This window comes from Pseudonocardia yunnanensis (genome assembly GCF_039534065.1).
Lineage (GTDB): Bacteria > Actinomycetota > Actinomycetes > Mycobacteriales > Pseudonocardiaceae > Pseudonocardia > Pseudonocardia yunnanensis.
In genome coordinates this window covers 19944-75155 of the sequence record NZ_BAAAUS010000017.1, presented here as the reverse complement: position 1 = coordinate 75155, position 55212 = coordinate 19944, and the positions used below count along the sequence as shown (strand labels likewise).

At 71.7% G+C, this 55212-nt stretch carries 61 protein-coding genes (1 of these 61 cut by a window edge); 51 read left to right on the top strand and 10 right to left on the bottom strand.

All coding sequences use genetic code 11. The features are described from left to right. The 11 genes from rplF to ABD743_RS17015 all read left to right on the top strand — a co-directional run. On the top strand, positions 1-176 hold the end of the coding sequence (gene rplF / locus ABD743_RS17065; protein WP_344723065.1) for a 50S ribosomal protein L6. 364 nt of this gene lie to the left of the window's left edge; the window shows 176 of its 540 coding nt (coding positions 365-540); its start codon lies beyond the left edge, outside the window; its stop codon occupies positions 174-176. A gap of 2 nt (positions 177-178) precedes the next feature. Further along, on the top strand, positions 179-583 hold the full coding sequence (gene rplR, locus ABD743_RS17060; RefSeq protein ID WP_344723064.1) for a 50S ribosomal protein L18: 405 nt from the start codon (positions 179-181) through the stop codon (positions 581-583). Between the two features lie 31 nt (positions 584-614). Next, positions 615-1250 (top strand): 30S ribosomal protein S5, encoded by a 636-nt coding sequence (rpsE, locus tag ABD743_RS17055; RefSeq protein WP_241037459.1) that lies wholly within the window; start codon positions 615-617, stop codon positions 1248-1250. Beyond that, positions 1250-1480, top strand: coding sequence for a 50S ribosomal protein L30 (rpmD, locus tag ABD743_RS17050; RefSeq protein ID WP_344723063.1), 231 nt, complete (start codon positions 1250-1252; stop codon positions 1478-1480). Before rpsE ends, rpmD begins: the two co-directional genes overlap by 1 nt. Next, positions 1480-1923, top strand: coding sequence for a 50S ribosomal protein L15 (rplO, locus tag ABD743_RS17045; RefSeq protein ID WP_344723062.1), 444 nt, complete (start codon positions 1480-1482; stop codon positions 1921-1923). The genes rpmD and rplO overlap by 1 nt, the downstream gene beginning before the upstream one ends. A gap of 183 nt (positions 1924-2106) precedes the next feature. Continuing rightward, complete coding sequence (gene secY / locus ABD743_RS17040) at positions 2107-3414, top strand: preprotein translocase subunit SecY (protein ID WP_344723061.1); 1308 nt, start codon at positions 2107-2109, stop codon at positions 3412-3414. A 54-nt stretch (positions 3415-3468) separates the two neighbouring features. Then, complete coding sequence (locus ABD743_RS17035) at positions 3469-4017, top strand: adenylate kinase (RefSeq protein ID WP_344723060.1); 549 nt, start codon at positions 3469-3471, stop codon at positions 4015-4017. Between the two features lie 13 nt (positions 4018-4030). Beyond that, positions 4031-4858 carry a type I methionyl aminopeptidase gene (map, locus tag ABD743_RS17030; RefSeq protein WP_344723059.1) on the top strand — a complete coding sequence of 276 codons (828 nt, stop codon included), beginning with the start codon at positions 4031-4033 and terminating at the stop codon, positions 4856-4858. Between the two features lie 161 nt (positions 4859-5019). Beyond that, positions 5020-6117: a Re/Si-specific NAD(P)(+) transhydrogenase subunit alpha gene (locus ABD743_RS17025; RefSeq protein WP_344723058.1), complete on the top strand. Its 1098-nt coding sequence runs from the start codon at positions 5020-5022 to the stop codon at positions 6115-6117. Next, positions 6117-6461, top strand: a complete 345-nt coding sequence (locus ABD743_RS17020; RefSeq protein ID WP_344723057.1) for an NAD(P) transhydrogenase subunit alpha part 2 — start codon at positions 6117-6119, stop codon at positions 6459-6461. Before ABD743_RS17025 ends, ABD743_RS17020 begins: the two co-directional genes overlap by 1 nt. Continuing rightward, on the top strand, positions 6461-7843 hold the full coding sequence (locus ABD743_RS17015; RefSeq protein ID WP_344723056.1) for an NAD(P)(+) transhydrogenase (Re/Si-specific) subunit beta: 1383 nt from the start codon (positions 6461-6463) through the stop codon (positions 7841-7843). The genes ABD743_RS17020 and ABD743_RS17015 overlap by 1 nt, the downstream gene beginning before the upstream one ends. Positions 7844-7903: 60 nt before the next feature. On the opposite strand, the gene ABD743_RS17010 is transcribed toward ABD743_RS17015, so the two are convergent. From ABD743_RS17010 to ABD743_RS17000, 3 genes are all read right to left on the bottom strand, one after another. Then, entirely contained in the window at positions 7904-8086 is a 183-nt protein-coding gene (locus ABD743_RS17010) for a YbdD/YjiX family protein (protein ID WP_344723055.1), read from the bottom strand. Beyond that, positions 8083-10236, bottom strand: coding sequence for a carbon starvation CstA family protein (locus tag ABD743_RS17005; protein WP_344723054.1), 2154 nt, complete (start codon positions 10234-10236; stop codon positions 8083-8085). Before ABD743_RS17005 ends, ABD743_RS17010 begins: the two co-directional genes overlap by 4 nt. Positions 10237-10481: 245 nt before the next feature. Next, entirely contained in the window at positions 10482-11774 is a 1293-nt protein-coding gene (locus ABD743_RS17000; RefSeq protein WP_344723053.1) for an MFS transporter, read from the bottom strand. A 170-nt stretch (positions 11775-11944) separates the two neighbouring features. On the opposite strand from ABD743_RS17000, the gene ABD743_RS16995 reads away from it, so the two are divergent. From ABD743_RS16995 to eccB, 14 genes are all read left to right on the top strand, one after another. Further along, entirely contained in the window at positions 11945-12406 is a 462-nt protein-coding gene (locus tag ABD743_RS16995; RefSeq protein WP_344723052.1) for a DUF1707 SHOCT-like domain-containing protein, read from the top strand. Positions 12407-12601: 195 nt separating this feature from the next. Further along, positions 12602-12823 (top strand): translation initiation factor IF-1, encoded by a 222-nt coding sequence (gene infA, locus ABD743_RS16990; RefSeq protein ID WP_028929190.1) that lies wholly within the window; start codon positions 12602-12604, stop codon positions 12821-12823. Positions 12824-12906: 83 nt separating this feature from the next. Then, positions 12907-13020: a 50S ribosomal protein L36 gene (rpmJ, locus tag ABD743_RS16985; protein ID WP_010148647.1), complete on the top strand. Its 114-nt coding sequence runs from the start codon at positions 12907-12909 to the stop codon at positions 13018-13020. A 216-nt stretch (positions 13021-13236) separates the two neighbouring features. Beyond that, positions 13237-13617 (top strand): 30S ribosomal protein S13, encoded by a 381-nt coding sequence (rpsM, locus tag ABD743_RS16980; RefSeq protein ID WP_344723051.1) that lies wholly within the window; start codon positions 13237-13239, stop codon positions 13615-13617. After that, a complete protein-coding gene (gene rpsK, locus ABD743_RS16975) occupies positions 13617-14024 on the top strand; it encodes a 30S ribosomal protein S11 (RefSeq protein WP_241037478.1) in 408 nt (135 codons plus the stop codon). The genes rpsM and rpsK overlap by 1 nt, the downstream gene beginning before the upstream one ends. A gap of 19 nt (positions 14025-14043) precedes the next feature. Beyond that, positions 14044-14649 carry a 30S ribosomal protein S4 gene (gene rpsD / locus ABD743_RS16970; RefSeq protein WP_344723050.1) on the top strand — a complete coding sequence of 202 codons (606 nt, stop codon included), beginning with the start codon at positions 14044-14046 and terminating at the stop codon, positions 14647-14649. Positions 14650-14758: 109 nt separating this feature from the next. After that, positions 14759-15802 (top strand): DNA-directed RNA polymerase subunit alpha, encoded by a 1044-nt coding sequence (locus tag ABD743_RS16965; RefSeq protein ID WP_344723049.1) that lies wholly within the window; start codon positions 14759-14761, stop codon positions 15800-15802. Positions 15803-15804: 2 nt separating this feature from the next. Further along, positions 15805-16419: a 50S ribosomal protein L17 gene (gene rplQ / locus ABD743_RS16960; protein ID WP_344723048.1), complete on the top strand. Its 615-nt coding sequence runs from the start codon at positions 15805-15807 to the stop codon at positions 16417-16419. 137 nt (positions 16420-16556) lie between these two features. Continuing rightward, a complete protein-coding gene (gene truA, locus ABD743_RS16955) occupies positions 16557-17345 on the top strand; it encodes a tRNA pseudouridine(38-40) synthase TruA (protein ID WP_344723228.1) in 789 nt (262 codons plus the stop codon). A gap of 376 nt (positions 17346-17721) precedes the next feature. Next, positions 17722-17847, top strand: coding sequence for a hypothetical protein (locus ABD743_RS16950; protein ID WP_344723047.1), 126 nt, complete (start codon positions 17722-17724; stop codon positions 17845-17847). Between the two features lie 43 nt (positions 17848-17890). Then, the gene (locus ABD743_RS16945; RefSeq protein ID WP_344723046.1) at positions 17891-19348 is read left to right on the top strand and encodes a purine-cytosine permease family protein; all 1458 of its coding nucleotides are present in this window, start codon (positions 17891-17893) and stop codon (positions 19346-19348) included. Positions 19349-19352: 4 nt separating this feature from the next. Further along, positions 19353-19826: a nucleoside deaminase gene (locus ABD743_RS16940; protein WP_344723045.1), complete on the top strand. Its 474-nt coding sequence runs from the start codon at positions 19353-19355 to the stop codon at positions 19824-19826. Beyond that, on the top strand, positions 19823-20767 hold the full coding sequence (locus ABD743_RS16935) for an isopenicillin N synthase family dioxygenase (RefSeq protein ID WP_344723044.1): 945 nt from the start codon (positions 19823-19825) through the stop codon (positions 20765-20767). Before ABD743_RS16940 ends, ABD743_RS16935 begins: the two co-directional genes overlap by 4 nt. Positions 20768-20825: 58 nt before the next feature. Next, complete coding sequence (gene eccB / locus ABD743_RS16930; protein ID WP_344723043.1) at positions 20826-22265, top strand: type VII secretion protein EccB; 1440 nt, start codon at positions 20826-20828, stop codon at positions 22263-22265. A gap of 34 nt (positions 22266-22299) precedes the next feature. On the opposite strand, the gene mycP is transcribed toward eccB, so the two are convergent. Beyond that, positions 22300-23589, bottom strand: a complete 1290-nt coding sequence (mycP, locus tag ABD743_RS16925; protein ID WP_344723042.1) for a type VII secretion-associated serine protease mycosin — start codon at positions 23587-23589, stop codon at positions 22300-22302. Then, positions 23586-24965, bottom strand: a complete 1380-nt coding sequence (eccD, locus tag ABD743_RS16920; protein ID WP_344723041.1) for a type VII secretion integral membrane protein EccD — start codon at positions 24963-24965, stop codon at positions 23586-23588. The genes mycP and eccD overlap by 4 nt, the downstream gene beginning before the upstream one ends. 153 nt (positions 24966-25118) lie before the next feature. On the opposite strand from eccD, the gene eccCa reads away from it, so the two are divergent. The 10 genes from eccCa to ABD743_RS16870 all read left to right on the top strand — a co-directional run bounded on the left by eccCa (position 25119) and on the right by ABD743_RS16870 (position 34739). Beyond that, the gene (gene eccCa / locus ABD743_RS16915; protein WP_344723040.1) at positions 25119-29048 is read left to right on the top strand and encodes a type VII secretion protein EccCa; all 3930 of its coding nucleotides are present in this window, start codon (positions 25119-25121) and stop codon (positions 29046-29048) included. Next, entirely contained in the window at positions 29045-29173 is a 129-nt protein-coding gene (locus tag ABD743_RS16910; RefSeq protein ID WP_344723039.1) for a hypothetical protein, read from the top strand. The genes eccCa and ABD743_RS16910 overlap by 4 nt, the downstream gene beginning before the upstream one ends. Beyond that, positions 29170-30609: a type VII secretion-associated protein gene (locus tag ABD743_RS16905; RefSeq protein ID WP_344723038.1), complete on the top strand. Its 1440-nt coding sequence runs from the start codon at positions 29170-29172 to the stop codon at positions 30607-30609. Before ABD743_RS16910 ends, ABD743_RS16905 begins: the two co-directional genes overlap by 4 nt. Positions 30610-30742: 133 nt before the next feature. After that, positions 30743-31054, top strand: a complete 312-nt coding sequence (locus ABD743_RS16900) for a WXG100 family type VII secretion target (RefSeq protein ID WP_241037490.1) — start codon at positions 30743-30745, stop codon at positions 31052-31054. Between the two features lie 12 nt (positions 31055-31066). Next, complete coding sequence (locus ABD743_RS16895) at positions 31067-31354, top strand: WXG100 family type VII secretion target (protein ID WP_344723037.1); 288 nt, start codon at positions 31067-31069, stop codon at positions 31352-31354. 226 nt (positions 31355-31580) lie between these two features. Further along, positions 31581-32024, top strand: coding sequence for a 50S ribosomal protein L13 (rplM, locus tag ABD743_RS16890; RefSeq protein WP_344723036.1), 444 nt, complete (start codon positions 31581-31583; stop codon positions 32022-32024). Positions 32025-32197: 173 nt separating this feature from the next. Then, the gene (gene rpsI, locus ABD743_RS16885; protein ID WP_344723227.1) at positions 32198-32620 is read left to right on the top strand and encodes a 30S ribosomal protein S9; all 423 of its coding nucleotides are present in this window, start codon (positions 32198-32200) and stop codon (positions 32618-32620) included. A 4-nt stretch (positions 32621-32624) separates the two neighbouring features. Next, positions 32625-33968 carry a phosphoglucosamine mutase gene (glmM, locus tag ABD743_RS16880; protein WP_344723035.1) on the top strand — a complete coding sequence of 448 codons (1344 nt, stop codon included), beginning with the start codon at positions 32625-32627 and terminating at the stop codon, positions 33966-33968. Between the two features lie 49 nt (positions 33969-34017). Next, positions 34018-34341, top strand: coding sequence for a hypothetical protein (locus tag ABD743_RS16875; protein ID WP_344723034.1), 324 nt, complete (start codon positions 34018-34020; stop codon positions 34339-34341). Next, positions 34338-34739 (top strand): hypothetical protein, encoded by a 402-nt coding sequence (locus ABD743_RS16870; protein WP_344723033.1) that lies wholly within the window; start codon positions 34338-34340, stop codon positions 34737-34739. The genes ABD743_RS16875 and ABD743_RS16870 overlap by 4 nt, the downstream gene beginning before the upstream one ends. A 302-nt stretch (positions 34740-35041) precedes the next feature. Here ABD743_RS16870 and ABD743_RS16865 read toward each other — a convergent pair whose 3' ends face one another. Together ABD743_RS16865 and ABD743_RS16860 are read right to left on the bottom strand one after the other, a co-directional pair. Beyond that, positions 35042-35869: a dienelactone hydrolase family protein gene (locus ABD743_RS16865; protein WP_344723032.1), complete on the bottom strand. Its 828-nt coding sequence runs from the start codon at positions 35867-35869 to the stop codon at positions 35042-35044. Between the two features lie 100 nt (positions 35870-35969). Next, positions 35970-36140, bottom strand: coding sequence for a hypothetical protein (locus ABD743_RS16860; protein ID WP_344723031.1), 171 nt, complete (start codon positions 36138-36140; stop codon positions 35970-35972). A gap of 207 nt (positions 36141-36347) precedes the next feature. Here ABD743_RS16860 and ABD743_RS16855 point away from each other — a divergent pair, with 207 nt between their 5' ends. The 9 genes from ABD743_RS16855 to ABD743_RS16815 all read left to right on the top strand — a co-directional run bounded on the left by ABD743_RS16855 (position 36348) and on the right by ABD743_RS16815 (position 44402). Continuing rightward, positions 36348-37787 carry an NAD(P)H-hydrate dehydratase gene (locus ABD743_RS16855; RefSeq protein WP_344723030.1) on the top strand — a complete coding sequence of 480 codons (1440 nt, stop codon included), beginning with the start codon at positions 36348-36350 and terminating at the stop codon, positions 37785-37787. A gap of 151 nt (positions 37788-37938) precedes the next feature. Then, a complete protein-coding gene (gene alr / locus ABD743_RS16850; protein WP_344723226.1) occupies positions 37939-39087 on the top strand; it encodes an alanine racemase in 1149 nt (382 codons plus the stop codon). Continuing rightward, on the top strand, positions 39084-40187 hold the full coding sequence (locus ABD743_RS16845) for an alpha/beta fold hydrolase (RefSeq protein WP_344723029.1): 1104 nt from the start codon (positions 39084-39086) through the stop codon (positions 40185-40187). The genes alr and ABD743_RS16845 overlap by 4 nt, the downstream gene beginning before the upstream one ends. Beyond that, on the top strand, positions 40184-40654 hold the full coding sequence (tsaE, locus tag ABD743_RS16840; RefSeq protein ID WP_379658883.1) for a tRNA (adenosine(37)-N6)-threonylcarbamoyltransferase complex ATPase subunit type 1 TsaE: 471 nt from the start codon (positions 40184-40186) through the stop codon (positions 40652-40654). The genes ABD743_RS16845 and tsaE overlap by 4 nt, the downstream gene beginning before the upstream one ends. After that, positions 40651-41367: an HAD family hydrolase gene (locus ABD743_RS16835; RefSeq protein ID WP_344723028.1), complete on the top strand. Its 717-nt coding sequence runs from the start codon at positions 40651-40653 to the stop codon at positions 41365-41367. The genes tsaE and ABD743_RS16835 overlap by 4 nt, the downstream gene beginning before the upstream one ends. Positions 41368-41441: 74 nt before the next feature. Next, positions 41442-42140, top strand: a complete 699-nt coding sequence (gene tsaB / locus ABD743_RS16830) for a tRNA (adenosine(37)-N6)-threonylcarbamoyltransferase complex dimerization subunit type 1 TsaB (protein ID WP_344723027.1) — start codon at positions 41442-41444, stop codon at positions 42138-42140. Further along, positions 42137-42604 (top strand): ribosomal protein S18-alanine N-acetyltransferase, encoded by a 468-nt coding sequence (gene rimI / locus ABD743_RS16825; protein ID WP_344723026.1) that lies wholly within the window; start codon positions 42137-42139, stop codon positions 42602-42604. The genes tsaB and rimI overlap by 4 nt, the downstream gene beginning before the upstream one ends. Then, a complete protein-coding gene (gene tsaD, locus ABD743_RS16820; protein ID WP_344723025.1) occupies positions 42601-43638 on the top strand; it encodes a tRNA (adenosine(37)-N6)-threonylcarbamoyltransferase complex transferase subunit TsaD in 1038 nt (345 codons plus the stop codon). Before rimI ends, tsaD begins: the two co-directional genes overlap by 4 nt. Positions 43639-43895: 257 nt before the next feature. Then, a complete protein-coding gene (locus ABD743_RS16815) occupies positions 43896-44402 on the top strand; it encodes a TQO small subunit DoxD (protein WP_344723024.1) in 507 nt (168 codons plus the stop codon). An 84-nt stretch (positions 44403-44486) separates the two neighbouring features. Here the strand turns inward: ABD743_RS16815 and ABD743_RS16810 are convergent, their stop codons facing one another. Continuing rightward, positions 44487-45416, bottom strand: coding sequence for an aldo/keto reductase (locus ABD743_RS16810; RefSeq protein ID WP_344723023.1), 930 nt, complete (start codon positions 45414-45416; stop codon positions 44487-44489). Between the two features lie 61 nt (positions 45417-45477). Next, positions 45478-47028 carry an alkaline phosphatase D family protein gene (locus ABD743_RS16805; RefSeq protein WP_344723224.1) on the bottom strand — a complete coding sequence of 517 codons (1551 nt, stop codon included), beginning with the start codon at positions 47026-47028 and terminating at the stop codon, positions 45478-45480. Between the two features lie 485 nt (positions 47029-47513). Here ABD743_RS16805 and groES point away from each other — a divergent pair, with 485 nt between their 5' ends. After that, entirely contained in the window at positions 47514-47804 is a 291-nt protein-coding gene (gene groES, locus ABD743_RS16800) for a co-chaperone GroES (RefSeq protein ID WP_013677399.1), read from the top strand. Between the two features lie 93 nt (positions 47805-47897). After that, positions 47898-49520 (top strand): chaperonin GroEL, encoded by a 1623-nt coding sequence (gene groL, locus ABD743_RS16795; RefSeq protein ID WP_344723022.1) that lies wholly within the window; start codon positions 47898-47900, stop codon positions 49518-49520. Between the two features lie 66 nt (positions 49521-49586). On the opposite strand, the gene ABD743_RS16790 is transcribed toward groL, so the two are convergent. Then, complete coding sequence (locus ABD743_RS16790; RefSeq protein WP_344723020.1) at positions 49587-49919, bottom strand: WhiB family transcriptional regulator; 333 nt, start codon at positions 49917-49919, stop codon at positions 49587-49589. Between the two features lie 130 nt (positions 49920-50049). Between ABD743_RS16790 and ABD743_RS16785 the strand changes: the two genes are divergently transcribed. The 5 genes from ABD743_RS16785 (at position 50050) to ABD743_RS16765 (ending at position 55186) form a co-directional block, all read left to right on the top strand. Continuing rightward, positions 50050-51141: a MerR family transcriptional regulator gene (locus ABD743_RS16785; protein ID WP_344723019.1), complete on the top strand. Its 1092-nt coding sequence runs from the start codon at positions 50050-50052 to the stop codon at positions 51139-51141. Then, complete coding sequence (locus ABD743_RS16780; RefSeq protein WP_344723018.1) at positions 51138-52157, top strand: hypothetical protein; 1020 nt, start codon at positions 51138-51140, stop codon at positions 52155-52157. The genes ABD743_RS16785 and ABD743_RS16780 overlap by 4 nt, the downstream gene beginning before the upstream one ends. 166 nt (positions 52158-52323) lie before the next feature. Then, positions 52324-52920, top strand: coding sequence for a response regulator transcription factor (locus tag ABD743_RS16775; RefSeq protein WP_075942692.1), 597 nt, complete (start codon positions 52324-52326; stop codon positions 52918-52920). Positions 52921-53278: 358 nt separating this feature from the next. Next, the gene (locus ABD743_RS16770; RefSeq protein WP_344723017.1) at positions 53279-53851 is read left to right on the top strand and encodes a sigma-70 family RNA polymerase sigma factor; all 573 of its coding nucleotides are present in this window, start codon (positions 53279-53281) and stop codon (positions 53849-53851) included. Between the two features lie 87 nt (positions 53852-53938). Continuing rightward, positions 53939-55186 carry an anti-sigma-D factor RsdA gene (locus tag ABD743_RS16765; RefSeq protein WP_344723016.1) on the top strand — a complete coding sequence of 416 codons (1248 nt, stop codon included), beginning with the start codon at positions 53939-53941 and terminating at the stop codon, positions 55184-55186. The last annotated feature ends 26 nt before the right edge of the window (positions 55187-55212 follow it).

Below are 55212 nucleotides of genomic sequence, written 5' to 3'. Positions count from 1 at the left end.
TCACGTTCCGGGTGGAGACGCCCACCCGGTTCTCGGTCTCCGGCATCGACAAGCAGTTGGTCGGTGAGGTCGCCGCCAACATCCGCAAGCTGCGCAAGCCCGACCCGTACAAGGGCAAGGGCGTGCGCTACGCCGGCGAGGTCATCCGCCGCAAGGTCGGAAAGACGGGTAAGTGAGCATGGCCGAGACGATTTCCGCCAACGCCAGGAAGCGCACCGCTTCCCAGGTGTCGAGCAAGCGCCGCATCGCGCGCACCCGTCGGCACGACCGGCTGCGCAAGAAGGTCAGCGGCAGCGCCGAGCGTCCGCGCCTGGCCGTCAACCGGAGCTCGCGGCACATGGTCGTGCAGCTCATCGACGACCTGGCCGGCCACACGCTGGTCTCGGCGTCGACGATGGAGGCCGACGTCAGGGCGCTCGAGGGCGACAAGAAGGCCCGCGCGGCCAAGGTCGGCGAGCTGGTGGCCGCCCGTGCCCGCGAGGCCGGCGTCACCGCGGTGGTGTTCGACCGGGGTGGCTACCGCTACCACGGCCGGGTCGCCGCGCTGGCAGACGCCGCCCGCGAGGGCGGCCTGGAGTTCTGATGAAGATCGAGATGATGGAAGGGAACGTCTGATGCCGGGACGCGCACGGCGTGACGGCGGAGGGCCCGGTGGCGAGCGCAGCAACAGCGGCGACCGCCGGGACCGCCGGGACGGAGGCCGTGGCGGGGCGGCCCAGGACAAGACCCCGTACATCGAGCGACTGGTCACGATCAACCGTGTGGCCAAGGTCGTCAAGGGTGGTCGGCGCTTCAGCTTCACCGCGCTGATGATCGTCGGCGACGGCGACGGCCTCGTGGGCGTCGGCTACGGCAAGGCCAAGGAGGTGCCGGCCGCGATCGCCAAGGGCGTGGAGGAGGCGAAGAAGAACTTCTTCCGCGTCCCCCGCATCGGCGGCACGATCGTGCACCGCGTGCAGGGCGAGGCCGCTGCCGGCGTCGTGCTGCTGCGCCCGGCCAGCCCCGGTACCGGTGTCATCGCCGGTGGTCCGGTGCGCGCCGTTCTGGAGTGCGCCGGTATCCACGATGTCCTCTCCAAGTCGCTGGGCAGCGACAACGCGATCAACGTCGTGCACGCCACGATCGCCGCGTTGAAGCAGATCCAGCGTCCGGAGGAGGTGGCGGCCCGTCGTGGCCTGCCGCTCGAGGACGTGGCTCCCGCGCAGATGCTCCGGGCGCGCGCCGCTGCGGCGCAGGGTGCGAGGTCGTGATGGCCACATCCACCGACGCCACCGCGCAGAGCACGCCCACGAGCGGCACCAAGCTCGTGGTCACCCAGGTGCGTAGCACCATCGGTGCCAAGGCGAACCAGCGTGCCACGCTGAAGTCGCTCGGGCTGCGCAAGATTCGCCAGACGGTCGAGCGGGACGACACCCCGCAGATCCGCGGCATGATCCACACCGTTCGCCACCTGGTGACGGTCGAGGAGGTCGGCTCCTGATGAGCACGATCAAGGTCCACCACCTGCGCCCCGCCCCGGGAGCCAAGACGGCGAAGACCCGGGTCGGCCGTGGTGAGGGCAGCAAGGGCAAGACGGCCGGCCGCGGCACCAAGGGCAGCAAGGCCCGCAAGAACGTGCCTGCCGGCTTCGAGGGTGGGCAGATGCCGATTCACATGCGGCTGCCCAAGCTCAAGGGCTTCAAGAACCGTTTCCGCGTCGAGTTCCAGGTGGTGAACGTGGGCGACCTCGCCCAGCTGTTCCCCTCCGGCGGCACGGTGGGTCCGGACGAGCTGGCCGCGGCCGGCGCCGTCCGGCGCAACCAGCCGGTCAAGGTGCTGGGCAACGGGGACATCGACGTCGCGCTGACAGTGAGCGCGCACGCCTTCTCCGGTAGCGCCCGTGACAAGATCGCGGCTGCTGGCGGAGCCGTCACCGAGCTGTAGTTCGGTGCCCGTTCGGTGCGGACCGGCGCCAATGCGCCGGTCCGCGCCGTGGGGGCGACACGGCCGCTGTTACAGTCGTCTCCGCCCGGTGCCACCACAGGCCGGGTGCGCGCCACGCTCGCGGGCGCTGTGCGCCCGGGCGATCCGGGCCGGAGCGGGCCACCAGTACAGGAGGATCACCGAGTGCTCAGCGCTTTCCGGTCGGCACTGACCACGCCGGATCTCCGGAAGAAGATCCTCTTCACTCTCGGGATCGTGGCCGTGTACCGCCTTGGGGCGACGATCCCGTCACCCGGCGTCTCGTACCCCAACGTCCAAGAATGCATCCGGCAGGTCGAGGGCAGCGAGAACTCCGGCGTCTACTCGCTGATCAACCTGTTCTCCGGCGGCGCGCTTCTGCAGCTGTCGATCTTCGCGCTCGGCATCATGCCGTACATCACCGCGAGCATCATCATCCAGCTGCTCACCGTCGTGATTCCCCGGTTCGAGCAGCTGAAGAAGGAAGGGCAGTCGGGTCAGAACAAGCTGACCCAGTACACCCGTTACCTGACGATCGCGCTCGCCATTCTCCAAGCCACGGGAATCGTGGCGCTGGCTGACCGCGGAGCGCTCTTCGGTAACTGCTCCCTGCCGGTCATCCCCGACTCAAGCGTCTACCAGCTCTCGGTCATCGTCGTCGTGATGACGGCGGGCACCGCGGTCATCATGTGGCTGGGGGAGCAGGTCACCGAGCGCGGCATCGGCAACGGCATGTCGCTTCTGATCTTCGCCTCGATCGCAGCCCGTATTCCGGCCGAGGGCGCCAACATCCTCAACAACGGCGCACTGATCTTCATCGGCGTCTGCATCTTCGGGCTCGCGATCATCGCGAGCGTCGTCTTCGTCGAGCAGGGCCAGCGCCGCATTCCTGTCCAGTACGCGAAGCGCATGGTCGGCCGCCGGATGTACGGCGGCACCTCCACGTACCTGCCGCTCAAGGTCAACCAGGCAGGCGTCATCCCGGTGATCTTCGGATCGTCGCTGCTCTATCTCCCCGACCTCATCTCGCGGCTGGCCGGAAGCTCCGGCGGCCCGTTCCAGCAGTTCGTCCAGACCTACCTGGTCGATCAGTCAAGCTGGGTGCACATCGTCCTGTACGTCGCGCTCATCATCTTCTTCACGTACTTCTACGTCGGCATCACGTTCAACCCTGAGGAACGTGCCGACGAGATGAAGAAGTTCGGCGGCTTCATCCCCGGGATCAGGCCCGGGCGGCCGACCGCCGAGTACCTGAACTTCGTGCTCTCCCGCATCACGCTCCCCGGCTCCCTGTATCTCGGCATCATCGCCGTGCTGCCGAACTTCTTCCTCGGCATCACCGGTAGTGGCCAGAACCAGAACTTCCCGTTCGGCGGCACGGCGGTACTGATCATGGTCGGCGTGGGTCTCGACACGGTCAAACAGATCGAGAGCCAGCTCATGCAACGCAGGTACGACGGTTTCCTGCGCTAACGTCGGCTGTTCGGGCATTGTCGTGTTGGGGTTCGATATCAGGAGGTCGGTCGAGTGCGTCTCGTTCTGGTTGGTCCGCCGGGAGCGGGCAAGGGCACCCAGGCGGTGCTACTCGCGGAACGTCTCGACGTGCCGCACATCTCCACGGGTGACCTCTTCCGGGCGAACCTGAAGGACGAGACGGATCTCGGGCGTGAGGCGAAGCGGTACATGGACGCCGGAGATCTCGTGCCCGACGAGGTCACCGTCGCGATGGTGCGCGAGCGCCTCACCCATGACGACGCGGCGAAGGGTTTCATCCTCGACGGCTTCCCGCGCACGCGGAGCCAGGCGCGGTCGCTCGGCGAGCTGCTCGCCGAGCGAGGCGAAGACCTCGACGCGGTCGTCGAGTTCCAGGTGCCGGAGGACGAGCTGGTGCGCCGGCTGATGGGCCGGGGTCGCGACGACGACACCGAGGACATCATCCGCCGTCGTCAGCAGGTCTACCGCAGCGAGACCGCTCCACTCCTCGACCACTACAGCGATCGGCTCGTCAGCGTCGATGCCGTCGGCTCTGTCGAGGAGATCACCGACCGAGTGACCCAGGCGCTACGCACACAATGACGAAAGGCTCGCAATGAGCGGGGGACGTACTGGCGTCCGGGGTTTGTTGGCTCGCTGGCGTGGCAGGGACATCGAGCTGAAGAGCCCGGATGAGCTGGATGCGATGCGGGCGGCGGGCGGTCTGGTTGCCAATACGCTCGCGGCGGTCATCGAGCTGGCGCGGCCGGGGGTCAGCACCAAGGAACTGGACGCGCTGGCCGAGCAGACCATTCGCGACGCCGGTGCGGTCCCCTCGTTCCTCGGCTACCACGGTTACCCGGCCTCGATCTGTGCGTCCGTGAACGAGCAGATCGTGCACGGCATCCCGTCCGGCTCCCAGGTTCTGGCCGACGGCGACCTGGTGTCGGTGGACTGTGGGGCGATCCTGGAGGGCTGGCACGGCGACGCCGCCGTCACGATCCTCGTCGGGGCGGTCTCCGACGCCGACCGGGCGCTGTCGGCGGCCTGCGAGGCCGCTCTCCACGCCGGTATCGCTGCGGTCCGGCCGGGCGACCGGCTCTCCGACATCTCGTACGCCGTGCAGACGGCGTCGGAGGAGGCCGGGAAGCGCGACGGAGTGAAGTACGGGATCGTCGCCGAGTACGGCGGCCACGGCATCGGCACGTCCATGCACATGGACCCGTTCCTGCCCAACTTCGGTGACCCGGGGCAGGGCCCGCGGCTGGTGCCGGGAATGGCGCTGGCTGTGGAGCCGATGCTCACGGCGGGAGACCCGGAAACCCGTGAGCTGGACGACGGGTGGACGGTGGTCACCGCTGACGGCGGCCGCGCCGTGCACTGGGAGCACACCGTCGCCATCACCGAGGACGGACCGCGCGTCCTCACGCTTCCGTTGGACTGACCGCCCCTCGCCTCATCGGCGCTGGTAGGGCATTCTTAATCGGTCGAGCTTCGCATCCCGGGACCGACCGGCCAGACGTATCTCCTGATTGGCCGTTCCCTGGGCTAGGCTCCTGTCCTGTGAATACAGAATCCACAGTACCGCGGCGCACGACCGTGGGGGTGCCTCGCGAGTCCGCCGCCGGTGAGCGTCGTGTCGCCCTGGTGCCGAAGGTCGTCGAGAAACTCCGGTCGCGGGGTGTGGAGGTCGTGGTCGAGTCCGGGGCGGGCCTGGGCGCGTTGATCCCGGACGAGGTGTACACCGCGGCCGGGGCCACGATCGGCGACCCCTGGTCGGCCGACGCCGTGGTCAAGGTGGCGCTACCCACGGCCGAGGAGATCGGACGGCTACGGTCGGGTGCCACCCTGATCGGGTTCCTGGCTCCACTGACCTCGCCCGACACGATCGCCGCGCTCAAGGACGCCGGGGTGCAGGCGTTCGCCATGGAGTCGATTCCGCGGATCTCCCGAGCGCAGTCGATGGACGCACTGTCCTCGCAGGCGAACGTGGCGGGCTACAAGGCAGTGCTGCTAGCGGCCGAGAAGTCCACGCGGTTCTTCCCGATGCTCACCACTGCGGCGGGCACCGTGAAGCCGGCAACGGCGCTGGTGCTGGGCGTCGGGGTCGCGGGCCTGCAGGCGCTCGCCACGGCCAAGCGGCTCGGCGCACGGACCACCGGCTACGACGTGCGCCCCGAGGTGGCCGACCAGGTGCGCTCGCTCGGTGCGCAGTGGCTGGACCTCGGGATCGAGGCGGTCGGTGAGGGCGGCTACGCGCGGGAGCTCACCGAGGACGAGCGGGCCGAGCAGCAGAAGCGGCTCGAGGAGGCGATCACCGGCTTCGACGTGGTGATCACCACCGCCAACGTTCCCGGCCGGAAGGCGCCCACGCTGGTCACGGCCGCGGCCGTCGAGGGCATGCGTCCCGGCAGCGTCGTCGTCGACCTGGCCGGGGAGAGCGGCGGCAACTGCGAGCTGACGGAGCCGGGTGAGGTGGTCGTCAAGCACGACGTCACGATCGCGTCGCCGCTCAACCTGCCCGCAACGATGCCCGAGCACGCCTCGGAGCTGTACTCCCGCAACGTCTCGGCCTTGCTGGAGTTGATGCTGAAGGACGGCGACGGCGGGGTCACGCTTGCGCCGGATTGGAACGACGAGGTGCTCGCAAAGTCCTGCGTCACCCGTGTCGAGGCCACCACTGCGAGTGGGGGAGAGGCGTGATGGAGAGCGGACTGCTCGCGAACATCGCGATCCTGGTGCTGGCCGGCTTCGTCGGCTTCGCCGTGATCTCGAAGGTGCCGAACACCTTGCACACCCCGCTCATGTCGGGCACCAACGCGATCCACGGGATCGTGCTGCTCGGTGGGCTGATCGTGCTGGGCCACCTGGAGAACCCGTCGGTGATCGACCAGATCATCCTGGTCATCGCCATCGTGTTCGGCATGATCAACGTCATCGGTGGGTTCCTGGTGACCGACCGGATGCTGGGCATGTTCAAGGCCAAGCCGGAGGCCCGGCAGGCGCCGTCGGCCGAGAAGGCGGCGACCAACGGGAAGGGCCAGTGATGGAGACGCTCGTCCCGGTGCTCTACATCATCGCGTTCGCGCTGTTCATCTACGGCCTGATGGGCCTGACCGGCCCGAAGACGGCGGTGCGTGGCAACTTGATCGCCGCGGTCGGTATGACGATCGCGGTGGTGGCCACCCTGCTGGAGGTCCGGCACAACTGGGTGTTGATCATCATCGGGCTCGTGGTCGGCGCCGCGCTGGGCATCCCGTCCGCGCGTCAGGTCAAGATGACCGCGATGCCGCAGATGGTGGCGCTGTTCAACGGCGTCGGTGGTGGGGCCGTGGCGCTGATCGCCTGGTCGGAGTTCCGTACCAGCGATGGTTTCCTCTCCGAGCCCGGGTACGTGGTCGTGGCGTCGCTGTTCGCGGCCATCATCGGGTCGATCTCGTTCTGGGGATCGCTGATCGCGTTCGGGAAGCTGCAGGAGATCCTGCCGGGCCGCCCGATCGGGCTGGGCAAGGCTCAGCAGTTCGTCAACGGGCTCCTCCTGCTGGCCGCTGTGGCGTGTGCCGTGGTTGCCGGAATGGGCGGTGCCCCCGAGATCTGGGTCATCGGGCTGCTCGTGCTCGCGGCCGTGCTCGGCGTGCTGGTGGTGCTGCCGATCGGCGGCGCGGACATGCCGGTCGTGATCTCGCTGCTCAACGCGCTGACGGGGCTCTCGGCCGCCGCGGCGGGGCTCGCCCTGAACAACACCGCCATGATCGTGGCCGGCATGATCGTCGGCGCGTCCGGCTCGATCCTGACCAACCTGATGGCCAAGGCGATGAACCGGTCGATCCCGGCGATCGTCGCGGGCGGGTTCGGCGGCACCACCACCCTGCCCGGTGCGGACGACGGCATCGACCGCACGGTGAAGGCGACCAGCGCGGCCGATGCGGCGATCCAGATGGCGTACGCGTCTCAGGTGATCGTCGTGCCCGGCTACGGGATGGCGGTGGCGCAGGCGCAGCACGCCGTGAAGGACATGGCCAAGCTGCTCGAGGCCAAGGGTGTGGAGGTCAAGTACGCCATCCACCCGGTCGCGGGCCGGATGCCGGGGCACATGAACGTGCTGCTCGCCGAGGCCGACGTCTCCTACGACGCGCTCAAGGAGATGGACGACATCAACGACGAGTTCTCCCGCACCGACGTCACGCTGGTGATCGGGGCGAACGACGTCACCAACCCCGCGGCGCGCACCGACCCGAGCTCGCCGATCCACGGTATGCCGATCCTCAACGTCGACGAGAGCCGCTCGGTGATCGTGCTGAAGCGCTCGATGAACAGCGGCTTCGCCGGCATCGACAACCCGCTCTTCTACGCCGACAACACCTCGATGCTCTTCGGTGACGCGAAGAAGAGCGTCACCGAGGTGACCGAGGAGCTGAAGGCCCTGTAGCTCCTGCACGACAACGCCCCCGTCCGGATCCATCGGGCGGGGGCGCTGTTCGTTCTTCCATCAGCAGCAGCGGCTACCGGGTGTGGCGTCCTTCGCGTCGATCCGACGACGTTCGAACTCCCGCCGCGACAGCGGCGCTGTGCCGGCGTGCTCGCGGGCGTGCCGTTCGAGATACCGGTCGTACTGGTTCTCGCCGGTGAGCTCCCGCAGGTACCACAGGATGCTGCGTACGGCCGTCCTCACGACCGTTCCCCGGCCCCGGTGAGGGTCGGCTTCTCCTCGGCCCTGGCCTTGAAGCCCGACGGAGTCGCGATCTTCGACAGCACGGCCGGCGCTTCCGCGCCGGCGAGCGGCACCGGCGAGTTCAGCGCCCGGTACCAGATCACCATGGCGTTGGCGATCACGATGATGATCAGGATCGCGAACAGGGCGGAGAGGACGCCGTCGACCGTGGAGTTGATGACGACGGCCTGCATGTCGGCGATGCTCTTGGCGGGTGCGAGCACCTGGCCCTGCTCCAGCGCCGCGGCGTACCTCTCGCGCTGGGCGAAGAAGCCGAGCGTCGGGTCGGGCGAGAACACCTTTTGGTAGCTCGCCGTGAGTGTCACCGCGACGTCCCACGCCAGCGGAATGCCCGTGACCCAGGCCCACTTCGCTCGCCCGGACTTGATCAGCAGCGTGGTGCAGACCGTGAGTGCGACCGCGGCGAGCAGCTGGTTGGCGATTCCGAACAGCGGGAAGAGCTGGTTGATCCCGCCGAGCGGGTCGGTGACGCCGGCGTAGAGGAAGTAGCCCCACGCCGCCACGACGACGGCGCTGGTGGCCCACATGCCCGGCTTCCAGTTCACGTTGGCCATCGGCTTGTAGACGTTGCCGAGGGTGTCCTGCAGCATGTACCGCCCGACCCGGGTGCCCGCGTCCACCGTGGTGAGGATGAACAGGGCCTCGAACATGATCGCGAAGTGGTACCAGAACGCCTTGAGCGCATCGCCGCCGAAGGCCCCGGAGAAGATCTCCGACATGCCGACGGCCAGCGTGGGCGCACCGCCCGTCCTGGCGATCAGCGTGCTCTCCTGCACCGCCGCGGCAGCCGCGGTGAGCGCCTCCGGGGTGATCGTGAAGCCGAGGTTGCTCACGGCCTGGGACGCCGACTCCACCGTGGTGCCGAGCAGACCGGCGGGCGCATTCATCGCGAAGTACAGGCCGGGGTCGAGGATGGAGGCCGCGATCAGCGCCATGATCGCGACGAACGACTCCATCAGCATCGCGCCGTAGCCGATGAGCCGGACCTGCGACTCCTTCTGGATCAGCTTCGGAGTGGTGCCGGACGCGATCAGTGCGTGGAAGCCGGAGAGCGCCCCGCAGGCGATCGTGATGAACACGAAGGGGAACAGCGACCCGGCGAACACGGGACCGTTCCCGCTGAACGCGAACTCGGTGAAGGCGGGGGTGTTCAGCATCGGCGCGGTGATCAGCACGCCGACCGCGAGCAGCACGATCGTGCCGATCTTCATGAACGTCGACAGGTAGTCCCGCGGCGCGAGCAGCATCCACACCGGCAGCACCGACGCCGCGAACCCGTAGATCACCAGGCAGATCACCAGCGTGCGCGGGTCGAGCGTGAAGGCAGCCGCCCAGCTGGAGTCCTGCACCCAGCCACCGGCCACGATGGCGAGCAGCAGGAGCGCGACACCGATGATGCTGGTCTCGACGACCTTCCCGGGCCGGATGACGCGCATGTAGTAGCCCATGAACAGCGCGATCGGGATGGTCATCGCGATGGAGAACGTGCCCCACGGCGACTTCGCGAGCGCGTTGACGACCACAAGTGCGAGCACGGCCAGGAGGATGATCATGATGGCGAACACGGCGATCAGCGCCGCGGCCCCGCCGATCGGGCCGATCTCGTCACGTGCCATCTGGCCGAGGCTCTTGCCGTCGCGCCGCATGGAGAAGAAGAGCGTGACCATGTCCTGCACGGCGCCGGCGAAGATGACACCGACGATGATCCAGATCGTGCCAGGCAGGTAACCCATCTGCGCGGCGAGTACGGGGCCCACCAGCGGGCCTGCGCCGGCGATCGCCGCGAAGTGGTGGCCGAACAGCACGCGACGGTCCATCGGCTGGAAGTCGGTGCCGTTGTCGAGCCGCTCGCCCGGTGTGGCCCGGGTGTCGTCGGCTCGCAGCACCTTCTTGACGATGAACCGCGCGTAGAAGCGGTAGGCGATGGCGTAGGAGCCGAGCGCGGCGATGACCAGCCAGACCGCGGAGATCTGCTCCCCGCGCGAGAGGGCGAGCACGCCCCACGCAATGGCACCGAGGATGGCCACCCCGGTCCAGATCAGTATCGAGCGCGGGCTCATTCGTGACCGCGCCTCCTGCAGCGCCGTCATGCCAGACCACCCCGGGCCGTCCCGCCGCACGGGGTGCCCCTGCGTTGCCGCATCGCCAACATCGGTTCTCCTCTGCCTCCGCGGCGCCGTCGCCGCAGCGTCTGATGCAGTAGGAGCAGACATGTGCCCCTATCGGATGACATCCGCGCGAAGATTGTGCGCTTTCTTCCGCCGTTTGGACACACGTAGTAGTCGGTTCGCCGGATACGGCGTTGCGCCTTCGGAGGGCCGTGGTCGGGTGGCCGTTACTCCTGGGGGTCGGGGGTGTCGAGTGGGTGGGCGATCTCGTCGGCGGGCAGCCGCCAGCCCACGATCGCCGCCACCGCGAGGAACACCGGGATGGCGCCGGCCAGCACGAACGTCATGGGGACGCCGAGCCACTCGCCGACCGGGCCCGCGAGCGCCATCGACACGGGCATCAGGGCGAGCGAGACGAAGAAGTCCAGGCTGGAGACGCGGCCGAGCAGGTGCCGGGGCACCCGGCGCTGCAGCAGCGTTCCCCAGATGACCATCGCGGCCGCACCGGTGAAGCCGACGACGAACGTGGCCACCGCCATGACCCACAGCTGCCGGGTGAGGCCGATCAACATCATCGGCGCCGTGCCCACGCCCCAGAGCAGGATCATCGCGGTGAGGTACCGCCGGGGCAGCCGCAATGACGACACGACGAGCGAGCCGATGGCGCCACCGATCCCGAACGCAGCGAGGACGAGGGCGAAGCTGCTGGCGCCGCCGCCCGTCTGGTCGCGCACGGCGAAGGGCAGCAGCACCTCGATCGGGCCGATGAGCACGAGGACGTACAGCGTTGCGAAAGCGAGGGTGGCGAACAGCCACCCGGTGCGGAAGAGGTAGCGGAAGCCCTCGGCCAGATCGCCGAGAACGGAGCTGCGAACCTCGTCGTCCGCGACGACCGGCGCGGCGCGCATGGCGAGCAGCGCCACGAGCGCGAGCGCGTAGATCCCGGCCGCGAGCAGCAGGGAGATGCCCGGGACGAACGAACCGATGAGCAGGCCCGCCAGCGCCGGGCCGAGTGCCTGCTGCGCGATGGGCCGGAGTGTGCCCTCGACGCCGTTGGCGGCGAGCAGTTCGTCCGGGGGTAGCAGCGTGGGCAGGATCGCCGAGTAGGCGGGGTAGAAGAAGGCCTCGGCGGCGCCGATGACGAAGGCGATCACGGCCAGGTGCCACAGTTGCAGCGCGCCGGTGACGGCGAGCGCGCCGGCGAGCCCCGCCGAGGCGATGCGGACGACCTCCACCCCGATCATGACGGCACGTTTGGGTAACCGGTCGGCGGCCACGCCCCCGATCAGCACGCTCACGAGCAGCCCGGCGCTCGCAGCGGCGGCGACGAGGGACAGCTCGGACGGGCCACCGTCCAGAGCGATGACCTGGTACACGATCGCGACGAGCCACAGGCCGCTCGCGAAGAGCGAGGCCGCCATCGAGGCCGCCAGCAACCGGTACTCGCGATGGGCGAACGGTCGCAGCGCACGGGGAAGCCGGACGGTTCGGGCTTCGGGGGCCGAGGAGGTTTCCTTCATCACCGTTCCAACGAACTACGTGAACAGGACTTCAAGTCAAGAAATGGGCGAAACGGGCCGCCGGGACCTTAGCCCGACCGGGGTGCGGCAAGCGCGTGATTTGCCCGATCCGGCGAGGTCGGAGCCGTTCGCCGGTGGCTGTGCGAGGCAGCCGGAGGCACCATGGAGCTGTGGACGAGACGGCGGATCCCGGCCCGCCGCACGTGCGGCCCGAGAACATGCGAGCCGGAGACGTCGACCGGGAGCAGGTGCTGGACCGGCTGCGCATCGCACACGCGGAGGGCCGGCTCGACCTCGACGAGTTCGACGAGCGCATCACCGCCACGCTCGCCGCCCGCACCTACGCCGACCTGCGTGCGCTCACCGTGGACCTGCCGGGTCAGCCGCCGGCGCCACCGGCCGCCACCCCGCCGCCCCCTGAGCCGGGCCCGCTCCAGGATCTCGACGCGCTCCAGGAGCGGGACCTGCGCGGAGCTGTGATCGGGTGGGCCGGGGCGAGCGTCGTGACGATCGCGATCTGGGCAATGAGCTGCATCGCGACGGCCTCGTTCGTGTACCCGTGGTGGATATGGGTGGCCGGTCCGTGGGGGCTGGTGCTGCTGTCGTCCTGGGTGCGCGACAGGCGGCAGTAGTGCGGGGTGACCAGATCCACCCCGTGGGGCGTCTACCCCATGTGCGGGTGCGGCCGCAACGGTCGTACACTGGGAGTTCGGCGCGCCCTACGGCGCCGGTTCCGTCGTGCCTCCCCGCACCTCACGGTCCCGGAGCAGCGACGTGCCTACGCACGGAACCGAGAGTACGCACACCTGTCACGGAACGCGGAGGACATGGCCAAGAAGGACGGGGCGATCGAGGTCGAGGGCCGGGTGGTTGAGCCCTTGCCGAACGCGATGTTCCGCGTGGAGCTCGAGAACGGACACCGGGTCCTTGCCCACATCAGCGGCAAGATGCGCCAGCACTACATCCGGATCCTCCCGGAGGACCGGGTTGTGGTCGAGCTGTCGCCGTACGACCTGACCCGCGGCCGCATCGTCTACCGCTACAAGTGACGAAGCCGCGTCGTCACCCTCACCGGTGGCGACGCTCGTGACGCCACTTCGACACACCGACACCAACTGAGAGAGCGACGGACGTGAAGGTCCAGCCGAGCGTCAAGAAGATCTGCGACAAGTGCAAGGTGATCCGCCGTCACGGGCGGGTCATGGTGATCTGCGAGAACCTGCGCCACAAGCAGCGCCAGGGCTGATCGCGGTCGCCGTCGCAGACGGCGCACCACCGAGCACCACCAGCTACAACACGAGACACCAGCAACACAGAGGAACCTGGCGCACCTACCGGGCCACACGGGCCCGGTCCACCCCCGGAACCAGGCCGGGGCCCGGCACAGCGCGAGCATGAGGCGGCGGGCCGGGGCGGGCGTCGGGCAGACCTGGCTCAACGGAACAGAGGAGAACCCCGCCGTATGGCACGCCTTGCCGGCGTCGACCTCCCCCGCGACAAGCGGATGGAGATCGCGCTCACCTACATCTTCGGGATCGGGCGCACCCGATCCCTCCAGATCCTCGAGGCCACCGGGATCGACCGCGACCTGCGGTCGAAGGACCTGACCGACGAGGACCTCGCCGCCCTCCGCGAGTACATCGAGACCAACTTCCGCGTCGAGGGTGATCTGCGCCGTGAGGTGCAGGCCGACATCCGTCGCAAGATCGAGATCGGCTGCTACCAGGGGATCCGGCACCGCCGGGGCCTGCCGGTGCGTGGCCAGCGCACCAAGACCAACGCCCGCGGCCGCAAGGGACCGAAGAAGACGGTCGCCGGCAAGAAGAAGGCAGGTAAGAAGTAATGCCGCCCCGCACTCGCGCTGCGTCCGGGCCCAAGAAGGTCCGGCGCAAGGAGAAGAAGAACGTCGCGCACGGCCACGCGCACATCAAGAGCACCTTCAACAACACCATCGTGTCGATCACCGACCCGACCGGTGCCGTGATCGCGTGGGCTTCCGCAGGCCACGTCGGTTTCAAGGGCTCGCGCAAGTCCACGCCGTTCGCCGCGCAGATGGCCGCCGAGAACGCCGCCCGCAAGGCCGCCGAGCACGGCATGAAGAAGGTCGACGTCTTCGTCAAGGGCCCCGGCTCCGGACGTGAGACGGCGATCCGTTCACTGCAGGCCGCCGGCCTCGAGGTCGGCACCATCTCCGACGTCACCCCGCAGCCGCACAACGGCTGCCGCCCGCCCAAGCGGCGCCGGGTCTAGGGAAAGGGAGTAACAAGACATGGCTCGTTACACCGGACCCATGACCCGCAAGTCCCGCCGACTGAAGGTCGACCTCGTCGGCGGCGACCAGGCGTTCGAGCGTCGTCCCTACCCGCCCGGCCAGCACGGCCGGATCCGGATCAAGGAGACGGAGTACCTCCTGCAGATGCAGGAGAAGCAGAAGGCCCGCTTCGCGTACGGCGTGCTCGAGAAGCAGTTCCGCCGGTACTACGAAGAGGCCAACCGTCGCCAGGGCAAGACCGGCGACAACCTCCTGCAGATCCTCGAGACGCGGCTCGACAACGTCGTCTACCGGGCCGGGCTCGCCCGCACCCGGCGGATGGCCCGTCAGCTGGTGAACCACGGCCACTTCGCTGTCAACGGCAAGAAGGTCGACATCCCCAGCTTCCGGGTGTCGCAGTACGACGTCATCGACGTCCGGCCGAAGTCGCTGGCCACCGACCCGTTCATCATCGCCAAGGAGCTGCTGGGCGACCGCCCGGTTCCTGGCTGGCTGCAGGTTGTCCCGTCGAACCTGCGAATCCTGGTCCACCAGCTGCCCGAGCGTGCGCAGATCGACACGCAGGTCACCGAGCAGCTGATCGTCGAGCTCTACTCGAAGTGATCTGCCTCGGGTAGCAGCTCGACACCCCCGGCCCCGCAGGGAGGGGCCGGGGGATTTCCACTGCGGCATCAAATAGCGGTTGCCGCAGGGTGTGAGGAGGCACCAACCCATGCTGATCTCTCAGCGACCCACCCTGACCGAGGACTCGGTCGTCGACACCCGTTCCCGGTTCGTCATCGAGCCGCTGGAGCCGGGCTTCGGCTACACGCTGGGCAACTCGCTCCGGCGCACGCTTCTCTCCTCGATCCCCGGCTCGGCGGTCACCAGCATCCGCATCGACGGCGTGCTGCACGAGTTCACCACCGTGCCGGGTGTGAAGGAGGACGTCACCGACATCATCCTCAACCTCAAGGAGCTGGTCGTCAGCTCCGAGGAGGACGAGCCGGTGACGATGTACCTGCGCAAGCAGGGCCCCGGCCCGGTCACGGCGGGCGACATCGTGCCTCCGGCCGGCGTCACCGTGCACAACCCGGACCTGCACATCGCCACCCTCAACGACAAGGGCCGCCTCGAGGTGGAGCTCGTCGTGGAGCGTGGCCGTGGCTACGTCCCGGCCATGCAGAACAAGGCCACCGGCGCCGAGATCGGCCGCATCCCGGTCGACTCCATCTACTCGCCGGTCCTGAAGGTGACCTACAAGGTCGAGGCCACCCGTGTCGAGCAGCGCACCGACTTCGACAAGTTGGTGCTCGACGTGGAGACCAAGCCCTCGATCACGCCCCGGGACGCGCTGGCCTCGGCCGGCAAGACCCTCGTCGAGCTGTTCGGCCTCGCGCGCGAGCTGAACGTCGACGCCGAGGGCATCGAGATCGGCCCGTCGCCGCAGGAGGCCGACACCATCGCGGCCTTCGCGATGCCGATCGAGGAGCTGGACCTCACCGTCCGCTCGTACAACTGCTTGAAGCGCGAGGGCATCCACACCGTGGGTGAGCTGGTGGGCCGCAGCGAGGCCGACCTGCTCGACATCCGCAACTTCGGTGCCAAGTCGATCGACGAGGTCAAGATGAAGCTCGTCGGCCTCGGGCTCGCGCTCAAGGACAGCCCGCCCGGATTCGACCCGTCGGCTGCGGCCGCCGACTTCGGCTCCGAAACGTTCGACCCCGAGCACTTCGGGGACGACGGCCAGGACTACGCAGAAACGGAGCAGCTGTAGCCATGCCTCAGCCCACCAAGGGGCCTCGTCTCGGCGGGTCGCCTGCGCACCAGCGGCTGATCCTGGCCAACCTGGCCACCGCGCTGTTCGAGCACGGCCGGATCACCACCACCGAGGCCAAGGCCCGGCGGCTGCGGCCCTACGCCGAGCGCCTGATCACCAAGGCCAAGCGTGGCGACCTGCACAACCGTCGCGAGATCCAGAAGGTCATCCGCGACAAGACGGTCGTGCACCGGCTCATCGCCGACATCGGCCCGTTCTTCGCCGACCGCGACGGCGGTTACACCCGGATCACCAAGACGCTGCCGCGCAAGGGCGACAACGCCCCCATGGCCGTGATCGAGCTGGTCCAGCAGAAGACGGTCACCGACGAGGCAGAGCGCGCCCGTCGCGTCGCGTCGTCGCAGCGCAAGCCCGCCACCCCGGCTCCGGCCGAGGCGGCTCCGGCTGCCGACGAGACGCCGGCCACCGACCAGACCGAGGCGACCGAGCCCACCGCGGTCGAGACCGAGGCCACGGGCACCACGAGTGCTCCGGCCGAGGAGAGCGCCGCTCCGGCTGCCGGGTCCGGTCAGCCCGCGTCGAAGCGTGAGGACAACTCCACCGAGGAGTCCTGATAGTCGCGCAGCACCCGCACCACCCCGTCGAGCCCGCCGTCCTCCGTGACGGCGGGCTCGCGGGTCTTCCGGGGCATCTCGGCCCTGCCGAAGAAGCGAGTCGCGATCGGGAAACGGGCGACTCGCAGAGGTTCCGGCTGGACATCGCCTACGACGGCACCGACTTCTCGGGCTGGGCGATGCAGCCGGCCCGCCGGACGGTGTGCGGGGTGCTCACCGAGGCGCTCTCAACGGTGGTGCGGGCGCCCGTGCAGCTGACCGTCGCCGGGCGCACCGATGCCGGGGTGCACGCCACCGGCCAGGTGGCGCATGTCGACCTCGCTGCCGACCTCGACGGGACGTGGCTGGTGCGAAGGCTGGCCCGGCTGCTGCCGTCCGACGTGCGGGTGCGCGCGGTCATCCCCGTTCCCGCGGCCTTCGACGCCCGGTTCTCGGCGCTGCGCCGCCACTACCGATACCGGGTGGCCACCGCGCCGCACGGCGCGGAGCCGCTGCGCGCCCGCGACACGCTCTCCTGGCCGCATCCGCTGGATCTCACGGCGGTCACTGATGCGTCCGAACGTCTGCTCGGCGAGCACGACTTCGCCGCGTTCTGCAAGCGCCGCGAGGGAGCTACCACGGTGCGAGCGTTGCAGCGGTTGTCCTGGACGGAGGCCGGCGGCGGCGTCGTGGAGGCGGCCGTGTCCGCCGATGCGTTCTGCCACTCGATGGTGCGGAGCCTGGTCGGCGCGCTGCTCGACGTGGGCCGCGGGCGGCGGGCGGGGGCGTGGCCCGCCGAGCTGCTCACCCGCGGCGAGCGGGCGAGCGAGGTACCCGTTGCCCCGGCCCACGGCCTGACGCTCGTGGCCGTGGACTACCCGCCGGACGCCGAGCTCGCCGCCCGCGCCGACGCCACACGCCGCAAGCGCGTGCTCGGCGCGCAGTAGCGCACAGTCGGCGCGCTCGGCGCCGAGAGATCGTTCCGCGCTCTGGCGCCGGTGGCCCGTGGCAGTCACACTGTGCGCCCCACCCTTTGATCTTGTCGTCACAACCAAGTGCGTAACTCCCTCGGGCGACCCCCCTTTGCCCATGGGAGTGGGTGCTCTGCGCCCAGACCGTGATCGATCCGGCGTGTCCGGTATCCCGGCCCGCCCCCCGTGCCTGCAGACCAGAAACGGAGATGCCGTGCTCACCACGCCCCCCACGCGGCTGATCGAACCCACCGAATCCGCGGTTTCGCCGTGCGCAACGCCCGCGCATCCGGCAGCCACGACCGCGCATCGAGCAGGGACGGTGCCGGCTCAGAGACCGGCAGCGAGCACCGTGACAGCGGAACAGGTGGAGCGTGCGGTGCTCCAACTGCGGGAGCGGCCCGGGATGTCGCCGGTGGAGCAGATCCACGCGATCCTGCGCGAGCTCGGCCTGACCGTCGCCCCGCCCCTACGGTGAGGGTTCCCGTCTCGACTCCTCGGTCGCTGCAGCTGGTGCCGACGTGACGCCGGAGCCCGCACCCGACCCCGCACCTGACGTGGTGCCCACCGGGCGCGACTACGGCGAACGCGTGATCGCCGTTGAGCCGGGAGGCAACGAGCCGATCCCGGCGGACGAGCGGCACGGCCGCCCGCGGCAGCTGTTCTGGACCTGGACCTCGCCCAACCTCGAGTTCGCCACGATCTTCGTGGGCGTCCTGTCCGTGCAGGCCTTCGGGCTCACGTTCGCCCAGGCCGTCGCGGCTGTGCTCCTCGGCAACGGCCTCGCGGCGATCGCGCACGGCGTGCTCTCGGCCCGCGGACCGCTGGCGGGCGTGCCCCAGATGGTGCTGGGCAGGCTCGCGTTCGGTTATCGGGGCAACGCCCTGCCGGCCGGACTGATGACGATCACGTCCGGGTTCGGCTGGTTCGCGGTCAACAGCGTCAGCGCGGCATTCGCGTTGAACTCGCTCACCGGACTGCACCCGGCGACCTGGCTCGCGGTCGTCGTGCTCGTGCAGATCGCCGTCGCGTTCGTCGGCCACAACCTCGTGCAGGTCTTCGAACGCTTCGCCTTCCCCGTCCTCGCGCTGGTGTTCGCGGTCGGGGCCGTGATCGTGCTGGCGCAGTCGGACCCGTCGGCCGTGCCCGCCGGCGGAGGCACCGGAGGCGTCGGGGGGTTCCTGCTCACCGTCGGCGCCGTCTTCGGCTACTCCGCGGGCTGGAGCCCGTACGCGGCCGACTACGCGCGCTACCTGCCGGCCGACTCCCCCCGTCTGCGCACAGGGCTCGCTGCCGGCCTCGGGCTGTTCGGCTCCACCACCGTGCTCATGATCGTGGGAGCGGCATCGGTGAGCGCGACGGCGGCAGCGGGAGTGCTGTCGGACAACCCGACCACGGCGTTCGTCGGAGTGCTCCCCGGGGCGCTCGCGAGCCTCACGCTGCTGGCCATCGCGCTGGGGGCGATCGCGGCCAACGTGCTGAACGTCTACTCGGGCGCGATGTCGTTCCTCAGCATGGGCGTGGACGTCCCGCTGCGTTGGGCCCGGGCCGTGGTGGCTGCGGCGTTCGGCGTGGTCGGTCTCGTCATCGCGCTGCTCGCGCTCGGCGATGCCGCCCACAGCTACGAGGGCTTCCTGCTGGTGATCGTCTACTGGATCGGGCCGTGGCTCGGCGTGGTGCTCACCGACCAGTACCTGCGCCGCGACCGGCTGCCGACCGAACTGCTCTACGACCGCGGCCACCGCAACACTGCCGGCGTCGTGGCCCTCCTCGTGGGCATCGTCGTGTCCGTGCCGCTCTTCTCGAACCAGGTGCTGTTCGTCGGGCTGATCCCACGGCTGGTGCCCGGCGTGGGCGACGTGACGTTCCTCGTCGGCATTGCGCTCTCGGCCGGTGTCTACGCGCTGCTGTTCCGGCGACAGGCGGGCCGCGCAGGGAGAGCGCCTGTTGCGGGGGCGGACGGTCGCCGCGCAGAGTGAGCAGGTGACCACCCTGCCCGTACCGGCGGTGTCCGACCCGGCCGTGCTGCTCGACGTCGCGTTCGGTGAGGCCGAAGCCGGCCTCACCGAGGGCGGCATCCCCATCGGCGCGGCCCTGTTCGCCGCCGACGGCACGCTGCTGGGACGCGGGCACAACCGCCGCGTCCAGGACGACGACCCGTCGATGCACGCCGAGACCGCCGCGTTCCGCGCGGCGGGCAGGCAACGCGACTACCGTTCGACGATCATGGTGACGACGCTGTCGCCGTGCTGGTACTGCTCGGGGCTCGTGCGCCAGTTCGGCATCGGCGCGGTGGTCATCGGCGAGGCCCGCACGTTCCACGGCGGCCACGACTGGCTCGCCGAGCACGGCGTCTCCATCACGGTGCTCGACGACGACCGGTGCGTCGAGCTCATGACCGACTTCATCGCCGCCCGCCCGGACCTGTGGCACGAGGACATCGGGGAGCCCTCTTGATTCCGACGATCGACCTGGCTGCGTGGCGCAGCGGTGACGCGGGCGTCGGTCCCGCTGTCGATGCTGCTCTGCAGCAGGCCGGATTCCTGCTGGTCACAGGCCATGGCGTGGACGATGCCCTGCGTACCGAGGTGCGCGCGGCCGCACGGGCGTTCTTCGCGCTGCCTGCCGAGGTGAAGGCCCGCTACGCCGTGCGGATCGGCGGGCGAGGCTGGCTCGCGCCGGGGGTGGAGGCCAACGGAAACGTCGAGGGGGTGGAGACGCCGCCTGATCTGAAGGAGTCCTTCGCGGTCGGGCCGGACACACCCACCGGTGATCCGGAGGTCGACGACGTGTGGTTCCCGCCGAACGTGTGGCCGCCCGAGGTGCCGGCACTGGAGCACGCGGTCGGCCGGTACGTGGCTGCGATGACAGCGGTGTCGCGCGAGCTGCTGGAGCTGTGCGCGGATGCTCTGGGCCTGCGGCGGGAGACGCTCACCGCCTTGGCCGGCCACCCGACGTGGACGTTCAACATCAACCGGTACCCACCGCTCACCGAGGTCGGCCCGCCCGCGCCGGGGCAGTTCCGGATCGGATCGCACACCGACTTCGGCACCGTCACGGTGTTGGACCGGGAGCCGGGTGCGGGGGGTCTGCAGGTCGACATCGAGGGCATCGGCTGGACCGACGCCCCGTACGACCGGTCCGCGTTCACGGTCAACATCGGCGACCTCCTCGAACACTGGACGGGCATGCGCTGGCGTTCCGGACGGCACCGGGTGCTGCCGCCGCAGGCCGAGTCGCCGCACGAGGAGCTCATCTCGCTGGTGTTCTTCTTCGAGCTCGACCACGACGCGCTGGTCACCCCGCTCGCTCCGCCGATCGGCCGCCGCGCGGATCTGGCTCCGGTCGTCTCGGCCCCGTTCCTGCGGGAGCGGCTCGACGCCATCTCGGTCGGGTAGCGCCACCAGTTCTCCCGAACGGCCACGGCGCGGCGACTCGCGCGGTTAGCGTCTGGCCGTGCCCCGACCGAGCGCCGTGCGGGCCCCCGCCACCCGCGACCAGGCCGATGCGTACCGGTTCGGCCTGCGCCGCATGGAGGCTGCGCTGGTCCGCGGCGATCCCGTGCCGTTGCACGAGCAGATCCGGTCGCAGCGCCGTGCCGCGCTCGCCGGTGTGGCGCTGGGGCTGCTCGGGATCTGTGTCGCGGCCCTCTTCGCGCGGATGGCACCGAGCCCGAGGTGGACCGACGCCGCCGTGGTCATCGGGGCCGACTCCGGGGCGATGTACGTCGTGGCGCACGGGCCCGACCGGCTGGTCCCGGTCGCCAACCTCCCCGCCGCCCGGCTCGTACTCGCGGCGCTGCGCTCAGGTGGCAGCACCGACGCCGACCCGGCGAAGGCCACGCCCGTCACGGTGCCGGACGGCTCCCTCGATGGGGCCCCGCGCACCCCGACCGCCGCGGTCCCGGGCGCGGTGGCCGTCCGGCCGGACTCGACCGTGCCACCCCGGTGGGCGGTGTGTGACCGGACCACGGCCGACGGCGCGCTCGTCGGCACCACCGTGGTGGCCGGCATGCCGACGGCCCCGGAGCCGATGCCCGCGAATGACGGAGTGCTGCTCGACGGGCCCGACGGCGTGACATGGCTGGTGACCGGCGGCCGTCGCCACCGCGTCGACGCCGGCGACGGGAGGGTGCTCGCCGCGTTCGGGCTCACCGCCCGCGTGCCCCGGGCCGCCGCTCCCGATCTGGTGTCGCTGCTCCCCGAAGGAGTCGCGCTGGCCACGCCCGAGGTGGCAGGCCGGGGCCGTCCCGCTCCGGTCGGCCTGCCCGGACGGATCGGCGACGTCCTCACGACCCGGCCGGTCGGCGGTGACCCGCGACATTTCGTCGTGCTGACGGGTGGTCTGCAAGAGGTGCCGGACCTGCTGGCCGAGCTGCTGCGTGTGGCCGCGGGACAGGCACGGGACATCCCCCTCGGCACCGACGAGCTGGCTGAGGCCGCGCTCGTCGGCGATCTTGCCGTCGAGGGCTGGCCTCCCGGCGCCCCACGGCTGCGCGAACCCACGGATGCCCCGGTGGTGTGCTGGACGTGGACCGCCGCCGGGGAGCCGTCCACCGGCGGCGCTGTGTGGGCAGGCGGGGCGGAGCCGGCACCGGCGCAGCCGGTGAGCCTGGCGCAGGCCGACGGGTCAGGGCCGAAGGTGGACGCCGTCGTGGCGGGTTCCGGCGGCGCGGTACGGGCGACCGGGCCGGGACGCTCGCCGGCCGGCGGGCCGTTGTGGCTGGTGTCTGCCACCGGGGTCGCGTTCGGAGTGGCAGACGACGCCACTGCCGCCGCTCTCGGGATCACCTCCGCCGAGCCCGCGCCGGAGGCCGTGCTGCGGTTGCTCCCGAGCGGCCCGGCCCTGGACCTCGCGGCGGCGGGCCGCATGGTGGACGTTCTGCCGGCGGGGTGAGCCTGCCCGTCGTCGTCCGTGGACGGGCACGGGGTCAGCGGGTGCGCCGTGGGCGGCTGCGCAGCAGCACCGCTGCCATCGCGCCGGCCGCCAGCAGCAGGCAGGCTGCCGCGAGGTCGAACGGCGGGCTCGCCGGTTCCGGCGCAGTCGGGTGTGGCGCGGTGCCGGGCAGCGGCGCGACCGATCGCTCGATCGGCCGTTCAGCGGCCGGTTCGAGCACGGCGGGCACGGCCGTGAGCGCGCTGACGGGGTCGATCACACCGTGGCCCAGCCGGTCGTCGCGGCCACCCGCGGGCCGGCGGGCCGTGGCGATGATGCGGTCGGCCACCTGCCGAGCGGTCAGGTCCGGGAAGCGTTCGCGCACGAGCGCGGCCAGGCCGGCCACCCACGGTGCGGCGAAGCTCGTGCCGTCGAGGCCCGAGCTCGTGGTGCCGCCACCGACGGCCAGCGAGCGCAGCCCGGTGCCGGGAGCGGCGACGTCCACCCAGGGGCCGGGCACCGTGAACGGCGCGGCGCTGTCGTCCGGACCGACGGCGCCCACGGCGAGCAGCGTCTCGTCGTACCAGCCCGGGAGCGACACCTGTCCCGTTCCTCGGTCGGTGCACGAGCCCGTGCCCACGTTCCCCGCTGCCGCCACGACCACGACATCGGCCTCCACGGCGTAGCGGAGCGCGGCGTGCAGTCGGGCGCCCGCTGTGGCCGCCAGGTCGGTGGGCACGCACACCGCTCCCGAGATGTTGATGACGTCGGCGCCTTCGCGGACGGCCAGCACCACGGCCTCCGCGAGGGTGCGGGTGTCGCCCGCTGGACGTGTGGTGCCGCCGGGAGCGGAGACCTCGAACGACGAGCTCGACTGGCGGATTGCGAGCAGGCGTGCGCCGGGCGCGATGCCGATCGGTGTGCTGCCACGGCCGGCCGGCTCCGCGGCCGCGGCGAGGAGCCCGGCCACGGCGGTGCCGTGCCCGTCGCAGTCGTCGAGACCGTCGCCTCCGGTGAGGTAGTCCCCGCCGCCACGCAGCCTGCCGCCGAGCAGCCGGTGCGGGAAGACACCGGTGTCGATCACGGCGATGAGCACGTCGCGACCGGTGGCCAGCCGATGGGCCTCGCGCAGCTGGAGACGGGCGGCGGTTGCGTAATCGGCTGGTCGGCCGTCGGCCGCGGGAGGGGTGCAGCGCTGTGGCGGACGAAGACCGGGTGCGGCCCCGGGCGGGCGGCCGCTCGGAGGCTCGACGCCGACCGGGGGTGGCGCCGGGTCGGCCGCGGCGGGGACCGGCACCCCGGTGAGCGCGAGCGCCGTGACGATCGCGCACACCACCCGTCTCACAGGCCCCGGACCAGCCGGAACAGGTCCATCGTGGCGAATGCCAGCGGGATCGCGACGGCGATGAGCAGACCTTCCAGCAGGTCGACCGCCCGGCGGGAGACGGGGGAGCCCAGCGGGGCGCTGCGGCCGAGCGTGAGCGCGCCGGCTGCCGCAGCGACGAGCAGGGCTGCCGCGATTGCCGGCCGGAACGCCGTGCCCGCGTGCACGGCCGCCATGACGGCTAGCCCGATGCCCGCGGCTATCGCGCTCGCCAGCAGGACCCGAACCGGGGCCCGGTCGGCGAAGCTGCGCGCGCGGAGGCCGAGCACCGCCACGACGACCGTCGCGAAGACCGGGCCCGCCCAGCCGCCTGCCCCGGCCGCCGGCAGCGCGGCACCGGCCGTGACCACGGCGCATCCGCCGACCAGCCCGGCGAGGTAGCCGCGGGCCAGGTCGGCACGTTCTGCGAGCTCGTCGGGCGGCAGCAGATCCGGGCCGTCGTCGGCGTCCACGAGCTCACTCCCATCGGCCGGAACGACCGGACGGGGCAACCCGGCGAGTCGCAGCGCCACCCGCGGCAGCACGGGGCCGACGGCCAGGCCGACCGCACCGACGGCCGTGGCCGCGGCGGCGGGGGCGACGCCGAACCGCAGGACCACGAGAGCGGCCACGCCCACAGGTACCGCTGCCACGACGATGCCGACGAGCATCGGAGCCACCACACGCAGCGCGATCTGGGCTACCGCGGCCGTGGTGCCCGCCGCCACGGTGGCCAGCAGCAGCTGCGCTGCGCCACCGGACGCGGACAACGCCGCCCACCCCGCCGCGCCCCCGAGCGCCACGGCCGCCAGCGCGGCCGCCCCCGCTGCCGGATGCACCGACCCGCCGTCCTGCTCCTCGGCACGGCGGGCCAGACGAGCCGCCAGGGCCACCGTGGCCACCGCGCCCAGCGCCGCGACCACTGCAGCCGGCGTCCGGGTGGCGCCCGGTGCGCCCGCCAGCACCGCCGCCGCGGAAAGCGCCACCGCGAGGACCGCCCCCGCACCGAACCGCCGGTCGCCGGAAGTGGCGGAGGCCGCCGTGGCCGCCAGCGCGTCCACAGGGTCGTCGAAGACCGGCGGAGCCGGGGCCGGGCCCTCCGGGGCGATGCGCAGCAGCTCGCCGTCGAGCACGCCGAGTTCGGTGAGAGTGGCCTCCGTCGGCAGCGGCCCCCCGGCGACTCCCGACAGCCGCCACGGCAGGGGACGCAGGCCGAACACCGGCTCGCCGATCAGCTCCAGCACCATCGGCACCAGCTCCGCCACCGGCACGTCGGCGGGCAGCGCCACGTCGACCCGGGCACGGGGGGCGAGCACCGTGAGCCGGCAGTAGGCCGCATCGGCGGCGGGCGCGCGCATGGTCGTTTCTCTCCCCCCGAGCGACGGGACGACTTCTCCGGAACGGCCCCGGCGGCCCCCGTCGGCTGCCTAGCATCGCAGCGCCGAGGCCCCGGGCGGGCCCGTTCGGTGGAAGTCGTCGGGGGTCGGCGGAAACGGCGGGGAGGGGTGCCGATGGGCACGGTGGGGGTCGTCCGGCCGAGGCGCCTGCCGCCGCGGACGCCCGGCGGAGAGCTCACGCTCGAACCGCCCCCGGAACCCGAGCGGATCGTTCCCGCGGGTGTGCCGGCTCGGTTGTTGCCGGTCGTCATGCTCCTCGGGTCCGTCGGTTTCGTCGCCGTACTCGGGGTCGGCAACCCGACGTCGTGGCTGTTCGGTGGCATGTTCGCGATCTCGACGCTCAGCATGATGCTCACCGGCGCCGGTCGCGGCGGCGCGGAGCGCTCGGCGGGCCTCGACGAGGACCGGCGCGACTACCTGCGTTACCTGTCGGTGCTGCGCCGCCGGGTGCGGGGCATCGCGGCCGAGCAGCGCACCGTGCTCGAGTCGGTGCACCCGGATCCGGCAGCCTGGCCCGCGGTGCTCGCGGCAGGTCGCCTCTGGGAACGCAGGGCCGCGGATCCGGACTTCGGGCAGCTGCGCATCGGACGTGGGGCCCAGCGGCTGGCCACGCGGCTCGTAGCCCCGCAGACCGGGCCGGTCGAAGGCCTCGAGCCGGTCACCGCGCTCGCGCTGCGCCGGTTCCTGCTGGGCCACGCCGTCGTGCCCGACCTTCCGGTCGCCCTGTCGCTGCGGGCCAGCTCCACGGTGTGGCTGGAACCGGCCGACCCTGCTGCGGGTCTCGGGCCTGCCCGCGCGCTCGCCCGCGCCGTCGTCGCCCAGTACGCGCTCTGGCACAGCCCGTCCGATGCGCTGCTCGCCGTCGTCGCGCCGCCCACCCTCGCACCGGAGTGGGAGTGGGTGAAGTGGCTGCCGCACGTCGGCCATCCACGCCGTCGCGACGCCGTCGGTCGGCTGCGGATGATCTCCGCCGACGCCGACGACGTGCGCCGCTGGTGGGTGGCCGAGCTCGCAGGCAGACCCGCCGGACCGGGGATGGGCGAACCGCACCTGCTCGTCGTCGTCGACGAGGTGGCCGAGGGGCCGGGGCCGTGGGCGGGCGTCGCCGGGGTCACGGTGCTGCGGGTCGGCGCGCCACCGGGGCGGCGCCCTGGCCCGTCCGTCGTGCGGCTGCTCGTGGGGCCGGGCGAGCTGCACCGCATCGGCGGCGATCAGGCGCCGCACGCCGGCGACGAGCGACCGGCGCTGATCGGGCAGCCGGACGTGCTGGGCGTTGCGGAGGCGCGTGCGCTCGCGCGGCGGCTCGCCCGCTACCGGCAGGGAGGCGCGGAGCCGGTGGGTGAGGCGACCCCGCGCACCGCGCCGGGCCTGCCCACCCTGCTGGGGCTGGAGCCCGGCCAGGCGGGCATCGCGGCGCTACGCGCCCGCTGGGCCCGCTCCGAGACCCACCGGCTCCGCGTCCCGATCGGGGTGGACGAGCGCGGCGGCCCGGTCATGCTCGACCTCAAGGAATCGGCGCAGGGAGGCAGCGGGCCACACGGGCTGTGCGTCGGCGCCACCGGGTCGGGCAAGAGCGAGCTGCTGCGCACGCTCGTGCTCGGTCTCGCGGCAACGCACTCGCCCGCCGAGCTGAACCTCGTGCTCGTCGACTTCAAGGGCGGGGCCACATTTCTCGGGCTGGCCGGGCTGCCGCACGTATCGGCGGTGATCACCAACCTCGCCGACGAGCTGACGCTGGTGGACCGCATGGCCGACGCACTGGCCGGTGAGATCACCCGCCGCCAGGAGCTGCTGCGATCGGCGGGCAACCTCGTCGGGGTCGCCGAATACGCCGCGGCGCGCCGGGCGGGGGCCGACCTGCCGCCGCTGCCGGCGCTGTTCGTCGTGGTCGACGAGTTCTCCGAGCTGCTCACCCAGCGTCCCGAACTGATCGAGCTCCTCGTCACGATCGGCAGGCTCGGTCGCTCTCTCGGAATCCACCTGCTGCTCGCGTCCCAGCGCCTCGAGGAGGGACGGCTTCGCGGGCTGGAGTCGCATCTGTCGTACCGGATCGCCCTGCGCACGTTCTCCGCGTCGGAGTCGCGTGCGGTGCTCGGTGTGCCCGACGCCCACCAGCTTCCCTCAGCGCCCGGGTCGGCCTTCCTCGCCACGGGCACCGACGAGCTCGTGCGGTTCCGCGCCGCCTACGTGTCGGGTCCGGGCAGTGCACCAATGCGCGGAGAGGTGGCGGGGAGGGCCGCTGCGTACCCGTTCCGGGTGGGACCGGTTCCGGTGGTCGCCCCGTCGGAGCCGGCCGCGCCGGCCGAGGAATCCGACGGACTCACCGTGCTCGACACCGTGATCGCGGCGATGGCCGGCCAGGGCCCCGCGGCCCACCGCGTCTGGCTGCCGCCGCTCGATCTCCCGCCGCCGTTGGACGAGGTGCTCGGCCCGGTCCGGGCGGTGCCCGGTCGACGCCCGATGTCGCACCGGGCGGCCCCGCTCCGCGTGGCCGTCGGTCTGGTCGACCGGCCCTACCAGCAGCGACGCGACCCTCTCGTGATCGACCTGGCCGGTGGGTCCGGACACCTCGCGGTGGTGGGTGGGCCGCGCACGGGCAAGTCCACCGCGCTGGCCACGGCCGTGCTCGGGCTCGCGCTCACGCACACACCCGACGAACTGGGTGTGCACGTACTTGACTTCGGCGGCGGAGCGCTCCTCCCACTCGCCGCTCTCCCACACGTCGGCACGGTCGCCGCACGCCAGGAGACCGACCTCGTCCGACGTACCGTCGCGGAGCTCTCCGCTGTGCTCGCTCGCCGCGAACGCCTCTTCCGCGAGGCCGGGATCGCCTCCGTCGAGGAGTTCCGGGCACGCCGCGCAGCCGGTGCTCACCCGGGCGAGCCCTGCACCGACCTCCTGCTCGTCGTCGACGGGTACCTCACGCTGCGCGGTGAGTTCGACGACCTCGAGGCGAGGCTGCTCCCGTTGGCCGCGCAGGGCCTGGCCTACGGGCTGCACCTCGCGGTGTCGGCCACACGGTGGAGCGAGTTGCGCCCGGCCGTGAAGGACCTCCTCGGTGGCCGCATCGAGCTGCGGCTCGGGGAGCCTGCGGAGTCGGAGGTCGACCGTCGCCGGGCCGCCGAGGTACCGAGCCGCCCCGCACACGGCCTCGCGCCCGATGGTGCTCCGGCCGTCGTCGCCGCGCCCCAGCTCAGCACCGGGGCCACCGATCAGCCCGCGCTGGTGGCCGCGGTCGCCGCGGCATGGCCGGGCGCGGGGTTCCCACCGGTGCGGTTGCTGCCCGAACGCATCGACCACGACGCGCTTCCGCCTGCGCCGCCCGGGTCGTGCGGAATCGCGATCGGCGTGGACGAGGAGCGGCTCGACCGCGTGGAGCTCGACCTCGTCGCGGAACCCCACCTGTTGTGCTTCGCCGACGCCGAGAGCGGCAAGACCAACCTGCTGCGCCTCGTCGCGCGTGGAGTCATCGCCCGGCACGGGCCGGAAGCCGCGCGGATCGTGGTCGTCGACCACCGCCGCACGTTGCTCGGCGTGGTGCCGGAGAGCCATCTGATCGGCTACGCGAGCACAGCAGGCGCCACCGCCGAAGCCGCCCGTGAGGTGGCGGCCTCGCTCCGCCGCAGGATGCCCGGCCCCGACGTCACGCCGCGGGCGCTGCGGGAGCGCACCTGGTGGACCGGGCCCGAGGTCTACGTGCTCGTCGACGACTACGACCTGGTGGCGCCCGGCGGCGGTGCCGAGCACCCGCTACTTCCGTTGGTGGAGTTCCTGCCACAGGCCAAGGACGTGGGCCTGCACCTGATCGTCGCCCGTCGTTGCGGCGGTGCGAGCCGCGCGCTGTTCGACCCGTTGCTGGGGCGGCTGCGTGAGCTCGGCGCACCAGGGTTGGTGATGAACGGCAGCTCGGACGAGGGCGCGCTGGTGGAGTCGGTCAAACCCTCGCCCCTGCCTCCCGGCCGGGCCACCCTCGTCGACCGGCGGCGCGGGGCCCGGCGGGTCCAGCTGGCCTGGCTGCCGCCGGACACGCAGGACGAGCCGTGAGCCGCGAAGTCTCCCGGTGTGGAATGCGGGCCGTGAGCGGCTGGGCGGCGCTGCGGCCGATCCGCGAGACCACACCCCTCGCCACCGGAGCTGTGCAGCACCCGCTGCCGGTCGCCGCGCCGTGAGCGGCACGCCGGTCCGCGTCGCCGTTCAGCTGGGCAGCACCACCGCGCGGATGGCAGCCGCCGGTGCCGACGGGGAGCCGTGGTTGGTGGCGCGCAAAGCGGCTCCCGGCGCCACGGTGGCGTCCCTGCTGGCGGAGCTCGCACCGGCGCCCGAGGAGCTCGTGCTCGTCCACCCGGTGAGCTGGCCCTCGTCGCGGGTCGCGTCGTCGCTGGGCGAATGCGTAGGGCTCGGCGGGCGGGTCCGAGCCGTCCCGGCCCCGCTCGCCGCGGCGGGGCTCGGCGCCGTGGCCGTGCTCGATGTCGGACGGACCACGGCAGAGGCCACGCGTTGGGACGCGGCCGGGCGCCTGCTCGCCGTCACGTCCCGACCGGTCGGTGGGGCCGATCTGGATGCGGTGCTGATGCAGCTGCTCCGACTTCCGCACGGGGACCCGACCGCGAGGGCGGAGGCGCAGCGGGTGCGCGAGGCACTGTCCCTGTTGCCCGAGGTCTGGACGCGGGCCCCGGAGCCGGTCCGGGTGGTCGCCGACGAGGTGCGCGAACCGCTGGCGAGGCGCCTCGGTGTGGCGATCGACGCACTGCACGAGGTGGTGCACCGCACAGGGCCGGCACGGGTACTGCTCGTCGGCGGGGTCGCACGCACCCCGCTGCTCGCGGAGCTGCTCGACGAGGCCGGGATCGGCGACGAGGTCTCCGTCGCCCCGCGGCCCGATGTCGCCGCGGTGCTCGGGGCGCTGATGCTGCCCGGCGCTGTCGGCCGGGTGCCGCCCATGCGTGCGAACGCCCCGTCCTCGTCGCGCGGCCCGGGTGCCCTCGGCTCGCCCTCCGTCGGCCACGAGCGGGCCGCAGAGGCGTTCGTGGCCCGCAGGTTGCCGCCACCGCTTCCCCGGACCCGCAGGCCGCTGCGCACGGTCCTGCTGCTCGTCGCGGCCGCCGGTGTCGTCGCAGGCCTCCTCGGTGTGGGCGCTTTGTTGCCATCGCCGTCGACGGCGGTGCCGGCCGGCGTGCTCGTGCAGTACGGCTACCGGCTGGACGTGCCGTCGGGGTGGGAGCACACCGGCGGCCTGCCGGCGCGGCGCCGCACCCTGCTCACCCCGGCCGGGGCGCCGGAGGGCAGTGATCTCATCGCGGTCGAGCGGAGTCCGCTCGGCTACGACACCGGTGCCGAGCCCGAACGAGCGCGGGCGGAGCTGCGCGCAGAGTTCGACACGGCCGTGGTGGGTGGGTCCCCGCTCTCGGACTTCCGCATCACCAGCATCGCCGGGCGCGAGGTCGCCACCTACCGGCAGCAGGAGGCGGGCCCCACGGCCGTCGAGTGGTTCGTGCTCCTCGACGGTGATGCTCAGCTCAGCGTCGGCTGCAAGCAGACGGCGTCCGGGAGCGCAGCGGTGCAGGCGGCCTGCGCCATCGTCGTCGCCTCGGTGCGACGGGCCTGAGCAGGCGAGTGGCCCGCTCGCGCTCAGCCGTTCGCACCCGCACACGATCTCGCTGGTTCGGCCCCGCGCCGTCGTCACCCCTGCGACGGTGGCCCGGCAGCAGACGGCTGGAACGGGAACAGGGGTGATCGACATGGCCGACGGGTTCGGCACCACCGTCGAGGAGATGCAGCGGGCCGGAAGGCATGTGTTCGCGGTGAACGACGCCGTGCAGGCCGATCTCGCCACGTTGCGCGGCAGGCTCGCCCCGTTGGCGGGGGCATGGCGGGGAGAGGCGTCCACGGCGTTCACGGCGCTGATGGCGCGATGGGACGCCGACGCCCGTGCCTTGAACGAGGCGCTGCGCACGATCGGCGAGGCGATACAGGGCACGGGCGCGAGCTATCAGGCACAGGAGGAGCAGCGCACCGGAGAGCTGTCCTCGATCCGTGCGGCGCTGGGCTGAGGGGAGCGAGCAATGCCTGAGATCAAGGTCACGTTCGGGGCGCTGGAAGTGGCGCGGACGGACGTCGGCACCACCGCCAACCGCATCTCTGGCCAGCTGGAGGAGCTCAAACGGTTCCTGGCGCCGATGGTCGCAGGCTGGGAGGGGCAGGCGGCCACCGAGTACCAGGCCACCCAGCGCCGATGGGACACGGCCGCAGCCGATCTGGCGGCGGTGCTCGCCCAGATCGGCGTGGCCCTGGGCACGGCCAACGAGAGTTATCAGCAGGTCGAGCGGGCCAACGCGGCCCGCTGGAGGTAGCGTCGAGGGCAACGGAACAGGGTGCCCGGCGGTTGGAGGGGGCGTTTTGACCCCGCTTCAGACCGGCGGGTACCCTCGTTCTTCGATGTGCGGTGGGTGGAGACCCGCGGTCGCTCTCAACGGCGGCCCGCACGGCCCCATCCGGGCCCGGCGCCTTCCTCCGCACCCGCGACCAGAGGCAGCTCCCGAGCATTCGACGAGCACACGACAGCGACGAGGTAGGTCCGTGCCCACGTACAGCCCCAAGCCCGGCGAGATCACCCGCGCCTGGCACGTGATCGATGCTACGGACGTGGTGCTCGGCCGCCTCGCCACGCACGCCGCCACACTCCTGCGCGGCAAGCACAAGCCGACGTATGCCCCGCACATGGACACCGGTGACTTCGTCATCATCGTCAACGCGGAGAAGATCGCCGTCTCCGGCAACAAGCGGGACGACAAGTTCATCTACCGCCACAGCGGCTTCCCTGGTGGTCTCCGCCAGCGCTCGGTCGGCGAGATGATCGAGAAGCACCCCGACCGCCTCGTCGAGAAGGCGATCAAGGGCATGCTGCCGAAGAACCGCCTCGGCCGGGCCATGAGCAAGAAGCTGAAGGTCTACGCCGGGCCCGACCACCCGCACGCCGCGCAGCAGCCGGCCGCGTTCGAGATCACCCAGGTCGCGCAGTGACCACCGCAGAGAACGAAGAGGGACAGCCCGTGACCACCCCCCCGGAGCCCGGGAGCGAGGCCGCCGAGACGGCAGCCGCCGAGATCGAGGCCGTCGAGGAAGCCGCGCTCGCCGCGGACAACGCCGACGAGTACGACGTCGACTCCGAGGTCGAGGTCGAGGTCGACTCCGACATCGACGCGGTTCCCGCCATTCCGGCGGTATTCTCCGACCGGCCGATCCAGACCGTCGGCCGCCGCAAGGAGGCCGTCGTCCGCGTCCGGCTGGTGCCGGGCACCGGGGTGTTCCGCCTCAACGGCAAGTCGCTCGAGGAGTACTTCCCCAACAAGCTGCACCAGCAGCTGATCCGGGAGCCGCTCGTCACGGTCGAGAAGACCGAGCGCTTCGACATCTTCGCCAACCTCAACGGTGGTGGCACCTCGGGTCAGGCCGGCGCGCTGCGCCTGGCGGTCGCCCGTGCGCTGATCGAGGCCGACCCCGACGACCGCCCGCCGCTCAAGAAGGCCGGCTTCCTCACCCGTGACCCGCGCGTCATCGAGCGCAAGAAGTACGGCCTCAAGAAGGCCCGCAAGGCGCCTCAGTACAGCAAGCGCTGACCCATTGGGCGAGCGACGTCTGTTCGGTACCGACGGCGTTCGCGGACTGGCCAACGGCGACCTGCTCACTCCTGAGCTCGCTGTCGCGTTGTCCGCGTCCGCCGCACGGGTGCTCGCCGAACGGGACCGTTCCCACCGGCCGTTGGCCGTTGTCGGGCGGGATCCGCGGGCGAGCGGGGAGATGCTGGAAGCTGCGGTCGTCGCGGGCCTGACGTCGGCGGGAGCCGACGCGGTTCGCGTAGGGGTGCTACCCACCCCGGCGGTCGCCTTCCTGGTCGGGTCGCTCGGAGCCGACCTCGGTGTGATGATCTCCGCGTCGCACAATGCGATGCCGGACAACGGCATCAAGCTCTTCGCGGCGGGCGGCCACAAGCTCCCCGACGCGCTCGAGAGTGCGGTCGAGGAGGGCCTCGACACCCGCGGTGAGCGTCCGACCGGTGCGCGGATCGGCCGTGTCCACGACCTCGTCGACGCCGCTGATCGGTATCGCGACCACCTCATCGCCGCCACACCGGGCTCGCTCGCCGGGCTTCGCGTCGTCGTCGACTGTGCACACGGTGCCGCATCCGTCGTGGCGCCCGCGACGTACCGCAGGGCCGGGGCCGAGGTCGTCGCGGTGCACGCCGACCCGGACGGCCTCAACATCAACGACGGCGTCGGGTCCACCCACCTCGGGCCGCTCCAGAAGGCCGTTCGTGAGCACGCTGCCGATCTCGGTATCGCTCACGACGGGGATGCCGACCGCTGCCTGGCCGTCGACGCCACTGGCGCAGAGGTCGACGGCGACCAGATCATGGCCGTGCTCGCTCTCGCCATGCGCGAGGCCGGTGAGCTCACCCACGACACCCTCGTCACCACGGTGATGAGCAACCTCGGCCTGCACCTCACGATGCAGGAGGCGGGTATCGCGGTACGCACCACCCAGGTCGGCGACCGGTACGTCCTCGAGGAGCTGCGGACGGGCGGGTTCAGCCTCGGTGGCGAGCAGTCCGGGCACGTCGTGCTGCCGCAGCACTCCACCACCGGCGACGGCCTGCTCACCGCGCTGCGGCTGATGGCGCGGATGGCGGCCACCGGTTCGTCGCTCGCCGCGCTCACCTCGGTGGTGACGCCGCTGCCGCAGGTGCTGCGCAACGTGCAGGTGGCCGACAAGACCGCGGTCGCCGGCTCCGACGCGGTCCGTGAGGCCGTCGAGGCCGCGCAGGCGGAGCTGGGTGGCACCGGGCGCGTGCTGCTGCGTCCGTCCGGCACCGAGCAGTTGGTGCGGGTGATGGTCGAGGCGCCCACCGCAGAGGTCGCGGAGGCCGTCGCGCTGCGGCTGGCCGACGTCGTCGCCGCCGCGCACTGATTCTCCCGTTCCGCCCCGCCCTGCCGGATGGGTGCGGCACGATCGGCTCGTGCCGCCTGAGCTGCGCCTGCAACCCGATCGGCTGCGATCCCACGCGATCACGGCATCCGGCCTCTCCGAGGACCTGCGCGGGGTGCTGCCTCCATCTTCCGGCGACGTCACCGGCGGCCCGGCCCTCGTGGCCGAGCACGAACGGCTGCGCGCGGTCCTTCTCAGCGCCGTCCGCGAACTGGCCGAGCTCAGCGCGGCGCTCGCCGGTGCAGCGACCGTGTCGGCCGCCGCCGACGGTGCGGTCGCCGTGGCGATGCTCCGAATTCAGGACGCGCTCGGCGCCCCACGCCCCGCGTCGTCGTCCGGCGAGGAGTGGACATGAGCCGGCCGGTCCCACTGCCCGGTCCCGCCGACCTCGTCGATGTCGAGACCCTGTCCCGTACGGCGCGGTGGTGGGCTGAGCTCGGCGACGCTCTTGCCGACATGGGGCGGCGCGTCGGCCGGCTGTCCGAGCAGATCGGCCACGACTGGCCGGACGGCCGTGGCCTCGAGTGGGCGGAGCGGGTCGTGCGGCTGGGTCAGGAACTGGGCCGGGAGGCCGGATCGGCTGCCGAACTGGGCGAGGCGTACGCGCGACAGGCGGCCGATCCCGCCGGCGTGGGCCTGCCGTCCCCGCGGACTTCCGGGATGCGTCTCGGCGGCACGGAGGCGCAGCGCCCTGACAGCGAGCGAGGGATGCGCATCGCCCAATTCCCGCCGGAGGACCCGGAGACCGGCTGACCGCTCGTGTCCCGCCCGAGCCACCCCTTCGAGCAGCACGGATCTCCCCTTTTGCCTGCGCTAGTCGCCCGTCCCATCTGCCCGAACGGCCCCTTTCGGCTGCCAGAGTCGCGGCCCGCTGGGCCTGGGCGTCTCCGGCCGCATCGTCCTTGCGCGGGTCGGCCCGTCCGGTGGGGCACCGACTCCAGCTGTGCGAGTCGACCGTCCCGCCAGCGCGATTCGCATCGTTTGGGGGCCGCGAGTCGTTCCGGTGGGCGAGTTGCCAGTCCTGGTTGCGCGAGTTGCGGCCTGCCGGCGCTGGATCAGTGGCGGTCGGCGAGCGTGGTGCCGGGGACCTTCCCGTCGATGAGCATGTCGACGCGGTCCTCGTCGCACAGGTGGTGCAGCAGGAAGGCTGTGACCAGGGCGCGGGCGAGGCGGCGTGCCTTGGCGTCGGGGTTGCCCGAGAGCACGAAGTCGCTCCAGTGCACGCCCTCGAGGAACCCGGTGTGGGTGGCCTTGGAGAGCGTGCGCAACCAGACGGGTCCGCCTGCCGCCGCCGCGATGGGCTCTGCGTGCCCGGCGGCGGGCGCGACAGTGTCCCTGCCCGCGGCGAGGTGCAGTACGGGGATCGTGAGAGCACGGGCGGCGTCCAAGGCGGACGGCCGCGTCTGCGCGACCGCGATCGTGACGACGGCCCGGACGCGTGGCCGGTCCTGCGCCGCAAGCATCGCGATCCCGCCGCCGATCCCGTGACCGGCGAGTGCGGTGCGGCGGGAGTCCACGCTGATCCGTCCCTCGCCGAGCCGCACCCCGGCACACACGTCGAGCGTGGTGCGCAGGTCGGTGGCGAACCCGGCGTGGCTCGGCAACGGGCCGCGGTGGCTCGACGGGGCGGCCGCCACGATGCCCCAGGACGCGAGGTGCCGCAGCAGGTCGGCGTAGCGCTCGGCGGGCTGCAGCCAGTCGTGCCCGAACGCGACAGCGGGCAGCCCCAGCCCCTCCTCCGGCGCGAAGACGACGCCCGGGATGCCGACCATGCCGAGGTTGCCGCGCAGCACCTGGTGCGGCCCGGGCCGGGAGAGCTGTTCCAGCGCCTCCTTGGCGTTGCGCATCTCCGGTGGCCGGGCGAACGGGCGGGTCCGGGTCACAGCGCAGCACCGTAGTCCTAGCGACGTCGGGCGGGCGAACGCAACGCGGCGACGGCGCATCGTGCGAGCAACAACCGACGGTGCTCAGGTGCTTTCTCCGCTACTCGTCGCGGCGGCCGGGGATGCGTTCGGTGTCGTCGCCGGGTGCGTCGCGCCCGAGCCGGCGGTTGATCGCGTCGGCGCCTCGGACTCCGAGTAGGCAGCCGCCGACACCGGCGGGGATGGCGGCGAGGAACAGCAGGAAGTCGAGCCAGGTCCATGCGGGGAGCACCAACCCCCCGTCGCCCCCAGGCTGCGCCGCGTTACCACTACGGCACTGACCGGCGATTAACGCTGTCCGCAACGGGCGATTCACGGATCTGGCGAGTGGCCCACGACATCGGCGGTGTTCTCGCCCTCACGCCATCCTGACGCGGGTCGTCCGGCGCTCGTGCCCACCCGCGTCCTACGCTCCGGGCATGCCACCGAGAGATGGCCGATGAGGGGCGTCTGGACGGCCCAGCAGGTGCGGGAGTCGGAAGCCGTGCTCCTGGGCCGCACGGCCGAGGGCGCGCTCATGCGGCGCGCCGCGTTCGGGCTCGCGGTGCATGCACGCCGGATGCTCGCGCGGAGCGGGCAGGTGAGCGGCCGTCGGGTGGTGCTCCTCGTCGGCGCAGGCAACAACGGCGGGGACGCGCTCTGGGCCGGGGTGGAACTGCGCAGACGCGGCGTCGGCGTCACCGCGGTGCTGCTCGACGCGGCTCGTGCCCACCCCGAAGGTCTCGCCGCGCTGCGCCGCGCGGGGGGCCGTTTCGTGGACGTGGACGCCGGCCTGGTGGCCGCGCTCGGGGCCGACCTCGTGATCGACGGCATCGTCGGTATCTCCGGGCACGGGGCTCTGCGCGAGCCCGCGGCGCGCCTGGTCGCCGCGGTGGACCACGCCGGTGTGCCCGTGCTGGCCGTCGACCTGCCCAGCGGTGTGGACCCCGACACCGGCGCGGTCGACGGTCCCGCCGTCACGGCCACGGCGACCGTCACGTTCGGTGCGCTCAAGCCGGTGCATGTGCTCGCGGCCCACAGGTGTGGCGAGGTGCACCTGGTCGACATCGGGCTCGGCCCGCTGCTGCCCGAGCCGTACGCCGAGGTCCTCGGCCCGGCCGACGTCGCCGCTCGTTGGCCCGTTCCCGGCCCGGCGGACGACAAGTACACCCAGGGTGTCGTGGGTATCGCCGCCGGTTCGGCGACCTACCCCGGCGCTGCGGTGCTGTCCGCAGGGGCGGCCGCCCTCGCGACGAGCGGTATGGTCCGTTTCGCCGGGACCGCCGCGTCGCTCGTCCGGGACCAGTGGCCCGAGATCGTCGCGACCGAGTCGATCGTCGATGCGGGGCAGACCCAGGCGTGGGCCGTCGGGCCGGGCATCGGCACGGACGACGCCGGCTTTGCCGTGCTGTCCGAGGCCATCGGCCGCAACGTTCCACTCTGCATCGACGCCGACGGGATCTCCCTGCTCGCCCTGCACGCGGATCTCCGTGCGGCGCTGCGGGGGAGGCCGGTACTGATCACGCCGCACGACCGCGAGTTCGCGCGCATCGCGGGTGAGGTCGGCAGCGACCGGGTCGCGGCTGCCCGTCGGGCTTCGGCCGAACTGGGCATCACCGTGCTGCTCAAGGGCAACGCCACCGTGGTCGCCGACCCGGGTGGACGCGCGCTGGTACACCCGTCGACGTCCTCCTGGGCGGCGACCGCCGGTTCCGGAGACGTGCTCACCGGAATCACAGGTGCGCTGCTGGCTGCCGGGCTCGAGCCGTGGTGGGCGGCGGGATGCGCGACCCACGTGCACGGGCTCGCGTCCGAGCTGGCCGCGCGCGGCGCGCCGGCCCCGGCGTCGAGGCTGCAGGCGGCGATTCCGGCGGCGATCCGCGCGATCCGAGGTGTATGAGTTCGCACCGGCCCTCCGACGTCTCGCCGATCGGTGCCGGGCGGCTCGCCGGGTTGTCGGTGGCCGGGGGGATCTCGGCCGATCTGGGATCCGATCATCGCTCTGTCCGCGATGTGACGGTCATGGATGAGATGATGAGGACGTGGTCGATCTGCCCGGGAGCGCGCGTGCGGAGGCCGTCGTCGATCTCGACGCCATCCGGCACAACATCGAGGTGCTGCGCGCCGCCGCGGCTCCCGGCGCCGCGGTGATGGCCGTCGTGAAGTCGGATGGTTACGGCCACGGCGCCGTACCCGTCGGTCGCGCCGCCCTGGAGGCCGGGGCCACCTGGCTGGGCGTCTGCACCCTCGAGGAGGCCATGCAGCTGCGACACGGCGGGATCACCGCGCCGGTGCTGTGCTGGCTGCACCTCCCCGACGACGACTTCACCGAGTCGGTGGCCGCGGGAATCGACCTGTCGATCTCGTCGCGCCGCCATCTCGCCGGGGCGCTGGCCGGTGCGCGCCGCGCGGGGCGACCTGCCCGGTTGCACCTGAAGGTCGACACCGGGGCCACCCGTGGCGGCGCGCAGCCCGCCGACTGGCCCGATCTGCTCGACGATGCCACGAAGGCCGTTGCCGACGGGATCGCCGAGGTCGTCGCGGTCTGGTCCCACCTGGCGAATGCCGACGTCCCGGAGCACCCGAGCAACGACCTCCAGAAAGCTCGGCTCATCGCCGCGTGGCAGGGCGCCAAGGACCGTGGCCTGTCGCCGATCCGGCATCTCGCCAACTCCGCGGCCACGCTCACCCGGCCCGATATGCACTTCGATCTCGTGCGTCCCGGTATCGCCGTCTATGGGCTCGACCCGCTGGACCGCCAGCCGGCACGCAGCCCGTTGCGGCCCGCGATGACGCTCCGGTGCAAGGTGGCGCTGGTGAAGCGGGTACCGGCAGGGGAGGGCGTCTCCTACGGCCATGAATGGACCACACCGCGTGAGACCACTCTCGCGCTCCTCCCGATCGGCTACGCCGACGGCGTGCCTCGCAGGCTCGGGCGCGACGGGCGCATGCAGGTGCTGCTCGGTGGTGTGGTGCGGCCCGTCGTCGGGCGGGTGTCGATGGACCAGGTGGTGGTGGACTGCGGTGACGACCCGGTCCGGGAGGGGGAAGCCGCGGTGCTGTTCGGTCCCGGTGACCACGGCGAGCCGACCGCCCAGGACTGGGCCGATGAGCTAGGCACGATCCACTACGAGATCGTCACGGGAATCCACTGGCGCCGTGTCACCCGCACGGTGATCGGTGCCGGAGCGTCGTCGTGAACCGGGGGCAGATCTGGGGCACCGTCGCCGGCGCCGCGGGTGCGGCCGTCACAGGGGTCGCGGTCGGCGTGGCCGCACGCAAGCACTCGCAGATCGCCGCTGAGCGGCGCCGCCTCGCCACCCAACTCGCCGAGATCGAGCCAGGGCCCGCAAACGGGCCCAAGAGCGAGGCGTCCTCGGTCACCGCCGACGACGGTGTGCGGCTCTCCTGCGAGGAGATCGAGGCGCCGGGCGGCAACCCGTCGCTCACGGTCGTGCTCGTTCACGGCTTCGCCCTCGACCGGCGCACCTGGCACTTCCAGCGCCGGTCCCTCCCGATGCTCACCGACCCCGCCGTGCGGCTCGTGCTCTACGACCAGCGCAGCCACGGCCGATCCGAGCGGGCTCCGCGGGAGAGCTGCACGATCGAGCAACTCGGCCACGACCTCGACGCGGTCATCCGGGCGCTCGCACCCGAAGGGCCCCTCGTGCTCGTCGGCCACTCGATGGGCGGCATGACGATCATGGCGCTCGCGGAGCAGAACCCTGCGTTGTTCGCCGAACGTGTGGCCGGTGTGGCGCTGGTGTCTACGTCGGCGGGCGAGGTGGCCAGTGGTGGGCTCTCCGGCACGCTGCTGTCGCGCCACAACCCGCTCACCCGCGTTGTCGGACTGGCGGCCCGGCTCCAGCCGAAGCTCGTGGAGGGAGTCCGGAAGGCCGCGGGCGACGTGATCTGGGCGATCACGCGCAGCTTCGCCTACGGCGACCGCAACGTCGCGCCATGCCTGGTCGACCTCGTCGACGAGATGATCAGCGCCAACGCTGTCGACGCGCTCACCGACTTCGCCGACACGGTCGGCAGCCACAACCGGGTCGCCGCGCTGCCCGCCCTCGCCACCTGCGAGCTGCTCGTCGCGGCCGGCGACGCCGATCGCGTCATCCCGTTCTCCCACAGCGACGTGATCGCGGCGGAGCTGCCGGAGGTCACGCTCGTGCGGTTCGACGGGGTGGGGCATCTACCGATGCTGGAGCAGCCGGCAGCCATGGACGAGGCACTGGTCGACCTGCTGCGTCGCAGCGCGGTCCGGAGCGCACCCAACGGGCTGCGGCGGCGCGCATGACGCAGCAGGCGAAGGACCCGGTCGAGCTCGACGTCGAGATGGAGCTGCCGGGGGCCGCCGACACCGAGGAGCTCGGCGAGCGGCTGGCCGGCGGGCTCAAGGCAGGCGACCTGGTGGTGTTGTCCGGGCCGCTGGGGGCGGGCAAGACCGTCCTCGTCCGGGGCCTGGCGCGCGGGCTCGGCGTGGCCGGTCCGATCACGTCGCCGACGTTCGTGATCGCCCGTGAGCACCGTCCGCTCCCGGGTGGGGCGGGCGTACCGCTCGTGCACGTCGACGCCTACCGGCTCGGCGGCGCCGCGGAGCTGGACGACCTCGACCTCGACACCGACCTGGCGGAGGCGGTGGTAGCCGTCGAGTGGGGCGAGGGCGTGGCCGAGCGGCTCGCGGAGCGCCACCTGCTGGTGCGGATCACCCGCCGCCCCGACGACGTTCGGGTGGCGAGCGTCCACCGGGTGGAGGCGGCGTGATCGACACGGTCATCTTCGACTGGGGTGGAACGCTCACCCCATGGGCCACCGTCGACCATCTCGCCGGTTGGCGGCGCCTCGCCGACGTCCTACACGCCGACGACCCCGACCGCGCCGAGGTGTTCGCGGCAGCGCTCCTCGCCGCCGACGAGGCCCGCTGGATGACGGTGCGCGACGAGCACCGTGCGTTCACGCTGGCCCACGTGCTGGCCGACGCGGCCGACGGCGCCGACCACCCGCGCGAGCGGTACGAGGCCGCGCTGGAGGCGTACCGCGAGTACTGGGTGCAGTACACGGCCACCGACCCGGACGCGGCCCCGATGCTCGCCGCGTTGCGCGAGCGCGGTCTCAAGCTCGGGGTGCTGTCGTCCACGGCCTGGCCTCGGGAATGGCACGAGGAGCTCTTCCGCCGCGACGGCGTGCTGGATCTCTTCGACGCGTGCGTGTGGACCAGCGAGCTGCCCTGGACGAAGCCGCACCCCACCGCCTTCCACGCCGCCATGAGCGCCGTCGGGGCCACCGACCCCGGCCGCTGCGTGTACGTGGGCGACCGGCCCTACGACGACATCAGCGGGGCTAAAGGGGTGGGTATGCGTGCGGTGCTCGTGCCCCACTCGGACATCCCGGCCGTGCAGCACGTGGCGGTGGACGTGCAGCCCGACGGCGTGATCCAGCGCCTCGCCGACCTCCCGGAGTTGCTCGCCGACTGGTGAGCGTCGCTCCCGGCGCCACGGAGCCGGCCTGCCCCCTCCGACCGGCCTCGGAGGCACGCTCGTAGGCTCGACCTGTGCTCGTGCTAGCCCTGGACACTGCGACGCCCGCCGTCACGGCGGGCGTCGTCGAGCTGACGGGCAACGCCGTCGTCGAGCGATCCGTCCGGGTCGCGCACGACGCCCGCAAACACGCCGAGCTGCTCATGCCGGAGGTGCTGGGCGCCTGCGCCGACGCCGGCGTGGCGATGCGCGATGTCGACGCCGTGGTCACCGGCACCGGCCCCGGTCCGTTCACCGGCCTGCGGGTCGGCATGGTCACCGCCGCCGCGCTCGGTGACGCCCTCGGCATCCCGGTCCACGGCGTCTGCTCGCTGGACGCGATCGCCGCCGCGTCCCTCGCCGCGGGTCCCGTTCCGGACGGCCCCCTTCTCGTCGTCACCGATGCCCGTCGGCGTGAGGTCTACTGGGCGCTCTACGACGGCGAGGGCGGGCGCATCAGCGGCCCGCACGTCGAGACCCCCGCCGTGTTGACGGCCCGTGTCGACGGCTTGGGCGCCGTCGCCGCAGCGGGTGGCTCTGCTGCGCTCGTCGGCCTCCCCGAGTGGGAGCCGGCGTCACCCTCACCCGCCGGGCTGGTTGCGGTGGCGGCTCCTGCGCTGCACTCCGGGGTGCGTCCGGGCCCGCTCGAGCCGCTCTACCTGCGCCGACCCGACGCCGTGGAGCCCGGCGCGCGCAAGCGGGTGAGTGAACCCGCGGGTAGGAGCGCTGGATGACGGCCACCGTGCCTGCGATCGACGCGCTGCGCGAGGCTGACGCAGAGCGCTGCGCCGAGCTGGAGAAGCTCCTCTTCCCCGGCGACGACCCGTGGAGCGCGCCGGCGTTCCGTGAGGAGTTGCGCGCGGGCCACCATTACCTCGCCGCGCGCGACGGCGATCTGCTCGTGGGCTACGCGGGGCTCGCGTTCGTGGCCGGTCCACCGTTCGCGGAGGCGGAGATCCACACCATCGGAGTCGATCCGGCGTACCAGCGGCGCGGAATCGGGCGGGAGCTGCTGCGCGGACTGCTCGCGGTGGCCGACGCGGAGCGTGCCACGGTGTTCCTGGAGGTCCGCACCGACAACGACGCGGCCCGTCGGCTGTACGAGGACGAAGGATTCACGGTCGTCGGCCTGCGCAAGCGGTACTACCGGCCCAGCGGTGCCGACGCACACACGATGCGGCGGGAGCCGGCAGCATGATCGTTCTCGGAATCGAGACCTCCTGCGACGAGACGGGCGTCGGGGTGGTGCGCGCCGACCCGGACGGGAGCGTCACGCTCCTGGCCAACGAGGTGGCCTCCAGCGTGGAGGAGCACGCGCGCTTCGGTGGGGTCGTTCCCGAGGTCGCCTCGCGGGCGCACCTGCAGGCGATGGTGCCCGCTGTGCACCGCGCGCTCGCCACCGCCGGGGTGACCGGCCGCGACGTCGAGGCCGTGGCCGTCACAGCGGGTCCGGGGCTCACCGGAGCCCTGCTCGTCGGCGTCGCTGCCGCCAAGGCCTACGCCGCCGCGTGGGACGTCCCGCTGTACGGGGTCAACCATCTCGCCGCGCACGTCGCCGTCGACACGCTGCAGCACGGGCCCCTGCCGCCGTGCCTGGCGCTGCTGGTGTCCGGCGGGCACTCGAGCCTCCTCGACGTCCCCGATCTCGCCGGGCCGGTCACCCCGCTGGGGGCCACGATCGACGACGCTGCCGGTGAGGCGTTCGACAAGGTGGCGCGGTTGCTCGGCCTGCCGTTCCCCGGCGGTCCGCACATCGACCGCGTGGCCAGGGACGGCGACCGGGGGGCCGTGGCGTTCCCGCGCGGCCTCACCGGGCCCCGCGACGCCCCGTTCGACTTCTCGTTCTCGGGGCTCAAGACGGCTGTGGCGCGGCACGTCGAGGCGCTCGAACGGGCAGGCACGCCGGTGCCGGTCGCCGACGTGGCCGCGAGCTTCCAGGAGGCCGTGGTCGACGTCCTCACGGCGAAGGCCGTGCGGGCTGCCCGGGAGCGGGGGATGGACACGGTGCTGCTCGGGGGTGGGGTCGCCGCCAACTCCCGGCTGCGCGAGCTGGCGCAGGAACGCTGTGCCGCCGCCGGCATCGCGCTGCGGGTGCCCCGACCGGGGTTGTGCACCGACAACGGGGCCATGGTCGCCGCGCTGGGCGCGCACCTGCTCGTGGCGGGCGCACAGCCCTCGTCGCTGCAACTGCCGGCCGACTCGTCGCTCCCGGTGACCGAAGTTCTGGTCTGATCGCCAGGTTTTCGAACCCTTTCCGAATTGGTTCCAAACTTTCCGGATGCGGGTTTCCGTGCGGCCCGCCTGCCCGCATTTCTTACGGAACCGAGACATCCTGCGCGAATTGAGGGCGATGTAGATCCCATCGCCTTGACTCCCCGATCGTCCCAGCTACCGTTGGTCGTTCAATGATCAACAATCAGTGATGGGAGTCGGAAATGAGTGCGGCCCTCAATACCGACGATCTGCGTGGAACGCGGTCATACGTTCCGATGGATCGGTCCCTGCGTCGATTGCACGGCGCGGCGGTGGTGCGGATCCTCTTCGGCGTCCTCTGGGCGATAGACGCTGTTTTCAAATGGCTCCCCGGTTTTGTCGGCGGCCAGACCCTCGGTCACGAGCTCGATGAGTCGAAGGTCCCGGTCCCGGTGCTGCATCAGTGGGTGCAGATGTGGCACGGCGCTGCCTCGACGAGCCCGGGAGTGTTCGCCGTCGTCACCGCCATCGTCGAGTCGCTGATCGCAGTGGCCCTGATCCTCGGGTTCCTGTCGAATCTCACGTTCATCGTCACCGCCGTGTGGTCCTTCGGCATCTGGACCTCCGCGGAGCACCTGCACATGCCGTTCACGACGGGCATGACCGATCTCGGGCCGTCGATCGGCTACATCTTCGCCGCGCTCGCGTTGTTCTTCGCCGGGGCGGGAGCCACCTGGAGCGTGGACGCGGCGATCCGTCCGCGCCTGGGACGCCTCGCGCCCCTCGCCGGCTCGGCTGACTGACAACGGCCCACCGGCACTGCCGGGGCCGTGGCCGGCATCGCCGCCGGCCACGGACCATGCCGATCCGGTCCCGATCAGTCCCGATCAGTCGCTGACGTGGCGCAGCAGCCGCAGCTCGTCGTCGGTCAGGCGCAGCTCCAGCATCGGGAGCAGATCGGCCAGCTGCTCGGTGGTGCGGGCGCTGGCGATGGGAGCGGCCACGGTGGGCTGGTCGGCCAACCAGGCCAGAGAGACGGCGGCCACGGGCACGTTGTGACCGGCCGCGATCTCGTCGAGCACCGCCAGCACTCGCAGCCCACGGTCGTCCAGATACTCCCGTGCTCCCTCGGCGCGGACGCTCTCGACGGTGGTGTCCGGCCGGTACTTGCCGGTCAGGAAGCCCTTGGCCAGCCCGAAGTACGGCAGGCACGCCAGGTCCTGTTCGGCGAGCAGCGGCGCGAGGGACGCCTCGAAGTCGGCCCGCTCGAGCAGGTTGTAGTGCGGCTGCAGAGCGACGTAGCGCGTGAGCCCGTCGCGGTCGGAGATCTCCAACGCGGAGCGCAGCCGCTCGGCCGTGAAGTTGGACGCGCCGATCGCCCTGACCTTGCCCGCCCGGACCAGGCTGTCGAAGGCGTCGAGGGTCTCCTCCTGCGCGGTCTCCGGGTCGTCACGGTGTGCGTAGTAGAGGTCGATCCGGTCGGTCTGCAGCCGACGCAGCGAGTCCTCCACCGCCGCCGTGATGTTGGCGCGCGAGAGCCCCGGCCGCTCGGGCCACGAGCCGACCTTCGTGGCGATCACCATGTCGTCGCGGTTGCCGCGGGCGGCCAGCCACTCGCCGATGATCGTCTCGGACTCACCGCCCGAGTTGCCGGGCGCTCTCCACATGTACGAGTCGGCCGTGTCGACGAAGTTCCCGCCCGCCGCCACGTACGCATCGAGAACCGCGAACGAGGTGTCCCGGTCCGCCGACCAACCGAACACGTTGCCGCCCAGACATAGCCGGGTCACATCCAGGTCAGAGCCGATCTTCGCCATGCTTGCGACTCTACGACCGTGTGCGGATACGAGTGCCGCAGCACTCGTATCCGCACACAGTTCACGCCTTGTTCAGACCGGGCTTGCGGTCCTCCACCACGAACGTCCCCCGGGTCTCGACGGGGGCACCGGGCTGCTTCACGAAGGGCACGACGCGGAAGTCGGCGGTCACCTCGTTCTGCGTGAACCGCGTGCGCACGTAGCCGCGACGGTTGTTGTAGAAGCGGATGTGCGGGTTGTCGGCGAGCGTGTCCGCCGTGGTCGGGCTGGTCTCCGAGCCGTCTCCGCCCGACGTGATCGAGCTCGACACGAGCTCGGATCCGACGACGGGAGCCGCCGGGTCGTCGAAGCGCTGCTTGATGTCGGCCGCCCAGTGCGCGTGGACGTCACCGGTCAGCACCAGCAGGTTGCGCGCCTTCGCCGCGGTCCAGGAGTCCACCACGCGGTCGCGCGAACCCGGGTAGCCGTCCCAGGCGTCGGGGTTGAAGCCGCGCCCCGCGCCGGGCGTGAAGTCGACCTGGGAGAAGAACACCTGCTGGCCGAGCACGTCCCAGCGGGCCTGCGAGCGCCGGAACTCCTCGGCGATCCACTTCTCCTGCTGCGAGCCGGGCAGCGAGCGTGCCGGGTCGGTGCGGTCGGCGCAGTCGGTGTTGAACTTGTCGTCGCACGGCTGGTCGCCGCGGTACTGGCGGGTGTCGAGCATGTGGAAGCTCGCCATCCGGCCCCACGACACCGAGCGGTAGAGCCGCATGTCGATGCCCTTGGGCCGCTGGGCCTTGCGCAGCGGCATGTTCTCCCAGTACGCGCGCAGTGCCGCTTCCTGCCGGGCGAGGAAGTTCGGCTGCGGGGTCTCCGGGTGCTCCGGCACCTCGTCGGCCCAGTTGTTGTCGAGCTCGTGGTCGTCGAAGACGACGAGCCAGGGCGCGACGGCGTGGGCGGCCTGCAGGTCGGCGTCGGTCTTGTACTGCGCGTAGCGCTGCCGGTAGTTCCCGAGGGTCTCGGTCTCCGGGCCGACGTGGTCGCGCACGTTCCCGCCGGGGGCCTTGTAGTCGCCCGCGGCGTACTCGTACTGGTAGTCGCCCAGGTGCAGGATGAGCTCCGGCTCGTCCTCGGCGAGGCGGGCGTAGGCGGTGAAGTAGCCGTGCTCGTACTGCGAGCACGACGTGAAGCACATGGTCAGCTTCTGCATCGCCGACGCGGGCGGCGCGGTGCGGGTGCGGCCGGCAGGGGAGACGTCCTTCCCGGAGCGGAACCGGTAGAAGTACTCCCGTCCCGCCTTCAGGCCGGCCAGCTCGACGTGCACGCTGTGGCCCAGCTCCGAACCGGTGGTCTCGGTACCCCGGCGCACGATGTCCCGGAAGCCCTCGTCGGAGGCGAGCTCCCACTCGACGTCGGTCTTCCGGTCGCCCATCCCGCCGAGTCCGTCCTCGGCCAGTGGGTCGGGCGCGAGGCGCGTCCACAGCACCATCCCGTCCGGCGTGGGCTCCCCGGACGCGACGCCGAGCGTGAACGGGTTGCCCGCGGGAGCGGCTGCCGCCGACCCGGCGAACCCGGTGAGGAGGGTGCCGGGCACGGCGAGCACGGCGGAGGCGGTCAGCCCCGCCTTCAGCATGTTGCGCCGGCTGAAGCTGGAGTCACGCACCGATGTGGTGGGAGGTACGTCTGTGGTCACGGCGAGCAGGGTCGATCATCCCTTCGTGCGCCGGATGGCGCCGACGGCACCGGCCGGTGAACGGGAGGCGAGGTTTGCTCGTTCCGTACTGGTTCGTCCGGTCTACTCCTGCCCTCCGAATTTCGGCCCCTGCGCTGCTGGGTGCGCTCAGGGGGTCGCGCGGGGTCGGGACGTCGAACGCCTGACTTCAGTGCGATCACTCGCCTGTGACCAGCGATGACGTCATCGGGGGGATGCTGTTGTGGCTCACAGCTACCACTTCGTGTCATAGCGGGCACCGGCGTTGAGACGCTGGCACTCTCATGGGTAGAGTGCCAAACGCACGGCCAGGATGTTCCGGCACCCGCGACGACGGGACCTCCGATGGCTGTCGTCCCTGAACATGTAGGCGAAGGCACGTACCCCAGGAAGGGGAGGTCATCGGCGTGGCAAACATCAAGCCGCTCGAGGACAAGATCGTCGTCCAGGCCAGCGAGGCGGAGACCACGACCGCGTCCGGCATCGTCATTCCGGACACCGCCAAGGAGAAGCCCCAGGAGGGCAAGGTCCTGGCTGTCGGACCGGGTCGGATCGATGACAACGGCAACCGCGTTCCGCTGGACGTCGCTGTCGGCGACGTCGTCATCTACTCGAAGTACGGCGGCACCGAGGTCAAGTACAACGGCGAGGAGTACCTCATCCTCTCCGCGCGTGACGTCCTCGCGGTCGTCAACTGACGCAGGCAGTTCTGTAGCCGCCGCCCCGGTGGTCCCTCGACCGAGCGGGCCACCGGGGCGGCGCTGTTTCCGGAGAACCAAGAGAGGCAGGACATGCCGAAGCAGATCAGCTTCGACGAGGCGGCGCGGCGCTCGCTCGAGCGCGGAGTGAACCAGCTGGCCGACGCGGTCAAGGTGACCCTCGGCCCGCGTGGCCGTCACGTCGTGCTGGACAAGAAGTTCGGTGGGCCGACCGTCACCAACGACGGCGTCACCATCGCGCGCGAGATCGACCTCGAAGACCCGTTCGAGAACCTGGGCGCCCAGCTCGCGAAGACCGTCGCCACCAAGACCAACGACGTCGCCGGTGACGGCACGACCACCGCCACCGTGCTCGCCCAGGCCATGGTGGCCGCCGGCCTGCGCAACGTGGCTGCCGGTGCCAACCCGACCGCGCTGGGTCGTGGCATCTCCGCCGCCGCCGACAAGGTCGCCGAGGTCCTCAAAGCCAAGGCGATCCCGGTCGACGACAAGGAGCACATCGCGCAGGTCGGCACGATCGCCTCTCGTGAGGCCGAGATCGGCAACCTGATCAGCGAGGCGCTCAAGACCGTCGGCAAGGACGGCGTGATCACCATCGAGGAGGGCTCCACGCTCGCCACCGAGCTGGAGATCACCGAGGGCCTGCAGTTCGACAAGGGCTACCTCTCGCCGTACTTCGTCACCGACGCGGAGTCGATGGAGGGCGTGCTGGAGGACCCCTACGTCCTGCTGCACCGCGAGAAGATCAGCGCGATCGCCGACCTGCTCCCGCTGCTGGAGAAGGTGCTCGCCGACGGCAAGCCGCTGCTGATCGTCGCGGAGGACGTCGAGGGCGAGGCGCTGTCCACGCTGGTCGTCAACTCGATCCGCAAGACGATCAAGGTCGTCGCGGTCAAGTCGCCGTTCTTCGGTGACCGCCGCAAGGCCTTCATGGACGACCTCGCCGTCGCCACCGGCGGCACGGTCATCAACCCGGAGGTCGGGCTCAAGCTGTCCGAGGCCGGGCTGGACCTGCTGGGCAAGGTGCGCCGCGCCGTCATCACGAAGGACGCCACCACCCTCGTCGAGGGCGCTGGTTCGAAGGAGGCCATCGAGGGGCGCATCGCGCAGCTCAAGGCCGAGATCGAGGCCACCGACTCGGACTGGGACCGCGAGAAGCTGCAGGAGCGGTTGGCGAAGCTCTCCGGCGGTGTCGCCGTCATCAAGGTCGGCGCCGCCACCGAGACCGCGCTCAAGGAGCGCAAGCACCGCATCGAGGACGCGGTGTCGGCCACCCGGGCCGCGGTCGAGGAGGGCATCGTCCCCGGTGGGGGCGCTTCGCTGGTGCACGCGGCCGCTGAGCTCGAGGGCGGCCTCGGACTGACCGGCGACGAGGCCACCGGTGTGGCGGTCGTCCGCCGGGCGCTCACGGCCCCGCTGTACTGGATCGCCGCCAACGGCGGCCTCGAGGGCGCGGTCGTGATCGGCAAGGTCGCCGACCTGGAGTGGGGCCACGGCTTCAACGCTGCCACCCTGACCTATGGCGACCTCATGGCCGACGGGGTCGTCGACCCCGTCAAGGTCACGCGGTCCGCGGTGGTCAACGCCGCGTCGATCGCCCGGATGGTGCTCACCACGGAGAGCGCTGTCGTCGACAAGCCGGAGCCGCCGGAGCCCGCCGCCGCGGGTGGCCACGGCCACGGCCACGGGCACTGACCCACCTGGTACGCCGGAACGGCGGGCCGCCCCGGTGAGGGGCGGCCCGCCGTTTGTCGTTGTGTCTCAGTTCGCGGGACTGTGCCTGCGGCGGGAGCGCTCGCCGGGCATCCGCAGCCTCCGGTCGCGACCGCGGATGATCTCTTCGCGCTCGGACTCCGACAGGCCACCCCAGACGCCGTAGGGCTCATGTGCGTTCAGCGCGTGCCGGCGGCACTGTTCGAGGACGGGGCACTGGTGGCAGACCATCTTCGCCCGCGCTTCGCGGTTGGCCCGTGCCGGTCCGCGTTCTCCTTCGGGGTGGAAGAAGAACGCGCTGTCCATCCCGCGGCACGCACCGCGCATCTGCCATTCCCAGATCTCCGTGACCGGGAGCGGAAGCCGTCGGGTGTCAGCCACGTCACTCACCTCGCCCTGTTCCCACGCTCATCTTCGACGCAAGTGATGTGCCCATGGTAGACCGCGTCAAACGTTGTTCAATAGCCAATCTCGGCTTGCCTCGCCCCGCTGGGGCCAGCACGATGAGCGCGTGCAGCCTGAAGCGCGGCCTCCGGCACCCGATGCTGCAGAGCCGTGGCTGAGCGTGGCCGCCGCGGCGCGCAGGCTCGGTGTCGCACCGGCCACGCTCCGCACCTGGGACCGTCGCTACGGGATCGGCCCCACCGAGCACACCCCTGGCCGCCACCGCCGCTACTCCGCGGAGGACCTCGCCCGCCTCGAGCTCATGCAGCGCGCGCTGGTGCGGGGGGTGTCTCCCGCGGACGCCGCGGCGTACGCGATGGCAGCCGCCGTGGGGTCTCCTCCCGGCGTCGCACTCGCCGCTGTGGCGGGTGACGGCGGGGCGCCGGCCCAGCCACCCCGCGGCCACAGCGGGCAGCGTCGCGACGACGACGGCGGCAATGACAACAGCTGCGGCGGCAACGGCGGCAACGACGACAACGGCGACAACGGCGATGACGACCCCGGCCGCGTCCGCGTGGGCGGTCGGGTGCTGCGCCTCCCGGGCGCCGGACGGGCGGCCCGGGGCCTGGGGCGTGCCGCGCTCGCACTCGACGCCCCCACGGTCTACAGGCTGTTGGAGGAGGCCGTCGCCACGGCCGGTGCCGAGTCCGCGTGGGACGACGTCGTCCGGCCCGTCCTCGCCGCGATCGGCGAGAGATGGGCGCACAGCGGGACCGGCGTCGAGATCGAGCATCTCGTCAGCGAGTGCGTCCATCCCGTCTTCGGGGCCCGCGCTGCCGCACTCCGGCCCACAGCTCCCGACGCGCGTCCGATACTGCTGGGCGCGATGCCCGGCGAGCTGCACACGCTGCCATTGGTGGCGCTCTCCGCCGCCCTGGCCGAACGGGGCGTGGTCTGCCGGGGTCTCGGCGCGAACGTGCCTCGGGAGGCGCTCGTGGCGGCGATCCGGCGTACGGCGCCCGTCGCCGTCGTGCTGTGGGCCCAGCTACCCGACACGGCCGACGCGGACGTGCTGGAATCGCTGCCCCGTACCAGGCCGCGGTACCGCACGTTCGTCGCCGGACCGGGCTGGGACGGCGTCGAGCTGCCCGAGCGGATCGGGCGTCTGCCGTCGCTGCGCGCGGCGACCGCGACGATCGGCGACGCGGTGCTGGTGTGACCACGGTGGCAGCGCCGCCCCATCTCGCGGCGGTGGCCTTCGGTGCCGAGCCCGGTGCACCGGTTCGGGTCCGGTCCGGCGCAACGGCTCTCGAACGCTGGTACGTGGCGGTGGCCCTCGGTGGACAGGGGCGCTACGGCGCTGCGGCCGCCGTTCTGGAGCCCCTGCTGACACGGCCGGGTGTCCCGGTGGCGGTGGCGGCGCACGCGGCCGTCACCCTTGCGGCCCATCGCCGTCAGCTCGGCGGGCACGTCGCCGCCCGCCCGTACGACGCGCTGGGTCTGCGTCTGGCCTGCTCCGTTCGGGACGACCCGCACGGTCTCGCGCTCGCGGCGCGGGTCGATGCGCTGGTCGGGTTGGCCGCCGATGCGGTCGGCACCGCCGCGCCGGATACCGCGAAACGCCTGCTCTACAGAGCGAACGAGCTACTCGAAAGAGCGAATGCGCAGGTCACGGTTAACGATGGCGGTGACCACTCCGACTGCGCTGCCGTGGGGGACGAGGCGCGCAGCAACTGGTCGTGGCGGCCGTCCGTCCGGCTGGGATGGGTGCGCGCCGAGTTGGCGCTGGCCTGCGGCGACGCCGCAGGCGCCGTCGAGCCGGCACGGTCGGCCCTCGGGCTGGCGCGTGTCTCGGGATCGATTCGTCACGTGCTCAAGTCCCGGATCGTGCTTGCGGTCGCTGAAGCGGTCGCCGGTGCGAGTTCGACAAAGGCTGTCGCGGAGCTCGATGCGGCGGCGGAGTCGGCCGGTCAATATCGACTGCTCCCACTCGTGTGGCCGGCACGACTGGCTGCAGCTGATCTTCTCGAGCACGGCGTCACAGTGGCGCTGGACGCAAACGACGGTGTTACCAAGATCTCTCAGAAAGCGGTGAGCGACAGGGTCGACGGCGCGGCACGCCGACGACACGCCGCGCTCGCCACGTTGAGCGTCATTCAGCAGCGCGCAGACCCGATCGGTAGGCGCCTGCTGGGGGAGTCGTACCGGGTACCTGCTCCACCCCCGGTAATGTAATTAGTCCATTCGGTCTTACGTCACCCACATGACCAGTGCCACTCGGCGCAACTCTCCCGAATGGAGGGCACAAACCGGCCCTGATCGTGTCAAGGTGAGCCTGTCTCCCGCCGATGAGGGGGGTGACACATCACCCGGCTGCAGGAAGCTGCAGGAAGGAATCGTCGTGACGACGGTACTCATCTGCGACGATCGTCGCAGCGTCCGCGAAGGCCTGACCCGCGTGATGTCCGCGGTGCCGGGGGTGCACCGGATCGATTGCGTTGCGCATGGGGACGAACTGCTGGCCCGGTTCTCCCGGCAGCCGGTGGACGTGGTCCTGGTCGGCACCCAGCGGGCGGTGCCCACGGGTGTCGAGGCCACGCGGCGGCTGGTCGCCGCCCACCCGCAGGCGAACGTGATCGTGTTCGGAGCCCCCGACGACGCGGGCAGCATCGCCGCCGCCATCGCGGGCGGCGCCCGGGGTTACCTCCGTTGGGACGCGTCGCGTCCGGAATTGGTGGCCGCACTCGCGCACACCCTGGCGAGCACGGCCGTGCCCACACCGCGGGCACCCACCGATCCCGGAGTCCAGCTCACCGAGCGCGAGCTGCAGGTGCTGCGCGGCATGAGCCAGGGCAAGAGCAATGGCCAGATCGGACGAGAGCTCTACCTCTCCGAGGACACGGTCAAGACCCACGCTCGGCGGCTGTTCCGCAAGCTCGGGGTCCGCGACCGCGCTCAGGCGGTTGCCCACGGCTTCCGCCGAGGCCTCGTCTCCTGAGCGTTCCGACCGGCCCTGCTGTCCTGGTGACCGGTGCCCCTCCACGTACTTCGCACTTCCCCGGACGCGTATCCGGGTCGACCGAGCGGGCGACGTGGCTGCCTACGCGCAGCCACGCGCCCTTCGTTGCGGTGATCTCTCCCGCGGCGTCGCAGACCGCCATTCGGGTGGTTCTGTCCTGAGCATGAATCGCCGGGCATCCCGGCGCGTCTCCTCCCTCGGGAGGATCCCATCCCGAACCGTCACCCGCCTTCGCTACGGTGGTCGGCACTGAGGACACGGTTGAGCACTGTCCGTGATGAGCCTCACGAACGGATGATGACGAACATGTTCAGTAACGCCCGGGCGACTGTGTGCGATGAGTGAGACGACAGACGTTCCCGACGAGCTGGTGAGCCGTGCCATGGCCGGCGATCCAGAGTCCGTCGGGCGCTTGATCGCCATCATCCGGCCCATGGTCGTGCGCTATTGCCGAGCGCGGCTCGGCCGGATGGACCGATCATCGGTCTCGGCCGATGATGTCGCGCAGGAGGTGTGTTTGGCCGTGCTCACGGCCTTGCCCGGGTACCGAGTCCAGGGCCGTCCGTTCCTAGCGTTCGTCTATGGCATCGCGTCACACAAAGTAATCGACGCGCACCGCGCCGCAACGCGGAACCGTTCCGAACCAGTCGCGGACGTGCCTGACTCGGTCGAGTCCGCGGACGGCCCGGAACAGCGTGTGCTTCGCGTCGAGCTCTCCGACGAGATGGGTCGGTTGCTCGACACGCTCCCCGAGAAACAGCGAGAGATACTTGTGCTGCGCGTGGTGGTCGGGCTGTCCGCCGAGGAGACGGCGGAGGCTGTCGGTTCCACCCCGGGCGCTGTCCGTGTGGCCCAGCACCGGGCGCTGTCCCGCCTGCGCAAGTCGATGCCAGAGGAGGAGGTGGTGTGAGTGCGTGACGATACATACGGCCCCGGTCGGAATCCGTTCGAACACCGCCGCCCGCGCCACAGCAGCAACGGGCATCGGCCCGCCCATATGCAGACGCGTCCGGTCCCGCTCGACGAGATCGGCGAACCGGTCGACCTCGTCGCCGTCCAGGCCGACGACGAGCTGATCAACGCTTTGGCCGCCGGCATGACGGTGAGCTCCCCAGGACGCTCCGGCTACGGCGCCGACGACCGCGTCGCCGCGATCCTGGCCGCATGGAAGGCCGACGTCGACGTCGACCCGATCCCCGAACTCATCGACACCGACACCGCCGTGGCCACCGTCCGGGCCGCCCGGCGACCGGGCCGTCGAGCGCGGCACCTCGCCCCGGTGGCCGCCGCCGCGGCTTTCGTCGTGCTGGCCATCGGCGCCGTCTCGGTCGGCTCCTACAACGCGCAGCCCGATGACGCGTTGTGGGGTGTGTCGAAGGTGCTCTACAGCCAACGGGCGGAGTCGGTCGAGGCCGCGGTCCGTGTCGAGGCGCGCATCACCAAGGCCAAGGAGGCGCTCGTCGCAGGCCAGCCCGTGGCCGCGGCGCAGGAGCTCCAACAGGCACGGGCCGACCTCTCCGTCGTGCGCCCCGAGGAGGGGCGCAACGAGCTCACACAGGTGCAGGAGTTCCTCGTCGCCAAGGCGGCGGAGACCCCCAACGGCACGCCGACCGACCCCGGCACCCCGCTTTCCACGCAACCGTCCCGCCCGGTGCCGCCCGGTGCCGCGATCCAGCGGCCCGGCAGGTCCAGCAGTACGGAACCGCCACAGCCGTCCGGCACGCAGGTTCCGCCCTCGTCGGCATCGGTTCTTCAGGGAGTCCCGGCCTCGCCGGATTCGGGAAGTTCCACCGCGCCTTCGGGGGAGAGCTCGTCGCGTGACCCCCGCCACCAACGAGGCGGTCCGGGGTCCGGCGGTCCCGGCGACAGTTCGAGCCCCGACCCGAGGCGGCAGCAGCTGTCGCCCGCCTCGCCCGGCGGCCCATCGGGATTGCCCTCGAACCCGGCCAGCGCCACGACGGCCCCGCCGCCGAGCCGCGACCCGGGCGCCCCGAACAGCCCGGAGACCACCACCCGCCCACAGACGCCCCCGGCCACCGCCGAGGGCGACCCGCAGGGCTCGAGCTCCACTCGGCCGGGGCAGAGCACCGGTGGTTCGACCAGCTCCACCCAGAGCATGGGCGGCGCACCCAGCCCCGACCGCGGCCCGGACGGGCAGCACACCGCAAGCCGCGGTGAGGGCGGGCTCACGGGCACCACGGCGGCCGGTTCCGATTCGGAACCGCCCACCAGCACCGTCAGCTGAGACCGGAAACGGCGACGGCCCCCGAT

Excerpts from the sequence above, each read along its gene's own strand:
- rplR (WP_344723064.1), top strand. The coding sequence starts at position 179 with ATGGCCGAGACGATTTCCGCCAACGCCAGGAAGCGCACCGCTTCCCAG.
- rpsE (WP_241037459.1), top strand. The coding sequence starts at position 615 with ATGCCGGGACGCGCACGGCGTGACGGCGGAGGGCCCGGTGGCGAGCGC.
- rpmD (WP_344723063.1), top strand. The coding sequence starts at position 1,250 with ATGGCCACATCCACCGACGCCACCGCGCAGAGCACGCCCACGAGCGGC.
- rplO (WP_344723062.1), top strand. The coding sequence starts at position 1,480 with ATGAGCACGATCAAGGTCCACCACCTGCGCCCCGCCCCGGGAGCCAAG.
- map (WP_344723059.1), top strand. The coding sequence starts at position 4,031 with ATGAGCGGGGGACGTACTGGCGTCCGGGGTTTGTTGGCTCGCTGGCGT.
- ABD743_RS17020 (WP_344723057.1), top strand. The coding sequence starts at position 6,117 with ATGGAGAGCGGACTGCTCGCGAACATCGCGATCCTGGTGCTGGCCGGC.
- ABD743_RS17015 (WP_344723056.1), top strand. The coding sequence starts at position 6,461 with ATGGAGACGCTCGTCCCGGTGCTCTACATCATCGCGTTCGCGCTGTTC.
- ABD743_RS17005 (WP_344723054.1), bottom strand. The coding sequence starts at position 10,236 with ATGACGGCGCTGCAGGAGGCGCGGTCACGAATGAGCCCGCGCTCGATA.
- ABD743_RS17000 (WP_344723053.1), bottom strand. The coding sequence starts at position 11,774 with ATGAAGGAAACCTCCTCGGCCCCCGAAGCCCGAACCGTCCGGCTTCCC.
- infA (WP_028929190.1), top strand. The coding sequence starts at position 12,602 with ATGGCCAAGAAGGACGGGGCGATCGAGGTCGAGGGCCGGGTGGTTGAG.
- rpsM (WP_344723051.1), top strand. The coding sequence starts at position 13,237 with ATGGCACGCCTTGCCGGCGTCGACCTCCCCCGCGACAAGCGGATGGAG.
- rpsK (WP_241037478.1), top strand. The coding sequence starts at position 13,617 with ATGCCGCCCCGCACTCGCGCTGCGTCCGGGCCCAAGAAGGTCCGGCGC.
- rpsD (WP_344723050.1), top strand. The coding sequence starts at position 14,044 with ATGGCTCGTTACACCGGACCCATGACCCGCAAGTCCCGCCGACTGAAG.
- ABD743_RS16965 (WP_344723049.1), top strand. The coding sequence starts at position 14,759 with ATGCTGATCTCTCAGCGACCCACCCTGACCGAGGACTCGGTCGTCGAC.
- rplQ (WP_344723048.1), top strand. The coding sequence starts at position 15,805 with ATGCCTCAGCCCACCAAGGGGCCTCGTCTCGGCGGGTCGCCTGCGCAC.
- eccD (WP_344723041.1), bottom strand. The coding sequence starts at position 24,965 with ATGCGCGCGCCCGCCGCCGATGCGGCCTACTGCCGGCTCACGGTGCTC.
- eccCa (WP_344723040.1), top strand. The coding sequence starts at position 25,119 with ATGGGCACGGTGGGGGTCGTCCGGCCGAGGCGCCTGCCGCCGCGGACG.
- ABD743_RS16900 (WP_241037490.1), top strand. The coding sequence starts at position 30,743 with ATGGCCGACGGGTTCGGCACCACCGTCGAGGAGATGCAGCGGGCCGGA.
- ABD743_RS16895 (WP_344723037.1), top strand. The coding sequence starts at position 31,067 with ATGCCTGAGATCAAGGTCACGTTCGGGGCGCTGGAAGTGGCGCGGACG.
- ABD743_RS16870 (WP_344723033.1), top strand. The coding sequence starts at position 34,338 with ATGAGCCGGCCGGTCCCACTGCCCGGTCCCGCCGACCTCGTCGATGTC.
- ABD743_RS16855 (WP_344723030.1), top strand. The coding sequence starts at position 36,348 with ATGAGGGGCGTCTGGACGGCCCAGCAGGTGCGGGAGTCGGAAGCCGTG.
- tsaE (WP_379658883.1), top strand. The coding sequence starts at position 40,184 with ATGACGCAGCAGGCGAAGGACCCGGTCGAGCTCGACGTCGAGATGGAG.
- rimI (WP_344723026.1), top strand. The coding sequence starts at position 42,137 with ATGACGGCCACCGTGCCTGCGATCGACGCGCTGCGCGAGGCTGACGCA.
- tsaD (WP_344723025.1), top strand. The coding sequence starts at position 42,601 with ATGATCGTTCTCGGAATCGAGACCTCCTGCGACGAGACGGGCGTCGGG.
- ABD743_RS16815 (WP_344723024.1), top strand. The coding sequence starts at position 43,896 with ATGGATCGGTCCCTGCGTCGATTGCACGGCGCGGCGGTGGTGCGGATC.
- ABD743_RS16810 (WP_344723023.1), bottom strand. The coding sequence starts at position 45,416 with ATGGCGAAGATCGGCTCTGACCTGGATGTGACCCGGCTATGTCTGGGC.
- ABD743_RS16805 (WP_344723224.1), bottom strand. The coding sequence starts at position 47,028 with ATGCTGAAGGCGGGGCTGACCGCCTCCGCCGTGCTCGCCGTGCCCGGC.
- groL (WP_344723022.1), top strand. The coding sequence starts at position 47,898 with ATGCCGAAGCAGATCAGCTTCGACGAGGCGGCGCGGCGCTCGCTCGAG.
- ABD743_RS16770 (WP_344723017.1), top strand. The coding sequence starts at position 53,279 with ATGAGTGAGACGACAGACGTTCCCGACGAGCTGGTGAGCCGTGCCATG.
- ABD743_RS16765 (WP_344723016.1), top strand. The coding sequence starts at position 53,939 with ATGCAGACGCGTCCGGTCCCGCTCGACGAGATCGGCGAACCGGTCGAC.